Origin of the sequence: Lentzea sp. NPDC006480 (assembly GCF_040611995.1) — a bacterium.
Taxonomy (GTDB): domain Bacteria; phylum Actinomycetota; class Actinomycetes; order Mycobacteriales; family Pseudonocardiaceae; genus Lentzea.
In genome coordinates, this window is record NZ_JBEXPJ010000060.1 from 1 (window position 1) to 44,434 (window position 44,434).

Consider the following 44,434-nt stretch of genomic DNA (forward strand, 5'->3'; position numbering starts at 1 on the left):
CTTCGGCCGGCCCCAGCGGTCCCGCACGACCGGGTCCTTGATGTCCGTGCGCACCACGCACGGCGCCCCGGCCTCGCTGCGCAGCTTGATCCACCTCTCGTCCGCCTCGAACGCGAGCATCCACTCGTAGTCGCCCAGCGCGAACGACGCGACGGTGTTCGCGCGCACGTCCGGGTAGTCGCGGGCTTCCTTGCCGTGGTCCGCGAGCATCTTGCGGCGCTCGTCCTCCGGCAGCAGGTACCACTCGTAGGACCGCACGAACGGGTAGACGCACACGTACTTGCGCGCTTCCTCACCGGCGAGGAACGCCGGGATGTGGCTGCGGTTGAACTCGGCCGGGCGGTGCAGCGCGACCTGCGACCAGACCGGAGTCGAGACCTTGCCGAGCGGGGTGCGGCGGAAGCCCGTGTAGGCGGCCTGCACCTGCTCGATCTCCTCGGCGTGCCACCAGATCATGAAGTCGGCGTCGGCACGCAGACCCGCCAGGTCGTAGACGCCGCGGACGACGACGCCCTTGCCCTCTAACGCGTCCAGGTAGTTCTGGGTCTCCGCGGCGGCGGCGCTGCGGTCCTCAGGGAGCTTGCCCGGTTCGACCCGGAACACCGACCACATCGTGTAGCGGATGGTGTCGTTGAGCTCGTTGTAGTTCAGGCGTGCCATAGCTCCATCTTGGCACGGCCTCGCTAACGGCGAACTCGGCCCAGCAGGTGTGCTGCGACACGGGCCGCGGCCGAGTCCGCCGTGGCGATGCAGGCGGGCACGCCGACGCCGTGCAGCGAGGCGCCCGCGACCGCGATACCGGGGACGTGACCGATGCCGCGCTCGATGGTCTCGACCAGGTCGACGTGACCGACCCCGTACTGCGGCAGGCCTCCGCCCCAGCGCTGCACCACGTAGTCGATCGGCTCGGCCTTGACGCCGGTCAGTTCGTGCAGGTCGTTGCGCACGGCCTTCACCAGGTCGGCGTCGCTGCGCTGCAGGAGCGCCGTCTCGCCGTGCCGGCCGACCGAACCGCGCAGGATGACCGGTTCGCCGTAGTGCGACCACTTGCGGCTGGAGAACGTGAACGCCTTGGCGGTGAACGGGGTGATGCGGTCTGAGTACCGCTCCCCCTCCGCGATCAGGATGCCGGAGCGGTCCGGCAGCTCGGTGCCGGGCGGCAGGGCGAGCGCGACGACGGCCATCGAGGCGACCTCGATCTTGCCGTACGCGGCGGACACCTGCGGCGCGATCTCCGAGAGCAGCTTGCGCGCCGACGGAGCCGGGACGGCGAGCACGACGCCATCGCACTCCAGGTACTCGGGCGTGGCGGCCGAGCCGATCTCCAGGCGCCAGCCGTCGCCCTGCCAGGAGAGCACCCGCACCGGCAGACCGAGGCGGACGACCGGCTTCGCGACCTCGGCGAGCCGGTCGGCGAGCGACGACACCCCGTTGGCCAGGCTGGCGAACACCGGCGGCCGCGCGGCACGGGCCTGCGGCGGCGCGGGCATCATCGTGGCGGCCGCGGCGAGCAGCGAGCCGACGCCCTTGTCCAGCAGCGTGGCGATCTGCGGCATCGTGGCGCGCAGGCCGAGCTCGTCCGCACGGCCCGCGTAGACACCGCCGAGCAACGGGCTGACCAGGCGGTCGGCGACCTCGGGACCGAACCTGTCCTTCATCAGCGCGCCGACCGCGACGTCGCCGCCCCGCAGCTCGATCGGCGGCAGCGTCGGTTCCATCTCGACCCGCAGCGCGCCCTCGGACGACAGCATGTGCCGCACGGCCTCGACACTCGCCGGCACACCCATGAACGTGTGCGAGGGCAGCTGATGCGTGCGGCCCGCGGCATGTACCGAGGCTTTGGCCGCCGTCGGGTGCACGACGTGATCGGCGAGCCCGACCTCGGCGATCAGCTCCTGCGCCTCGGGCTTGCGGTGCAGGAACGCCTCCGCGCCCACGTCGAACCGCACGCCCGCGAGCTCGGTCGTGCGCAGCTTGCCGCCGAGCCGGTCGGACTGCTCGATCACGGTGATCCGCGCGTCCGGGCCGAGCAGCATCCGCAGCCGGTGCGCGGCGGCGAGGCCGGAGATCCCGCCTCCGACGACAGCTACGTGCGGCGCTCTTCCGTGCATTACAAGCTGTGGATCAGTTCGACGGTCCGGGTGATGATCTCCGGATCGGTGTCGGGGAGCACGCCGTGGCCGAGGTTGAAGATGTGGCCCGCGGCGGCCTTGCCCTCGGCGTGGATGCGGCGGACCTCGCGTTCGACGGCGTCGAAGCCCGCGAAGAACAGCGCCGGGTCCAGGTTGCCCTGCACCACGGGCTTCGGCAGTTCGGGAGCGGCCTTCTCGAGCCGGTCCACCGCCACGTCGAGCGGGAGCCGCCAGTCGACGCCCACGACGTCCGCGCCGGCCTCGCGCATCGCGGGCAGCAGCTCACCCGTGCCGACGCCGAAGTGGATGCGCGGCACCGTGGTGATCGTCTCGAGGACGCGCTTGGAGTGCGGCAGCACGAACTCGCGGTAGTCGCGCTCGGACAGCGCGCCCGCCCAGGAGTCGAACAGCTGCACGGCCTGCACGCCCGCGTCGAGCTGCGCGTGCAGGAAGGCCGCGGTGACGTCCGCGATCTTGGCCAGCAGCGCGTGCCACAGCTCGGGGTTGCCGTGCATGAGCGCCTTGGTGCGCTCGTGGTTCTTGCTCGGACCGCCCTCGACGAGGTAGCTCGCCAGCGTGAACGGCGCTCCGGCGAACCCGATCAGCGCGACCTGCTGCGGGAGTTCCTTCAGCAGCAACCCGATGGCGTCCGCGACCGGCTGGACCTGCTCGGCGTGCAGCTCGGGAAGAGCCTGCACGTCATCGAGCGTCCGGACCGGGTTCGCGACGACCGGGCCGGTGCCCGCGACGATGTCCAGGTCGACACCGGCGGCCTTCAGCGGCACCACGATGTCGGAGAAGAGGATCGCGCCGTCGACGCCGTGCCGCCGGACGGGCTGCATGGTGATCTCGCAGACCATCTCGGGATCCATGCAGGCGTCGAGCATCGCGGTGCCCTGGCGCAGTGCCCGGTACTCGGGCAACGACCGTCCCGCCTGCCGCATGAACCAGACAGGGGTGTGCGACGGGGTGCCGCCACGCGCGGCCACAAGAAGGGGTGCCATGGAAGTCATCTCCCTTTCATGGTCCCACGTCTCGGCGTGCCGCCATCACCCGGCCGGATTGCGAGGCATACAGTCAGTTGTGTGACCGAGCCGGAAATCTTCCGCCGGGCGGTGGGGACGCTCAAGTCGGTTCGCCACAGGCCCGAGATCGAACTCACCGAGGTTCGACCGCCCCAGCGGCTCGCGCCCTGGGCGTACGCGCTGACGGCTGAGGTCACCGGCCCGTCGGACGAGCTGTCGACCGGGAGGCTCGTGCTGCTGCACGACCCGGACGGCGACGAGGCGTGGGGCGGTGTCCTGCGCGTCGTGGCGTACGTGCGGGTGGAGCTGGACCACGAGCTCGCGTCGGACCCGCTGCTGCCCGAGGTCGGGTGGTCGTGGCTGACCGAGGCGCTGGAGCAGTCCGGCGCCGGGTTCACCGCGCTGGGCGGGACCGTGACGCAGACGTCCTCGGCCCGGTTCGGCGACATCGCGGGGCCGGCTCGCACCGATGACCTGGAGCTGCGCGCGTCCTGGACCGCTCTGGACGGCGAACTGGCCGAGCACGGCACCGCGTTCTACGAGCTGATGGCGACAGCCGTGGGGCTGCCGCCGGTCGGGGTCACCATGTTCGGGCAGCGCTAGTCAGCGCTGGTCAGCTCTCGTCCGCGTCGCGCAGGACGCGCAGGACGTTCGCGCCCGCGAGCTTCGTGCAGTCGTCCTCGGACCACCCCTTGTCGAGCAGCGCGCCGATGAGGTTGGGGTAGGTCGAGACGTCCTCCAGTCCCTGCGGAAGCTCCCCGACACCGTCGTAGTCGCCGCCGAGACCGATGTGGTCGATGCCGACGACCTCGCGCGCGTGCTCGACGTGCGCGACGACGTCGTCGAGCGTCGCGGTCGGCGCCGGATGGTCGACGATCCACTTCTCGCCGAAGACCTTGCGGGCGCCGAGGTCGGCGTGGTTCTCGCCGGCGGCGGTCATCGCGTCACGAAGGGCTGCATCCCATTCAGCGAATCGGGGTGCGACGAAGCTCGGGACGAATGTGATCATGGCCACACCACCGTTGTCCTTGAGCTTGACCAGGACGTCGTCCGGGATGTTGCGCGGATGGTCCGCGACGTGGCGGCACGACGAGTGGCTGAAGATGACGGGCTTGACGCTCGTCTCGAGCGCGGCGTGCATCGTGCTCGGCGCGACGTGGCTCAGGTCGACGAGCATGCCGATCCGGTTCATCTCGCGGACGACGTCGCGGCCGAACTCGGTCAGCCCGCCGTGTTGTGGCTGGTCAGTGGCACTGTCGGCCCACGGCGTGTTGTCGTTGTGGGTGAGCGTCATGTAGCGGACACCCAGGCGGCGCAGCGCGCGCAGAACCCCGAGTGAAGAGTTGATGGAATGTCCGCCCTCGGCCCCCAGGAGGGACGCGACACGCCCGGACGCGAAAACTTTTTCAGCCTCCGCGGCGGTCGTGGCGATGCCCAGGTGGCCGGAGTAGCGCTCGGCCAGCTCGTAGACCAGTTCGACCTGCTCCAGCACGGCGGTCACGGCTCCGTCGCCCGCCAGCCGGCACGGAATCCAGACGGACCAGAACTGCATCCCGAGACCGCCCTCGCGCATTTTCACGAGGTCGGTGTGCAACCTGGGATGACGTTCCGTGAGATCGATCTTCGCGGCGGTCGTGTAGACGTCCTCACCCGTTCCGTCACCGAACTCCCGCAATGCCCACGGGAGGTCGTTGTGGCCGTCGACGAGGGGTACACGCTGCAGCAACGCCCGCGCTCGTTCCGGACCGGTCAGGCTCGGCACAACCAACTCCTATACGTCGTCATGAGGGGATCTCGTGTTACTCCCCCTATCTAGTTGTCATCCGATCGTGTGACAGATGAGTCCATCTGTCACAACTCAATAGGGATAGATACCCGATTGATCGTCCCGTAGACCCGCATGGGCGGCTACGCTGCCCCAGACGACACCACTTTCGGTCGATCAGTGGCGCGGCTGATTGGACGAAAGTCTCCGGTGCCGGTCGGGGGGCACGACCGACTCCAGGGAGGTAGTGACGTGGCTGCCGTCGGCTTAGGTCAGGCCGTTCGTACCACGCCAGCCGGCTCGTTGCCGGCGAACATGGTCCCGCACCCGCGGGAAGAGCTTTTTTCAGTGCTGGTGGTCGACGACCACCCACTGCTGAGGGAGGCGATATCAGCTCGGCTCACGCAGATGGGAGCCGGGACAGTGCATGAGGCCGCATCGGTGGCAGAGGCTCGGGCGCGGGCACTTGCAACCGGTCCTTGCGACCTCGCGATCCTCGATCTGGGTCTGCCGGATGGCACCGGCATCGACCTGGTCACGGAACTCCGTGCCCAGGGCTGGCCCCGCATCGTGGTCCTCGCATCCTCCGACGACCCCTACGCGGTCAGGTCGGCCTTCCAGGCGGGCGCCCAGGCGTACCTCCTGAAGTCCGCCTCTCCGATGGTGGTCACCGACGGGGTGCGCAGGGTTCTCGATGGTGGCGTTTACGCAGATCCGAGCGTGGCACCAGTACTCGCAGCGGGTACTCGGGTGCCGGGCACGGACAACACGCCGCGGGAACTCTCCGCGCGTGAGGTCGAGGTGCTCCAGCTGGTCGCCGATGGCCAGAGCAACAAGGAAATCGGCGAGGCTCTGAGCTTGTCCGCGTTGACGGTGAAGTCTCACCTGTCGCGGATCGGCCGGAAGCTGGGCACCGGGGATCGCGCTCAGATGGTCGCGCTGGCAATGCGTGCCGGCGTGATCCGTTAGATACCGGTTTGAAGCACTGAACCGGCCGAGAACACCTGTGAGTGGTGCGATCGTCGTAGGGTCATCCGCTGTGGATGTACCCGCCGACGAGCCAACCGCACCAACCGGACCAGATCCGGTACCGCTGACGGAACCTGCTGATGGGGTCCCGCCCGTGGTCGCCGATCCTGCTGCGCTCCGGCGAGCCGCTGACGCGCTCGCCGGGGCGAAGGGTCCGGTCGCGGTGGACACCGAGCGAGCCTCGGGCTACCGCTACTCACAGCGTGCCTATCTGGTGCAACTGCGCCGGGAGGGTGCCGGCACATGGCTGGTCGACCCGATCGCTCTAGGCGGTCGGATGGACCCGCTGGTGCAGGCGCTCGATGGCACTGAGTGGGTGTTGCACGCGGCGTCTCAGGACCTGCCGTGCCTCGCTGAACTCGGGCTGCGCCCCGGCGTGCTGTTCGACACCGAGCTGGCGGGCAGGCTGGCTGGGTTCGAACGTGTCGCACTGGGCACGCTCGTGGAACGGCTACTCGGTTACAGGCTCGAGAAGGGGCACGGCGCGGCCGACTGGTCGCGCCGGCCCCTTCCTGCCGATTGGCTGACGTACGCCGCTCTGGACGTGGAGCTGCTCGTGCAGCTGCGCGACGTTCTCGAAGCCGAGCTGGAGCGCCAGGGCAAGCTCGCCTGGGCGCTCGAGGAGTTCGAGGCGGTGCGGACGGCGCCGTTGCCGCGCCCCCGCACCGACCCCTGGCGGCGCACGTCGGGCATCCACCGAGTGCGCAACCAGCGTCAACTGGCCCTGGTGCGTTCGCTGTGGGAAGCCCGCGACGCCGTGGCCCGCGAACGCGACATCGCCCCCGGCCGAGTCCTCCCGGACTCCGCGCTGATGGAGGCAGCCGCCCGCAACCCGGCTTCCGAAGCCGAACTGCTTTCTTTGCCGGTCTTCCGCGGCCGGGCCCAGCGCCGCATGTCCGGCGTCTGGATGAACGCCGTCCGCAAGGCGGCCGATCTGCCCAAGTCGGAGCTCCCGGAACCAGCGGGCCAGCACGACGGCCCACCCCCGCCCAACCGCTGGGCGGACAAGGACCCGGACGCCGCAGCGCGTCTCGCCGCGGCCCGCGCGGCCCTGACGGCGATCGCCGAGGCCAACACCCTCCCGGTGGAGAACCTCCTGCTGCCCGACCTGGTCCGCCGCACCTGCTGGCAACCGCCGGCCGACCTCTCCCCGGAGTCCGTGGCCACCGTGCTGCGCGACGGAGGGGCTCGGTCGTGGCAGATCGAGCTCACCCTCGAAGCGTTGGCCAAGGCTCTGACCGCGACCGCTCCGCCGTCCTGAACGACCGGCGGTAGGCGGACGGCGTGAGACCCGTCCGGCGGACCAGGTGCTGCCGCAGCGAGTCCGCGCTGCCCAGGCCGCTGTGGCGGGCCACCAGGTCCATCGGCAACGTGCTGGTCTCCAGCAGCTGACGGGCGCGGTCGACACGCCGGTGCAACAGCCAGCGCAGCGGGCTCAGCCCCGTCTCGGCGTGGAACCGCCGGGTCAGGGTGCGGACGCTGATGCCGGCGTGCACGGCCAGGTCCGTGAGGGTGAGCGGCTCGTCGAGCCGGCGCAGCGCCCATTCGCGGGTGGCGGCGAGGGAGGTGTCCTCGGTGGCCGGCAGTGGCGTGTCGACCACCTGAGGCTGGTCACCCGGACGAGGCGCGGCCACCGCCAGTCGTCCTGCGGTGGCGGCCGCCGCAGCGCCGAGGTCAGTGCGGATGAGGTGCAGGCACAGCTCGACGCAGGCGGCGGCACCGGCTGAAGTGAGCACCGGGCCGTCTTCGACGTACAGCGCGTCCGGCACGACCGTCACGCGGGGATGACGACGGGCGAGCTCGTCGGTCAGCCCCCAGTGCGTGGTGGCGCGCCGCCCGTCCAGCACCCCTGCCTGCGCGAGCACGAAGGCGCCGGTGCAGATCGCGGCCATGCGGGCACCGGCCTCCGCCGCCGCGCGGACCGCGTCCAGCACCCGGCGGTCGGTGTCGCGGCCACCACCGCCGATCACGATGCACGTGCCGGCCTGCCTCACGGCGGCGAGATCGAGGTCGACGACAACGTCAGGGCCGCCGACCGCCTCCACGCGTCCCGGGTCGGCCGTGCACACGCTGATCTCGTAGCCGTCGGCGGTGTCCAGGATCATCCGCGCGATGGCCAGGTCGAACGAGAACACCGGCGCTACTACGACGAAGACGATCCGATGCATGGCCAGAACCTCCGGGAACGTGGCAAGCGTGCCGGTGCCGCGAGCCGGGCGCGCGCACCACAGTGGATCAAGCGAATCCACGCATCCCATGTTCCCGGAAAGAGGACCATGCACGTGATCATCGGCCGTGGTGCCACGGCCACCGCCGCCGCACTCCTGCTCGCCGAGTCCGGCGACCCGGTCAGGATGGTCAGCCGCTCCGGCGGCGGCCCCGAGCACCCCCTGGTCACCCGAATCGCCCTCGACGCGGGCGACGCCACCGCGCTGACCGACGTCGCCGCGGGCGCGACCACGATCATCAACGCCGCCATGCCCGCCTATCACACGTGGCCGCAGACCGTGCCGCCGTTGTTCGGCGCCATCCTCGCCACCGCCGAACGCACGGGCGCCGCTTACGTGATGCTGGGCAACCTCTACGGCTACGGCCCAGTCGACGGCCTGGTAACCGAGGACCACCCGTTGGCCGCGACCGGCCCCAAAGGCTCCGTGCGGGCCCGCATGTGGCTGGAGGCCAAGGCCGCGCACGACGCGGGCCGCGTCCGCGTCACCGAAGTGCGCGCCGGCCAGTTCGTCGGTCCCGACGCCGTCTCGACCTTCACCCTGTTCGTGGCGCCCAAGGTGCTGGCCGGGCAGCTCGCTCTCGTGCCGGCCGCATTGGACGTCCCGCACTCCTACACCTCGATCGGCGACGCAGCACGCGCCCTCGTCACCGTCGCCCGTGACGAACGCGCCCTTGGCCATGCGTGGCACGCCCCGGTCGTCATCACCTCGGTCGAGACCATGGCGACGCGGCTCGCCGAGTTGGCCGGAGCAGAGCCCCCGCGACTCGCGGAGATGACCGACCGGGAGCTGACCCTGCTCGGCGCCACCGCACCGCTGTGGAACGAGCTCTGGGAGACCCACTACATGTCGCACCGCCCGTTCGTCGTGGACGCCTCCCGCGTCTCCGAGACGTTCGGCCTGACAGCCACCCCGCTCGACGAGGTCCTCGCCGCGACGCTACGCCGGGCAGGCATCCCGCCGCGAACGCTCACCACCACCTGACCGAACCGATATATCAGTTTCCCGCACCCTTGCTGACCTGCTCCTTAGCAATGAGACTTTGGACTTCGTCCGCAAAAGACCCATTGCAAGGGCAGGTCAGCATGATCAGCACCGACCGGCTGGACCTCCTGCCGCTGCGGGTCGAGCACGCTGCGGAGATGGTCTCGGTGCTGTCGGACCCGGCGCTCCACGCGTTCACCGGCGGCACCCCGCTCTCACCCCAAGCCCTCCACACCCGCTACGAACGACTGGTCGCAGGCTCCCCCGACCCGGCCGAACGATGGCTCAACTGGGTGATCTCGCTGCGCGACGAGGGCTGCCTCGTCGGCACCGTCCAGGCGACCGTCACCAGCGAGATCGCAGAGATCGCCTGGGTCGTCGGCACGCCGTGGCAGGGCCGCGGCATCGCGAGCGAGGCAGCGCGGGGGCTCGTCGACTGGCTCGCCGCCCAACCGGTGCGCACCGTCGTCGCTCACATCCACCCCGGCCACCACGCGTCGGCCGCCGTCGCTGCCTCGGCCGGGCTCGCCGCCACCGAGCAGTGGCACGACGGCGAGGTCCGCTGGCAGCGTCCCTTGCAATGAGTCTTTTGCGGACGAAGTCAAAAGAGTCATTGCTAACCAGCAGGTGGCGGGGTGTGGCTAAGCCGATATATCAGTTGGCCGACCAGACGACGGTGCTCTGACAACGTTGTCACGCCATGGTGGCACGGTGGTGAACCGGTTCGACGACTTCGCCGGGTTCCGCAACACGATCGACGTCGGCGACGACGGGTGGAGCGTGAACAACGCGACCCTGCGCGATGTCATCTCGCACAAGGAGTGCCACATCGTCGAGGGCGCGCGCCAGGCAGTGTGGTAGCCGGCACTTCCCGAAGCGGCAGGAGAACGACAACCGCAACCTGGTCGACACGCGCCGGATGAACGCCGGTGAGTTCGTCCACTTCATGAGCGGCGCCGTCGGCCGGGACCTGAGCGGCATGGCGCAGCAGGCGTTCAACAGCGGGTTCAACCGTGCCCAGTTCGACCAGGCAAAAGTGAATTTCCCGAGCATCACCTGCTGAAAGACCGGCCCCTCCTGACGGACATGTCCCCTGTGTGAAACGAATTCTCCCCTTCGCCGTGGCCGGCTTCGTGCTGGCCACGGCGTTCACGCCGACCGCAAACGCCGACACAGACCAGAAACCCACTGCCCACTGGCTCACCCTGGTCACGGGTGACCAGGTCCGCACCGACGACAAGGGCAGGCCGACCGAGTTCAAGCCCGCCCCAGGACGCGAACACATCCCGGTCTCCACGAGAGAAGACGGCAAGCACTTCTACGCCATCCCCGCCGACACCGAAAGCGCGATCGCGGAAGGAAAACTCGACCGGCGCCTGTTCGACCTCGCCCTGCTGAGCCGCCCCGAGTACACCAAGCACGACGGCCTCCGCGTGCTCGTGTCGACCAGCACCGGCCTGCCAGGGGCCCGTTCGTTCAGCAAGATCGGCGTCGACGCCGTCACGGTGACCTCGCCGAGCCTGTGGAAGTCGCTGGACAACCACCGCTCAGCGCAGCCCACGATCTGGCTCGACGCGGTGCACAAGGCCGAGCTCGACCGCAGCACCGCGCAGATCGGTGCGCCGCAAGCGTGGCAACAAGGGTTCGACGGCAAGGGCGTGAAGATCGCCGTGCTCGACACCGGCGTCGACAACACCCACCCCGACCTCGCCACCCAGGAGATCGCGGAGAAGAACTTCACCGACTCCCCCGACAACGCCGACCGCGTCGGCCACGGCACGCACGTCGCGTCCATCGCCGCCGGCACCGGGGCCAAGTCGGGCGGCAAGTACAAGGGCGTTGCTCCCGGCGCGCGCATCATCGACGGCAAGGTGCTCGGCGACGACGGTTCCGGTTACGAGTCCGGGATTCTCGCGGGCATCGAGTGGGCGGTCGCGCAGGGAGCCGATGTCGTCAACATGAGCCTCGGCGGCGACGACGGCCCGTTGCTGGACCCGATGGAGATCCTGATCAACAAGCTCTCCCAGGAGACCGGCACGCTGTTCGTCATCGCGTCGGGCAACTACGGACCCAACTCGGTCGGCTCACCGGGCAGCGCCGATGCCGCCCTCACCGTCGGCGCCGTCGATCGCGACGACAAGCTGGCGTCGTTCTCCAGCACGGGTCCGCGCAACGGTGACGGCGCGATCAAGCCCGACATCACCGCACCCGGCGTCGGCATCGGTGCGGCGGCAGCGGGCAAGCTCGGCGAGACGCAGCCCAAGCCGGCCGACGGTTACGTGACGCTGAGCGGCACGTCGATGGCCACCCCGCACGTCACGGGCGCGGCGGCGATCCTGGCCCAGGTCCACCCGGACTGGCGCGGCGACCAGCTCAAGGCCGCGCTGATGGCGGCCGCGAAACCGGGCGCGCACAACCCGTTCGAGCAGGGCGCGGGCCGCACGGACGTCGCCAAGGCGATCAAGCAGACCGTCACGAGCGGCTCGGTCTCGTTCGGCACGGCGTTGTGGCCGCACCACGACGACGCCCCGATCACGCGGGATGTCCTGTACCGCAACGAAAGCGACCAGCCGGTCACGCTCGACCTGGCGATGAACACCTCCGCACCACAAGGCTTCTTCGTGCTCAAGGACACGAAGCTGACCGTCCCGGCGCACGGCGCCGCGAGCACGAAGATCACCGCTGACACGAGGCTGGGCGGCGACGCGTCCGGCACGTTCAGCGCGTACATCAACGCAAGTGGCGGCGGCCAAACCGTTGTCACACCAGCAGCTGTGACGCGCGAACCCGAGCGCTACAGCGTCACGATCAAGGCGATCGGCCGCGACGGCAAGCCCGCCGCGGACTGGCGCACCGACCTGCAGGGCGTCACGAGCGACGCGAAAGGCACGTTCCACCAGCTCGGCACCGGCCTGGAGACGTTGCGCGTGCCCAAGGGCCGCTACCTGCTGAGCGCACGCCAGTGGGTCGGTCCCGACCAGCCGAACCCCGGATACAACTGGTTCAACGGCACCAACTTCGAGATCACCGCCGACACCACGATCACGCTGGACGCCCGCCAGGCCAAGCCGGTCGACATCGCGTTGCCGGACAACCCCGCCGAGCGCCACTCGTACATCAGGGTCGGCCACAAGGTGCCGTCGATGGAGTACGGCTGGGGCCTGCTCGGCCTGCCGCTCAACGTCCTCAGCACCGCGCACGTCGGCCCGGCCGGAAAGCCCGGCGAGATGAACGAGCTCGTCGTCGCTTCCTACACCGGCGCCGATCACAACGAGTACCACCTCGCCGACCAGTCCACGACGCTCACGCAGTTCTGGACCGGCTACCGCAAACACCTGCAGGCCAAGGATCTCGTGACCATCGAGGCCTCGGCGGGTGCCACCGCCGAGGGACGCACCGGCTTCCTGCACGCGGAGGCCGCGCTCGGCGACAACCCGGTGTTCGGCGTCGCGTTCGGGTATCCCCTGCCGCACAAGCGAAAGATGCACCTGTACTCCCCCAGCCACACCTGGGGCTTTCGCTTCGAGCAGGACAACGGTGACGCCACCGAGGCGTACTGGACCGCCGCGGAGGAACAGTTCAAGCCGGGCCGGACCTACCGGAAGACGTTCAACACCGGCGTTTTCGGTCCCGCGCTGTCCGGTGAACGACGCGTCGGCCTGTTCCGCGACGGCGACGTCCTCTTCGGCAGCCTGCCGTTCTTCACCGACGGGCAGGGCCGCCCCGGCGGTTCGGCGGTGGAGTCGGGGTCGACGGTGCTGAAGCTGGGCGACAAGGTGATCGACTCGACCGACCGGCCGCTCGACCTGGAGACGTTCTTCTCGCTGCCCGAGACTCCTGGCCGGTACGAGCTGACCACCACGGCGAACCGTTCGGGTGTGGCGGCGATCAGCACCTCGGTCACCACGACGTGGGGTTTCAACTCCGCCCGCACCGAGGGTCCGGCGCAGATCCCGTTGTCGATGGTCCGGTTCACGCCGGAGCTCGCCCTCGACGGAACCCTGCCCGCACACCGGCTCCAGCGCATCCCGCTGACCGTCCAAGGTGGACAGCACAAGTCGCTGACCACTCAAGTCTCCTACGACAAGGGCACCACGTGGCAGAAGGCCCTGGTCATCGGCGACTCGATGTTCGTGACCAACCCGGCCATGGGCGGAAGCGTGTCGCTGCGGGCCACCGCGGTGAGCAAGGGTGGTGACTCGGTCACCCAGACCGTGATCAACGCCTATCTGACCAAGTGACCGCGAGGCGCCCGGCTTCCTGCCGGGCGCCTCGTCGTTTCACCGCTTCGGGAACGCCTCGTCGTAGACCGCCCGCAGATCAGGCTCGTCGAGACCGCTGTAACCGCAGCCCATCACCTGAGCGTCGGCCGCGGCCACGAGGTACTTCCTGCCGACCTCGGGCTCGAACCCGGCGAGCACCGGAGAAGCGGTGGTGTTCTTGACCTCGATGACGTCGGCCTGGCCGATCCACGCGTGCTGCACCTGCAGCGTCACGACGTTGCCCTCGATCTTCAGCACGGTCGCCTCGAACGCCATGCCCGCGTGCTCGGCGAGGAACGCGGCTTCCGGCTTGCGGCACCGGACGTCGGGGTCCTGCGGGCCGTCCGTCAGCACGGCGATCGTCGTCTTGCGGCCTTCCGACGGGCTCGGGCTGACCGGCGGCACGGGCACCGACGTGGTCCCGCTGGTGGAACGCGGTTGACTGCTGGTCCTGGGTTGTCCGTCCCCACTGCCGTCCGGCACACCGGAACCCGTGGCGAGACCGGACTGGCTGGAATCCGACGGAGGCTGCGCGATCCTCCAGTCCGGCGAGTGCCCGCTTCCGCCAGTGGCCAGCACGACCGCGCCAGCGGCCAGCGCGACGACGGCCGCAGCCCCGACGAGCACTGGTACACGCCTGGTATACGACTTGCGCACCACTGGAAAATCCAGCGCGGCGCCGGCCACGAGCCTCCTGGCCTCGTCCTCCGGCAACGGGCGCAACGACGCTGCCGGATCAGCGCGGCGCATGCGGTCGCGCAGGTCCCCGTCGCTCACACCGTCACTCATGGCCGCTTCCCTCCTCGTCCAAGACGGACTTCATCTTCTTGCGGGCGCGATGCAGGCGGATGCTGACCGCGTTGGCGCTCAGGCCCACGACCTGGGCGATCTCGGCCGGTCCGAGCTCTTCCCACGCCCAGAGCCGCACCAGCTCGGCGTCGACGGCCGACAGCCGCGAGAACGCCCTGGCGAGCGCCGGATCCGGGTCGTCACGAGCGGGCGCGTACTCGGGTGGTCTCGCCACCTGCCAGATCCGCACGAGCAGCCGGTCCTGTCTGCGGCGTGCCCGTTCGGCGTTGGCGAGACAGTTGCGCGCCACGGCGTATGCCCAGGCCAGCGGTTCGGTCGGCATCTCGGCCCGGCGTCGCCACGCGACCAGCAGCGTCTCGGACAGCACGTCCTCCGCGGTCGCCGGATCGGTCCGCCGCGCCAGGTACCGGCGCAGCGGCTCGATCAACTCCTGCGCGACAGCCTCGAACCCCGTTCGGCGCGGTTCCACGTCCACCTGCTCCACCTCGGGACATGTCCGGCAGGACACCCGGTCTTTCAACTTGAACGAGGAATTTCCACCGTGACGATCAACCCGCCACCATCACGAGCCTCGGCCTGCACTCGCCCGCCGTGCGCGACAGCCACCGCACGCACGATGGACAGCCCGAGCCCGGCGCCGTCCGGCCCGGTGCGTTGCCTCGCCCCGCGGTGGAACGGCTCGAACAGCAGATCGGCGTCCGTCACGACCTCGCCGGGATTCTCCACGGTCAGCCTGCCCCAATGTCCGGACGGCGTGACCCGCACCGACGCCGTGCCGCCAGGAGCGTTGTAGCGCACCGCGTTGTCGAGCAGGTTGCGCACGAGCTGCTCCAGCAACAGCTCGTCACCGAGCACCTCCACCGCGGCCACGCGCAAGTCGATCGGGCCGGTGATCTCGCTCGCGACGCGTTCGGCGACGGCGTCGAGCCGCACCCGTTCCCGCGTCCGCAGCTCCTGCTCGCCACGAGCGAGGTGCAGCAGACCGTTGATCAACGCGATGGACCTGTCGTTGCTGCGCAGCAGCTCTTCCCGGGCTCGCTGCACGCGTCCGGGGTCCGAAGACGACAGGCCGACCTGCACCAGCGTCCTGGTCACGGTCAGCGGCGTGCGCAGCTCGTGGGAGGCGTTCGCGATGAACCGGCCCTGCGCCGCGAACGCCGCGTCGACCCGGCGCAACGCCCGCCCGGTGAGCCACCAGCCGAGCAGCCCCGCGACCGCGCCCATCAGCAGGAACGTCAGCACCGACTGCCACAGCAGCCCGGCCAGCGCCTCGTCCCAGGCCTGGTCGCGGGGCACCATCTCGCCGAGCTGCTTCGGGCCGTCCTCGGAGATGTACATCCGCGGAGTCACCGCCCGTTCGAGCCGCAGGATGATCGCCCGGTTCGCGAAGTAGACGAACGTGACGACGATCGTGCTGGCGACCAGGAACAGTCCGATGTGGACGATCGTCAGCCGGGACCTGAGCGACATTCTGCCTGCTATCCGTCTCATGTCTGGGCACCGCGCAACCGGTAGCCGACGCCGGCGATGGTCTCGATGGCGCTCGCGTCGTCGAGCTTGGCGCGCAGGCGGGACATCGTGATGCGCACGGCGTTCGTGAACGGGTCCGCGTTCTCGTCCCACACGCTCGTCAGCAGGTCCTCGGCGCTGACCACCGCCCCGTTGGCCGCCATCAACGCGTGCAGCACGCCGAACTCCTTGACGGACAACGACAAGAAACGCCCGTTCTGCGAAACCTGCCGGAGCGCGGTGTTCATCTCGATGCCGCCGTGCCGCATCACGGGCGGCGCCGCGGGAGTGCTCCTCCTTGCGAGGGCGTCGATGCGCGCGACGAGCTCGTCGAAGTCGAACGGCTTGCCGAGGTAGTCGTCCGCGCCGATGCGCAGCCCTTTGACGCGCTCACGGACGTCGTCCATCGCCGTGAGCATGAGGACCCGCGTGCGCACACCGGACGCGATGAGCTCGCGGCACACGTCGTCACCGTGCTTTCCAGGCAGATCCCGGTCCAGCACCACGACGTCGTACTCGTCTCCGGCGAGTTTCTCCGTCGCGGTGAGGCCGTCGTGCGCGATGTCGACGGCCATTGCCAACTGCCGGAGTCCGTCGGCGATGAAGTCCGCCAGAACGGGTTCGTCCTCGGCGATCAGCACGCGCATCGCTACCTCCTCATGGTTTTCACACCCTCGCACAACAGTTGTTTCACCGGCATAACGACATTGCGAGACGTCGCTGAAACGGGTGGCTCCCTAACCTTTTCCACGTCGCCATCAACCCGATGGTTTCGAGAGAAAGGCAGAACCATGGCAGACATCGTTCGCCCCCGAGTCCAGGTCACTCCCCGCACCAACCCGTGCGACGTGATCCCGCGCAGCGTCCCGCGCCAGTGGGCGACGCCGAGGAACCCCGTCGGCGGCACGCCGCGCGACTAGTAGGCCGACCTGGCCCGCGGCGCCTCCGCGCCGCGGGCCTTTTGCCTGATCGGAGCTCTCCAGTGCCGGGAATCGCCTTGTCAGCGCGTGCCGTTTTCCGCCGTTTCTGGCCGTTCACCCGCGGCGACCGGCGCTGGCTCGCTGTCGGCAGCGTGCTGCTCGTGGGCGCGGCCGCGTGCGACGCCTACGCGGTCTCGATGTTCGCGAAAATCGTCGACAACGCGTTGCGCTCCGGCGACATCTCCGGATTCTGGCGCCCGGCCCTGATGTGGGTCGGAGTAGCGATGCTGTCGAGTTTCCTCGTATTCGGTGGCGAGTACCTGACCGCCCGAACCGGCGAACGCTTTCTGCTGCGCCTGCGCACAAAAGTCTTCGCACATCTGCACCGCCAGCCGCCCGGTTTCTTCGAACGCCGCCGTCCCGGCGACCTGATCGCGCGCCTGACCGACGACGTCGACACCGTCGAACGCTTCGTCGGCTCCGGCGTCGTCCAGGTGATCACCGCGTTGTTCAGCGTCGTGTTCTTCGCCGGCTACGCGCTCTACCTGAGCTGGGAACTGGCCCTCGCCGCGTTCGTGGTCGTCCCGCTGTTCGCGCTGGTGACCCGCAAGTTCGCCCAGCACATCAACCACCGCTCCCGCGAGCAGCGCGCGTTGAACGGCGACATCACCGCCATCCTCGAAGAGAGCCTCGCCAACGTCACGGTCGTCCAGTCCTACAACCGCCAGTCCAGCGAGTCCGCGCGCCTTCGGTCCGCGGGCCTCCGCATGCTCGCGACCAACCTCTCGATCGCCCGGCTCAGCGGCCTCTACGCCCCGGTCGTGCACCTGGCCCAGACGCTCAGCGTGCTCGCCGTCATCGGGCTGGGCGCCTGGGAGATCGCTTCCGGCCGCATCAGTCTCGGCGGCGTCCTGGCGTTCGCCGCGATCCTCAGCTCGCTCTACGCCCCGGTCCAGCAACTGGGCCAGCTCCGCGTGATGGCCTCCGCCGCCGCCACGGGTTCCGAACGCATCATCGAACTCCTGGACGCCGAGCCCCCTCTGACCGACGGCCCGCGCGTCCTGCCTCGCGCCCGCGGCTCGATACGCATGCAGTCCGTCGACTTCCGGTATGCAGACACCCCGTCACCGGTGTTGGAAGGTTTCACGATCGAGATCCACCCCGGCGAACTGCTGGCCATCACCGGCCCGTCCGGCGCGGGCAAGTCGACCATCGCGAAACTCCTGCTCCGCTTCCACGACCCCGCGGCGGGCGCCATCACGCTGGACGGCATCGACCTCCGCGACCTGACCCTCGCCTCGCTCCGCTCGAACATCGCCCTGGTCAGCCAGCAGACCCAGATGTTCCACACGACCATCTACGACAACATCGCGTTCGGCTCCGCGACGGCGAGCCGCCAAGACGTCATCCACGCGGCCGTCGAAGCCGATGCACACGACTTCATCAGCGCCCTGCCAGACGGCTACGACACGATCATCGGCCAGCACGGCCACGGCCTGTCCGGCGGCCAGCGCCAACGCCTCGCCATCGCCCGCGCGATCGTCGCCAACACGCCGGTGCTCGTCCTCGACGAACCCACCGCAAGCCTCGACGCAGCCTCCGCCGACCGCCTCCTGGGCCCGTTGCGCCGCCTCGCCACCGGCCGCACCACGATCTTGATAACCCACGACGAGCGCCTCACCGCCCACGCCGACCGCGTCCTTGCAATGAGTCTTTTGACGACGAAGTCCAAAGAGTCATTGCTAAGCAGCAGGTCACAGGCCCGTAGGTAGATCACCGAACTGATATATCGGCCGATATATCAGTTGGAGGGCTGGTCCGGGGTGCCGTCGCCGATCACGTCGCGCGACACCTGGGCGTGGGCGAGCCGTCGCACCGCCTTGAGCACGGCGTCGCCGATCAGGGTCCCGACGACCATGCCCTCGATGACGTCGTCGCGCGAACCCCTCCGCGCGATGTAGTCGACGTCGGCCTGCGCGATGATCTTCAGCCCCTCCAGGTAGGGGTCGAGCAGGTCGCGGAAGTCGTCGTGCCCGACCGAGCGGGCGGCGGACAGCGCGGCGGCCAGCGCGTGGGTGACGTTGCTTTCGGTCACGTCGGCGCACTCCCGCTCGCCCTGCCGCACGAAGAACGCCTGCACGTCCGCGACGGCGAGCGGATCCAGCTCGACCGAGCCCGGCTGGGTGATGGCCTCCTGCACCGCGCCCAGCTTGTTGTGCAGGGAGTCGTCGCGGGTGTCGACGGCGGCGAGGACGTCGCGCACCGCCGCGATGGAGAGGCCGCCGACGTCAACGAGCGCGCGCACCAGCCGTAGACGGCGGAGGTGCTCGTCGTCGTAGTGGGCCTGGTTCGGGCTGGTCAGCACGCCGGCGGGCAGCAGTCCTTCGCGCAGGTAGTACTTGATCGTCGCCACTGGGACGCCGCTTCTCTTCGAAAGCTCGCCAACACGCATATGGATAGTGTACCTTTCCGATAGCGGAAAGCGCCGCTATCCATTCGTCGCAGGGGGCTCAGATGCTGAAGACCGCGTACAGCTGGCACCGGCCGTTAATGCTCTTCACGCTCTCCATGGCCGTACTCACTCCGATCGCCGCGCTCGGCATGCTGCTGGACGACCGGATGCTCCTCGACTCGCCCATCTGGTTCAAGCCGTTCAAGTTCGCCGTGTCGTTCACGCTCTACAGCGCCTCGCTGGCGTGGTTCACCAGCCTGCTCGAAGGCCGCCTGCGCAGGATCGCCTGGTGGCTCGGCACCGTGTTCGCGGCGGCGGGCGTCGCCGAGATGGCGATCATCACCGTGCAGGTCACCAGGGGGAAGCGCAGCCACTTCAACTTCGAGACGCCGCTGGACGGGGCGTTGTTCGGCGCCATGGGGCTGCTGGCGATGGTCCTGTTCAGCACGAGCCTCGTCATCGCGATCCTGTTGTTCCGCAAGAAGTTCGACAACCCCGCGCAGAGCTGGGTGATCCGGCTCAGCCTGCTCGTCGCGCTCGTCGGCATGAGCGTCGGGTTCCTGATGACCCAGCCGCGCGCCGGCCAGTCGCGGGAGGGCGGCGTGATCGGCAGCCACTCGATCGGCGGACCGGACGGTGGCTCGTACATGCCGCTCACCGGCTGGAGCACAGTGCACGGCGACCTGCGCATCGGCCACTTCATCGGCATGCACGCGGTGCAGATCCTGCCCCTGCTGATCTTCTTCGCCGGCCGGTGGGCCAACGCGCGCCTCGCGTGGGTGCTCAGCGGCGGCTACCTCGGCCTGACCGTCCTCGTCACCTGGCAGGCATTGCGCGGCCAGTCACTCATCAACCCTGACGCGCTCACTCTCACCGTTGCCGCCGCCCTGGTCGTCGCGACCGCTCTGGGCGTGACGTGGGCGCTGCAGCCGCAAAACAAGAACAACAACAAGGAGCTCGTGAACGCATGACCGCCACCCTGTTCAGCCTGACGTTCGTGCTGGCCGCGCCGTTCTGGGCGCTGATGATCTTCGCGCCCAACTGGTCGTGGACGAAGAGGATCGCCGAGTCGTACCTGATCATCCTGCCGGTCGTGGCGATCTACGTCCTGCTGATGATCCCGGTGCTGCCGGAGCTGCTGCCGCTGGTCACGCGACCGGAGCTGCCCGCACTGGCCAAGTTCATGAGCACCGAGGTCGGCGCGACGCTGGTGTGGGCGCACATGATCGCGTGGGACCTGTTCGTCGGGCGCTGGATGTACCTGGAGGGGCGCCGCCTGAACGTTCACCCGCTGGTGATGGCACCCGTTCTGGTGATCACGATCCTGCTGGCTCCGGTCGGGTTGCCGCTGTTCCTGATCGTGCGCAAGGTGTGTGACACAACTGACAGGGGTGCCACTGTGGTTACTCACCAGTAACTAGGGTTAGAGTTGGCGTTACCGACCGGTAGGGATGTCGCGCACCCCCTGCCCGGTGGACAGAGTTGTCACCACAAGTGGAGGAGACGCCGTGGCCGCACCAGCAGCGCCGGCACGCGTTCGGAACGTGGTCTTCGTCGACGGCGTCCGCACGCCGTTCGGCAAGGCCGGCCCGAAGGGCATTTTCGCCGAGACCCGTGCCGACGACCTCATCGTGAAGGTCATCCGTGAGCTGCTGCGCAGGCACCCCGAGCTGCCGCCGGAGCGCGTCGACGAGGTCGCCATCGCGGCGACCACGCAGATCGGCGACCAGGGCCTCACGCTCGGTCGCACGGCGGCGCTGCTCGCGGGCCTGCCGAAGTCGGTCCCCGGCTACTCGATCGACCGCATGTGCGCCGGCGCGATGACCGCCGTCACCACCGCGGCGAGCGGCATCGCGTTCGGCGCCTACGACATCGCCATCGCGGGCGGCGTGGAGCACATGGGCCGCCACCCGATGGGCGAGGGCGTCGACCCGAACCCGCGCTTCCTGTCGGACAAGATCGTCGACACCAGCGCTCTGGTCATGGGCCAGACCGCGGAGAACCTGCACGACCGGTTCCCGCACATCACCAAGGAGCGCACGGACGCCTACGCGGCCGCCTCGCAGGCCAAGTACGCGGACGCGATCAAGAACGGCAAGATCGGCCCGGAGCTCGTGCCCGTCGCGACCCGTTCCGCCGAGAACGGCTGGGGCCTCGCCACCGCCGACGAGCCGCCGCGTCCGGGCACCACGGTCGAGGACCTGGCGAAGCTCAAGACGCCGTTCCGCCCGCACGGCCGGATCACCGCGGGCAACGCGGCCGGTCTGAACGACGGCGCGACCGGCTGCATCCTCGCCGAGGAGGAGACCGCGCGCGAGCTCGGCCTGCCCGTCGGCATGCGGATGGTCGGCTACTCGTTCCTGGGTGTCGAGCCCGAGGTCATGGGCATCGGCCCGGTTCCGGCCACCGAGAAGGCCCTGCAGCGCGCCGGTCTGTCCATTGAGGACATCGGCCTGTTCGAGGTGAACGAGGCGTTCGCGATCCAGGTGCTCGCGTTCCTCGACCACTTCGGCATCGCCGACGACGACGCCCGCGTGAACCAGTGGGGCGGCGCGATCGCGACCGGTCACCCGCTGGCGTCTTCGGGTGTGCGTCTGATGACGCAGCTCTCGCGCCAGTTCGCCGAGCGTCCGGACGTCCGTTACGGCCTCACCACCATGTGCATCGGCATCGGCATGGGTGGAACGGTCATCTGGGAGAACCCGAACTGGAGTGGCAAGTGACCATCACCGCTGAGGAAGCAAAGGCGATCTTCCCCGACGAGGTCGTCACCGTTGCCAAGACCCGGCTGATCTCCGTGCCGGGCCTGGACAAGCCGGTCGCGTTCATCACGATCGACAACGGCCTGGACCACACCCGTCCGTCGACGTTCGGCCCGCAGTCGCTCGTGTCTCTGGGCGCGGCGTTCGACGAGGCCTACGCGGCTCAGCCCGCCGCCATCGCGGTGACCGGCAAGCCGTTCATCTTCGCCGTGGGCGCGGACCTGACCGCCGTCGAGCAGGCCACCGACCGTTCGCAGGGCGTGACGATCGGCAAGCTCGGCCACGAGGTCTTCAAGAAGTTCACCGACTCGGACATCCCGACCTTCGCCTTCGTCAACGGCGCGGTCATGGGCGGTGGCCTCGAGCTCGCGCTGTCGTGCCACTACCGCACGCTGGCGTCGAACGCGGCCGCGATCGCACTGCCCGAGGTGTTCCTGGGCCTGTTCCCGGGCTGGGGCGGCACGCAGCTGCTGCCGAACCTGATCGGCGCCAACGACGCCGTGACGGTGATCTTCGAGAACGCGTTGAACCAGAACAAGATGCTCAAGCCGAAGGAAGCTCTGGCGCTGGGCATCGCGGACGTGCTGTTCGACTCCGCGGACTACCTGGAGCAGTCGCTGCTGTGGCTGTCCGGCGTCGTGCGTGGCGAGATCACGGTGCCGCGCAAGGAGATCGACCGCGGCGAGGCGTGGGACGCCGCCGTCGCACGGGCCAAGGCCATCGTGCACGGCAAGACCAAGGGTGCGGCGCCGGGTGCGTTGAAGGCGCTGGACCTGCTGGAGCTGGCGCGCGAGAACGACCTGGACAAGGGCTACGCCGCCGAGACCGAGGGCCTCGCGGACCTCGTCATGAGCGACGAGCTGCGTGCGGGCCTGTACTCGTTCAACCTGGTGCAGAAGCGCGCGAAGCGTCCGGCCGGTGCGCCGGACAAGTCTTTGGCGCGCAAGGTCACCAAGGTCGGTGTCGTCGGTGCCGGCCTGATGGCGTCGCAGATGGCGCTGCTGTTCATCCGCCGCCTGCACGTGCCGGTCGTGCTGACCGACATCGACCAGGCGCGCGTGGACAAGGGCGTCGGCTACGTCCACAGCGAGATCGACAAGCTGGCGTCGAAGAAGCGGATCTCGCCGGACGAGGCGAACCGCCTGAAGGCGCTGGTGTCCGGCTCGCTGGACAAGGCGGCGTTCTCCGACGCCGACTTCGTGATCGAGGCCGTGTTCGAGGACCTGGGCGTCAAGCAGCAGGTGTTCGCAGAGGTCGAGGAGCACGTCTCCCCCGAGGCCATCCTCGCCACCAACACCTCGTCGCTGTCCATCACGGACATGGCGTCGAAGCTCAAGCACCCCGAGCGGGTCGTGGGCTTCCACTTCTTCAACCCGGTCGCGGTCATGCCGCTGCTGGAGATCGTGCGCGCCGAGCAGACCGACGACGCCACCCTGGCGACGGCGTTCTCGATCGGCAAGCAGCTGAAGAAGTCCTCCGTGCTGGTGAAGGACGCGCCCGCGTTCGTCGTGAACCGCCTGCTGACCCGCTTCATGGGCGAGGTCATCAAGTCGGTCGACGAGGGCACCTCGTTCGAGGTGGCGGACAAGGCCACCGAGCCCCTCGGCCTGCCGATGTCGCCGATGATCCTGCTGCAGCTGGTCGGTTCCGCCGTCGCACTGCACGTCTCGGAGACGATGCACAACGCGTTCCCCGACCGCTTCTCGGTGTCGGAGAACATGAAGAAGTTCGTCGCCGCGGGCAAGGGCGCCGTCTGGCAGTGGGACTCCACTGGCAAGCAGACCGTCGACCCCGAGGTCCTGGCGCTGTGGGAGTTCGGTTCGTCGCCGCTGACCGGTGACGAGGTGAAGAACCGCGCGCTGGAGGCGCTGGCCGAGGAGATCCGGATCATGCTCGACGAGGGCGTGGTCGCGGAGGCGCAGGACATCGACCTGTGCATGATCCTGGGTGCCGGGTGGCCGTTCTGGCTGGGCGGCATCACGCCGTACCTGGACCGTTCCGGCATCTCGGAGAAGGTGACGGGCAAGCGGTTCCTGGCGCCGGGTGTGGCGTCCGTGCCTGCCTAGTGCGTTGCCGAAAGCCCCGGCTCCTCCTCGACGGAGCCGGGGCTTTCGCCTGCTCGGACCTGCCCCGTCCATGATCACCGGCCTAGGTTCGGGGGATGGCCAGAAGTTATCCGTTCGCCGAGCCCGATCGGCTGGACATCGACCAGGAGCTCACCGCGGCACCGCCGTTGATCCGCGTGAAAATGCCGTACGGCAAGGAAACCTGGCTCATCACGGGCCACTCCGAAGCACGCGCGATGCTGAGCGATCCCCGGTTCGTGCGCACGACGGCGGACCCGCTCGACGAGCCGCGCATGAGCTCGCAGAACAACGCGCCCGGCATCCTGGCTCTGGACGCGCCGCAGCACACCCGGCTGCGCAAGCTGGTGACGAACGCCTTCACCGTGCGCCGAGTACAGGCGCTGCGCCCCCGTGCCGTCGAGATCGCGGACGCACTGCTCGACGAGCTGACCCCGCCGGCCGACCTGGTGGAGGGCCTGGCCCGTCCGTTCCCGATGCTGATGATCACGACGTTGCTCGGCGTGCCGCAGGAGGACCACGAGAAGTTCGGCGTGTGGGCGGAGAGCTTCCTCAGCACGGGTGCGGTGCCCGCCTCGGTCGCCGAGGAGCACTACACCGCCATCTGCGACTACCTGGCCGCTCTCGCCCGCCAGCGCGCGGCTGATCCGACCGACGACCTGTTCGGCGCGCTGGCGCGGCACCTGAACGCCGGCGAGCTCACGATCGACGAGCTCGTCATGGTCTCGTTCAGCATCCTGGTCGGCGGCCTGGAGACGGTGAAGACGCAGCTGCCCACCATGGTGTACCTGCTGCTGACCTCCGCCCGCTGGGACTCCCTGCAGGTCTCGCAGCTGCCCGCCGCGGTGGAGGAGATGCTGCGCTACATCCCGCTGGCGACGACCGCCGTTTTCGCGCGGTTCGCCACCGAGGACGTCGCGATCGGCGACGTGGTGATCGCGCGCGGCGAACCGGTGCTGGTGGAAGTGCCCGTGACGAACCGTGATCCACGCGTCTTCACCGACGCGGACACCCTCGACCTCGCGCGCGACCCCAACCCGCACCTGGCGTTCGGGCACGGCGCGCACTACTGCCTCGGCGCACAGCTGGCGAGGCTGGAGCTTCAGGTGATGCTGGCACGCCTGCTGACCCGCATGCCCGCGCTGCGCCTCGCCGTGCCGGAGCACGAGCTCGGCTGGAACCGCGGCTACCTGGTCCGCGGCGTGACCGCGTTGCCCGTCGTGTGGTGAGTCAGTCCTCGATCTCCGGCTGGTACTGCTCCGCGCTGCCGTCCTGGCGGATGAAGTAGGCCTCGATGTTGGTCGCGCGCAGCGTCACCTCGGACCCGGCCACCAGATCCCGGTAGCGCAGCAGGTCCGGCAGGCCGATCGCCACGATGTCGAACGGGTGCTTCTGGCGCAGCATCAACGACCTGCGCAACGCCTCGCTGAAGGCCCGGCGCGGCGAGTCGTCGTCCTCGGGGACCTCCACCAGCGCGCCTTCGAGCTGACGTTCGAGCGCGGCCCGCACGTGGTCCGCCGTGCACCAGGCCGCGATCTCCGTGAGAGTCATGTGTCCCGTATCGGGAAAAATCGCGGGATCATTAGCGAACTGGATGTTTCGATCAGGTCATGTTCTCCCGACCGGCGATCCTGGTCGACGTCGACGGCCCGCTGAACCCCTACCTGGCGAAGCCGACCCGACGTCCGGCCGGCTACACCACGCACCGCATCCGTCCCGCGGGTTTCGCCCGGCCGTTGCGCGTCTGGCTCGACCCGTCGCACGGACCGTGGCTGCTCTCGCTCGCCGCCGCGGCCGGTGCGGACCTGGTGTGGGCGACGACGTGGGAGCACGAGGCGAACGAGTTCATCGGCCCGCGCCTCGGTCTGCCCGAACTGGAGTGGATCGACTTCGGCGGCCGCGGCTCCGACCACCGCGGCGGCCACCACGGCAAGGTTCCCGCGATCACCGAGTGGGCCGGCACCCGGCCGATCGCGTGGCTCGACGACGAGTTCCAGCCGCGTGACGCGGAGTGGGCGGCGGCCCGCCCCGGCACCCTGCTCGTGCCGGTCGACCCGCGCAGAGGCATCGGCATCGAGCACCTCGAACAGACCCGCACGTTCCTCGCCGACACGCTCGCCCGACCCTGACGCCACCGATATATCAGCTACTCCTGATGGCCCTTGCAATGAGTCTTTTGCGGACGAAGTCCAAAGTCTCATTGCTAAGCCGCAGGTCAGATCCTGTAACTGAGCCGATATATCAGTTGGTCACTGGTGCAACGCCATCTCGGCGAACTCCTGCACCCGCGCGAGAGTGATGCCTTCGCGCTGCTCCACCGCGAGCGGATGATCGGTGGGCTCGAGTTCGATCAGCGGCCGAATCCCGAGCGGCTGCGTGTGCAGGTTGGTCTTGAGGTTGAGCGTCGTGGGCGCGTAACCGGGCAGCACCGTCGACAGCCACCCGAAGTACGGCGGCTCCTGCACGCGGGCCGGGTCGTCGAACACCTCGGCCATGCGGTCGAAGTTCGCCTTGGAGAGCGACACCCACACTCCCCACTCGAAGTCCTCGCCGGCGTCACGCACGGGCAGCACGATCCGGCCGCGCACGAAGTGGTGCTCGTCGTCGATCACGCAGTACTCGTCACCGAGCACGTTCCCAGGCTTCTCGGCGAGCTCCGGCGACCAGTACACGGGCGCGGCCATCGCGTAGGCGAACGGCAGGCCGTCGTGCTCCTGGCCGCAACACGTGCAGGTGAACGCCGGGGTGATCATGCCGGGCAGCCTAGAGGTGAACTCTTGCTGTCAAAGGCGTTTCGGCGCACTTGGACGACATGCGCTGGCGGCGTCGCACTTCTCGCGATCGGTGCGAAGCGCAAGGCCTACCTCGCGGCCGAGTACACAATCGTCTTCTTCAGACTGACTCTCGTCTACGACCTGCTCGCGCGGGGCACGAGCCCGATCCGGTGCTGCTGGTCCTCGGCGGCGCGAGCATCGCGTACCTGCTGCGCTCCCCCACGTTCGACCGCCGGTCGTTGTGGCGTCCAGAAGCGGTCAAGGGACAGCTGCGGCCGATGCTGACGCTGTGGGCGATCACCGCCGCGGTGGCCGTCGCGGCCGTGGCCGTCCTGTTCCCCGGCCAGCTGCTGATGTTCCCGGAGGAACAGCCGCTGCTGTGGCTCGCGGTGATGGTCTTCTACCCGCTGCTCAGCGTCTACCCGCAGGAGCTGGTGTTCCGCGCGTTTCTGTTCGAGCGCTACGGCCCGGCGTTCGGCACCTGGACGACAGCGGCGAGCGCGGCGGCGTTCGGGTTCGTGCACATCATTTTCGGCAGCTGGGTGTCCGTCGTGCTGTCGGCGGCTGTACGGCATGCTCGTGTTCACCGTGGGCCTCGGCCGGTTCTTCTTCCACGGCGCCGTTCAGACCTGACGGATCGGCACGACCTCCACGAGCCGGTCGAGGTCCTTGAAGTCCTTGACGTTCATCGTCAGCACCGGCATGCGCGCGACCGACGCCGTGGCCGCGATCTGCAGGTCCATCCGCCGCGGCCGCGGACTGCGCCCCGCACGACGCACCAGCGAGGCCATCTGCCCGTAGACCTTGGCCTCCTCCACGCCGAACGGCAGCACCTCGAACGTCTGCATCGCCGCGTAGAACCGCTCCGTGCGCGCGGCCCGCTCCAACGGGTCGTCGACGTCGATGCCGAACGCCAGCTCCGCGATCGTGACCGCGCTGAGGAACGGCTGGGCGTTCAGGTACACGCCCAGGTCCGCCCGCTCGAGCCTGATCAGCACACAGGTGTCGAGCAGGCAGCGGTTCACCTCTGCCACGGGTCTTCCAGCGGGTCGTCCGCGCCGAAGAACTCGTCGGCCGCCTTCCGGTCCGCCTCCCAGCGATCCGCGTCGACCGACGGCAGGGTGCCGAACAGCACCTGGATCTCGCCGAGCGCCGGCCGCGACGGGACTTCCTCCCGGTACGGCGAGAGCTGGGCGACCGGCTTGTTGTTGCGGGTGACGACGAAGCTCTCACCCGCCTCGACACGGCGCATGATCTCCGCGTTGTCATTGCGGAGCTCGCGCTGCCCGATGGCTTTGAGCTGCTGCATAGCACCACTGTAGCCCAAACCAAAGAAAAGTGCTACAGAGTAGCTACACCACGAACGGGATACCCGGCCGACGTGATCAGGATCGGCACGTCGGGCTGGCGCTACCCGGAGTGGCGCGACGGCTTCTACCGCAACGTCCCGCAACGGCGCTGGCTCAGCCACCTCGCCTCGCACGTCGGCACGATCGAGATCAACAGCTCGTTCTACCGGCTCCAACCGCCTTCGTACTACCAGAAGTGGGTCGCCGAGACACCGGCCGACTTCGTGTTCGCGGTCAAGGGCTCCAGGCTGATCACACACCTCAAACGGTTGCGGCACATCGAAGAACCGCTCAAGACCTTCCTCGACTCGCTCGCACTCGGCCCGAAGCAGGGCCCGCTCATCTGGCAGCTCCCGCCGAGCCTGCGCTTCGACCGCGGGCTTCTGCAGGACTTCCTCGCCGCCCTCCCACCGGCCAGGCACGCCATCGAGCCGCGCCACGAGTCGTTCCGCACCAACGCCTACTTCGACCTGCTGCACGCACACAACGTCGCCCACGTCGTGTCGGACGCACCGACGTTCCCGTGCATCGAGGCCGTCACCGCCGACTTCGCCTACGTGAGGCTGCACGGCCACGACGAGCTGTACATCAGCTCCTACGACGACGAGCAGCTCGACCAGTGGGCGCAGAAGATCCGCGACTGGGACCGCGACACCTACGTCTACTTCGACAACACCATGAAAGGTGCCGCTCCGAGAAACGCCCGAACTCTGGCGCAACACCTGGGCGTGCCGTTAACTTCACATACGTGAAATTCACTCGCGTCTCGGCCACCCTGCTCCTGGCCGCGAGTCTCGTTGCTCCCGCGCAGGCGGAACCGGCTTCCTGGACCGGTCCGCTGAGCACGCGCGGACGGTGGATCGTCGACGCCCACGGCGACCGCTTCAAGCTGAAGTCCGGCAACTGGCACGGTGCGAGCGGCACCTGGAACGGTTCCGGCGACATCAACGACCCCGCCAACCACCACGCCGGCGAGAAGTCCGACCAGGTTCCACTGGGCCTCGACCGCGCGACCATGGCCACGATCATCAGCGGCTTCAAGGAGATCGGCGTAAACAGCGTCCGGTTGCCGTTCTCCAACCAGATGATCAAGGACACCAATCCGGTCAACGGGCTGAAGGACGCGCAGCTCAACGGCAAACGGCCGCTCGAGATCTACGACGCGGTGGTCAACGCGCTGACGAGCAACAACCTCGCCGTCATCCTCAACAACCACACCTCGACGTCCAGGTGGTGCTGCGGTGTCGACGGCAACGAGCGGTGGAACACCAGCCAGAGCACGGACCAGTGGGTCAGCGACTGGGCGTTCATGGCCGACCGGTACAAGGCCAACAAACGGGTCGTGGGCGCGGACCTCTACAACGAGGTGCGCCGCAACATCTGGGACGACCCGAACTGGGGCTGGGGCAACGACCACGACTGGCACAAGGCGTCCCAGCAGGCTGCCGACCGCATCCAGCAGACCGCGCCAGACCTGCTGGTCATCGTCGAGGGCATCAACTGGACCGGCATCCCGGTCGACGGCTTCGCGCACGGCAGGCCCACGCTGGAGCCCGTCAAGTACCTCAGCCACACGCTCGCCAACCCCGAGAAGCTCGTCTACAGCGCCCACTTCTACGGCTACACCGGGCCGAACCACAGCGGTGCCACCGGAACCGGCGAGACGACCGACCCCCGCTACCAGGACCTCTCGCCGCAGGAACTGACGGATGTCCTGCAGCGCCAGGCCTTCTACATCACCGAGGCGCAGAAGCACTTCACCGCGCCGTTGTGGATCAGCGAGTTCGGTGTCGGCGGCATCGACGAGTCCAACCAGAAGGCGCGCGACTGGTTCGAGCGCTTCGTCGACCAGCTGATCGCCAAGGACACCGACTTCGCCTACTGGCCACTGGTCGGCTTCCACACCAACAAGACCGGCAACAGCTGGGCGCTGCTCCGGTGGGACGCCAATGGAAACCGCATCAGTGTCAACGACGGCGACGACTGGCGCGCCGGGGCGTGGAACAGGCTGATCAACGCGCCGGGTCGCACCGGCCAGATCCCGCGCGAGACCCGGTGGAACATGCTCCTCAAGGAGCAATGCCCGCAGAGCGAGAAGCTTGTCGGCATCAGCCACACGGGCAACCGCGGCCTGTGCGTCAGCGGTCCACAGTGGAGCAACACCACGAGGGTCACCAACGAGCAGCACGTGACCGACGACTGGGCGTCCGGCTACACGAAACTCCAGTGCCCGCAAGGAAACGCGGCCGTCGGCTACGCGAACTTCACGCTGGTCTGCGCGCCGATCGCCACCGGAACGACCACGCGTGTGCTGTGGTTCGACCGCGGCGACAACCGGCCGGACCAGGGCGGCGACTGGGCCAACGGGCACTACAAGGGTCAGTGCGCGCAGGACGAGCACATCGCCGGAGTCGCCTACAACTGGCGCAGGACGCCGGACGCGTTGCTCTGCCGGAAGTGACTCTGTTCGAATTTTATGGCGAAGTACTCCAGGAAAGCGGCCGCAGGATCCTCGACAGGAGTCGAGGTCTTGTGGCCGTTCTTCGTCTCCACCACCTTCTCGTCCGTCACCGTGATCCGACCGTCCAGCCTGGCCAGCGTCGCCCGCGGCGCCTTGCGGAAACCCGACTCCGGCGCGGTCTGCTGCCACCAGCAGGTCGGCACGAACTCCGCGAGCGAGCGCGGCCGCCGTTCGACTCGATAGGCGGGCGAGCCGTTCATCAGCACCTCGACGTCGTCCCCGTGTTCGACCAGCCGGAACGTCCCGAACGGGTCCTGCTGGTCCGCACGCGACGTCCAAGACAGCGGATGCAGCGAGAACGCCCCGAACCCGACGTCGCAGAGCCACTCACCGTCCACCAGCAGCGTCAGGTGGTCGAACGGCGGCCCGAACGTCTCCCCGTTGAACACCCGCGCGGCCAGCAGGTCGACGTGATGTCCCAAGTCCCGCAACAACTCCGCGAACAACCCGTTGAGCTCGTAGCAGAACCCGCCCCGCCGCCGCGTCACGATCTTGTCGTGCAGCCACGGGATCTCCAGCACGATCCGGGTGTCCATGTGGGTGTCGAGGTTCTCGAACGGGACGGTCAGCAGGTGCCGTTCGTGCAGCTCCGCCAACGTCGAGTCCCGCGAGGCACCGATGCGCTGTAGGTAGGCGTCCACCGTGCCAACATAACCACATGGGCGAGGTCAGGATCGGCACTTCGGGATGGGTGTACCCGCCTTGGCGCGGCAAGTTCTACCCCAAGGGTGTCACGCAGAAGCGCGAGCTGGCCTATCTCAGCGAGCAGCTCAACTCGGTGGAGATCAACGGCTCCTTCTACTCGCTGCAACGCCCGTCCAGCTATCAGAAATGGGCCGCGGAGACCCCGGACGACTTCAAGTTCGCGGTCAAGGGCAGCCGCTTCATCACGCACATGAAGCGCCTCAGGGACGGCAACGAGCTCCTCGCGAACTACCTCGCGTCCGGCGTCCTCGCCCTGGGCCCGAAGCTCGGCCCGATCCTCTGGCAGCTCCCACCCACGCTGCGGTTCGACGCCGACCTGCTCACCGGCTTCTTCGAGGGTCTCCCCCGCACCACCACCGAGGCGGCCGACGTGGCCAAGCGCCACGACCACCGCGTCGACCCCGCGCACACCACCACGGACGCCGAACGCCCGATGCGGTACGCCCTGGAAGTCCGTCATGACAGCTTCAAGACGCCGGAGTTCGTCGACCTCCTCAAACGCCACGACATCGCGCTCGTGGTCGCGGACGCCGCCGGCAAGTACCCGCTGATCGAAGAGGTGACGAGCGACTTCGTCTACGTCCGGCTGCACGGCCACGACGAGCTGTACGTCAGCGGCTACACCGACGAGGGCCTCGACATGTGGGCGCAGAAGGTCAGGAAGTGGCGCGAGCACGGAGACGTGTTCGTCTACTTCGACAACGACGCCAAGGCCTACGCCCCGCGTGACGCTGTGAAATTGAATGAGCTGGTGCAAGATCGTCTGGCCGACTGACCCAAACGGACGCACACTCGTCTACTGACGGAGGTGCGCCCATGTCGACGAAGAGCCTCATCGCCGCCTTGGTGATCACTGCGGGCGCGGTTGCCTCCAGTGGGATCGCTGTTGCACAGAGTGACAAGAACTGCGACAAGGGCGAGTTCTGCGTGTGGTCCGGGCCGGACTACACGGGCACCGTGCAGCGGCTCGACCTGGAGACCGCGAACCCCGCCGAGTGCATCGCGCTCACCCTCACCGGACGGTCCTTCGTCAACCGCCTGAGCAGGGACGCGAGCGTGTATCAGCGCGAGAACTGCTCCACCGAGGCCGAGTTCACCACCTACCCGAAGCACGGCACCTACGTGCCGGACGCCTACTTCGTGATCCGGGCGCTGGAAGTGTGGGGGCCATAACGAGGGACGACTACTTTAGTCACCCTATGTAACACCACCCGATCGTGTGAGTACTCACCAGTAGGTCTCATTTGGAACCTAGGTTGCCGCCCTATCGAGTGGTGGCAGCTGGAGGAAATGTGACCGTGGCGGGTGAAGCCGGGTTACTCGAACTGATGGCCGGACGATTGGCCAAAGACGATCTCACCGCACGTGCGGCGGAACTGGTGCTGGCGGCGTGCCGTGGCGAAGCAGCGCTGGACCGCGCGCTCGCCGGTGTGCCGGCGCGGGCACACGGGACGCCGAGAGAACGGACCGACGGCCCCGGCCAGGGGATTTTCGTGTCGGAGATCCGGGTGCGCGGCTTCCGGGGCATCGGGCCCCAGGCACGCCTGCCGCTGGCACCGGGTCCCGGGCTGACCGTCGTCACCGGACGCAACGGCAGCGGCAAGTCGAGCTTCGCCGAGGCCGCGGAACTGGCGCTGACCGGCTACAACGCCCGCTGGACCCGGGCCAGGCACGACGTGTGGCGGCAGGGCTGGCGCAATCTGCACCAGACCGACACCGCCGTCGAGCTGGAGCTCGTGCAGGCCGGGCAGACCGACCGGACCACGATCCGGAGATGCTGGGACGCGGACGACGACCTGGCGCAGGGCGACTGGACGCAGGACGACGCGCCGTTCGACGACCGCAGGTGGCACGACGCGCTGGAGACCTATCGGCCGTTCCTGCCCTACAGCGAGCTGGGGACCGTCCTCGACGCACAGCCTGAGGATCTCTACGAAGCGCTACACCGTTTGCTGGGGTTGGAAGCTATAACGGAAGCTCAACAGTCTCTCGCCGAGCACCGCAAGCGACTCGCCGAAATTGTCGCGAGACCCTATGACAGGCGTGAACGGGTGCGCGCGGAGCTGGCGGCGTCACCCGACGAACGCGCCCGGCGCGCCGCTGAGCTGCTCGGCAGCGACTCCCCCGATCTCGACGCGATCGCCGACCTGGCGCTCGGCGCGGATGTCGGCAGCGGCACGAACCTGCTGCACCAGATCGTGGATCTGCAGCTGCCGCCCGACGACGAGATCGACAGGTGCCGCGAGACCCTCGATCTGGCGTTGGGGGCGGTAACCGTCGTTGCGACGGACAACGCGCAGGACTCGCTCAGGTGCAGCGAGATCCTGCGGCTCGCGATCCAGCTGCAGGAGTCCGGCGGCAACCAGACGTGCCCCGTGTGCGACCTCGGCCGGCTCGACGGGCTGTGGCTCACGAAGGCCAAGGCACGGGCCGAGCACCTGGCCAACGCCGCCGCGGAACTGCATGAAGCCGCCGACCGGCTGGACGTGGCCGTGGCGGCCACGCGGGCGTTGTGCCAGCCAGCGCCGGACGTGCTGAAGGAAGCCCAGGACATGCTGGACACGACCACCGCGCTGCAGGCCTGGCAGGCGTGGGACGACTGCGTCTCGATCGACGACCCGGTACGACTCCGCCAGGAGTTGTTCGACCGGTACACCGACCTCATACAGGTTGTCGACCAGCTGAAATCCGTCGCGCGCGAGCAGATCGACCGGCGCGATCTGGTGTGGCGGCCGATGGCACTCGCACTGTTCGAATGGCACTCACAGGCGCAGCAAGCGCTTGCGGACGCCGAGGTGCTCGCCGACGTGACCGAGGCGGAGAACTGGATCCGCAAGACGGCCACGACGTTGCGATCCGAGCGCATCGCGCCGTTCGCCAAGGAGTCGCAGCGGATCTGGCAGCGGCTGCGGCAGCAGAGCAACGTCGACCTGGGCGCGGTGCGGCTCGGCGGCACCCGCAACGTCGAGCTGGACGTGTCGGTCGACGGCGTTTCGAACTCGGCGCTGGCGGTCATGAGCCAGGGCGAGCTGCACTCGCTGGGGCTCGCGTTGTTCCTGCCCCGAGCGATGGTGGACGAGAGCCCGTTCCGCTTCGTGGTGATCGACGACCCGGTGCAGGCGATGGACCCGTCCAAGGTGGACGGTCTCGCGCAGGTGCTCGCCGACGTCGGGCTGACCCGCCAGGTCGTGGTGTTCACGCACGACGAACGGCTGGTCGAGGCTCTGCGGCGGCTCAGGCTCCCCGCCACGGTGTGGGAGGTCTGCCGCGGCGAGGAGTCCGTCGTGCAGGTGCGGATGTCCGACGATCCGGTCGGCCGCTGCCTGAACGACGCGCGGGCGATGCGAGGCGACGAGGACCTGCCGGAAGCGCTGCGGACCGAGCTGGTGGCGTCGTGCTGCCGGGCGGCCCTCGAAGCCGCGTCGCACGCCCGGTTCCGGCGCGAACGGCTCGGCCGCGGCATGCCGCACGCCGAGGTCGAACGGGTGCTGGAGTGCGCGCTGACGACCAGGCAGAAGCTCGCGCTGGCCGTGCTCGACGACCTCGGCGAGCCCGGAAAGCTGTTGCCGCATCTGGAGGACGTCGTCGGCTCGTGGGCCGTCGACCTGCTGCAGGCGTGCCGTGTCGGCGGTGACGGTGGCGATCTCGACGTGCTGATCCGCGACACCGAACTGCTCGCGGGGTGGCTGCAGCGATGAGCCTCGTCCCCAACGTGCCTGCTGACGTGAAAGACCGGCTGACCTGCGTCGCGAACCTGCTGGCCCGCCCGGAACAGCTCGACGGCGTGCGGATCCGGTGCTGCGCCGAGCTGTTGCGCACGGCGGTGGAACGGTCGGTGGCTCGTGCTTGTGCCGCCGAGAACACCGACCAGCCCGTGCACGCCTTGCTGATCAGCCTTCCGTCCCACGTGGACGCCGACGTGGCGCACGACGCTTCCCAGCTGTGGCACGCGCTGAGCCGCGCGATCCGGCACCACGGCTACGAGCTGAACCCGACCGTCGCGGAACTGCGCGGGTGGCACGCCGACACCGCGTCCGTCGTCGAGGCTCTGCGGCCGACCCTGACCCTGTCCGGCACCATCGACCTCACCTGAAGGCACCGGTGAAACTGCTGCTCTTCGCGGACCTCCACCTGGACACGCGCTTCCCGAACGCCGGTCCCGCGCGGCGCCAGGCGTTGCGCGACACGCTGGGCCGCATCGTGGACCTCGCCCAGGACTCCCAAGTCGACGCCGTGCTCTGCGCCGGCGACCTCTACGAGCACGATCGCTGCTCCCCCAGCACGGCCTCGTTCCTGCAGTCGTCGTTCGACTGCCCGGTGCCGGTGTTCCTGGCGCCGGGCAACGACGACTGGTACGGGCCGCAGTCCGTCTACCAACAGGTGGACTGGACGCCGAACGTGCACGTGTTCTCCTCGGAGGACATGACGCCCGTGGAACTCGCCGACGGCGTCACGCTGTGGGGCGCGGCGCACGTCGGCCCCGGTCCGGCGCGGGACTTCCTGGACGGCTTCGCGGTGAACCGCTCTGGCGTGAACCTGGCGCTGTGCCACGGATCCGCGCCGGAGGACGTCGCGATCACCGGCCTGGACCACGCGTTCCTGGGCCACGAGCACATTCCTGACCACGCCGTGCGCTACACGTTCCCCGGCAACCCCGATCCGTTGACCGCGGGCGAGACCGGTGAGCGCGGCGCTGTGCTGTGCACCGTGCACGACGACGGAACGGTGTCGCGCGAGGTGTTCGACGTGTCCGCTTCGCGCTCGCTGGGATTGCTGGCCGAGTCGTCGGAGGCTTTTCCGTTGCTGGACTTCGACTCCGTCGCCGCGGAACGAACCGTGCGCGGCCAGTTCGTGCGCGATGTGCTGGCGGATCCCGCGCTGGACACCGGCTTGCGCGGCCGCGTGCTCGCCACCGGCCTGCGCGCGCTGGAGGAACGATGAAGATCGAGTCGGTGACCGCGCACGCGTTCGGGCCACTGCACGACCGGACTTTGCCGCTGGCACCGGGCCTTACCGTGGTGTCGGGCGTGAACGAGTCCGCGAAGTCTTCTTGGCACGCCGCCATTCGCGCGGCTCTGTGCGGCGAACCGTCGTCGCGGCACCGCCCGTGGCACGGCGAGTCCTGGCGCGTGGCCGCAACGGTGTCGCTGGAGTCCGGCGAGGTCGTGGTCGTCGACCGCGATCTCAACGACGACGCTGCTCCCGATGTGGCGCGGCGCATCGGCCTGGACCGCATGTCGTTCGCCGCCACCGCGTGCGTCGACCAGGCTCAGCTCCTGTCGGTGCTGGACGCGGCCGACGGCCTGCAGACCCACTTGCGCCGCGCCGCCGCCACCGCGGGCACGGACGGCACCGTCGAGCAGGCCCTGCAACGTCTGACTGCACCTGTGGACGCGTTGCGCGATGCCCGAAACCGCTTGCGCGAGGCCGAAACCGACCTGAGCGTGGCCCGCCGTGACCACGAGCGATACCTGGAGCTGAGCACGCAGGCCCGTTCCGCCGCCGCTGCTCGCGCCCGCTTGGCCGTTCAGTCGCACGCGGCTCTGGTGGGGTCGCTGGCTTCTCGTGCCGCGCGCCTGGCCGAGCTGCAGGAGCGCTTCGGCGGCAAGCCTCCGTCGGGCATGGCAGCGCAGGAAGAGCTGACCCAGAAGGTCAACCGCGCCTTGGCCTCGTGGCGCGCCGCCCCGACTCCACGTGTGCTGACCGGTCCGTCCGCGTCAACGCTGGAGGGCGAGCTCGAAGCCCTGCCCGAGTTCCCGGTCGGCGAGACCGCGCTGGACGAGGAACTCCGCGTGGTGGCCAGCGCTTATGAGACTGCTTCCGCCGTCGCCGCCGCCCACAACGAGCGGCGTCCGATGCCCGTGACGTCCGCGGAACCGTCCGTGCTGCGCGGCCTGGCCACCCGGCTGGACCCGATGAGCGGCTCCCGGCTGACGACCGCGTCCATCGAGGTGGACACCGCACGCCAGTTCCAGGACGAGGCCGCCGCCAACGCCGCGCGCGTCCAGGTGGAGGCCGACGTCGCGGCCGCGCGGGTGCGAGAAATCGCGATGCCGAACCCGTTCCTGCGCAACACTCTGCTGGCCCTGAGCTGCCTGACCTCGCTGGTCGGCGTGCTGCTCTTCCTGGTGGATCAGCAGATGGCCGCCATCGGTGTCCTGGTCGCCGCCCTGATCGCCGGCGTCGGCGGTGCCCTGGCCCGAGGCAACGCGCCACAACGCGAAGCCGCCGTCTCGTTCGCCGCCGAACGCGCCGCCGCCGCTCACCAGGCTCGCAGTCTGCTGTTCGTGGCGGACCGCAAACTCGCCGAGGCCGAGGGCCAGCGCGCGGTGGCGTTGGAAGCCGTGCGCGTGCACGACGAAGCCGTCGCCGGTTGCTCCGCCCTGGGCGTGCCTCCCGACCGCGAAACGTTGTGGCGCCTGGCAAACCGCCCGGCCTGGGAAGCCTCGCACCTCGACCTCGTGTGCGACGTGGCGCGCACCGAGAAGGCAGTCCGCGTGGAACTCGCCGCGCGCGGCAAGGTCGACAACACGATGTCCGTGCCCGACCTGCTGATCGACTACGAGACCGACTGCAAAGTCCGCGCCCGCCAGGCACTGATGGCCGCCCAACGCCCGTTGCTCGCCCAGGCCCTGGAAGACCGCCGCCTGGCCGAGGCCACCGTCGCCGAGGCCAGGATGGCCCACAACCGCGCGTTGTTCCTGCTGCGCAACGCCGTGACCGCGATCGGCGGCTCCGGCGAACGCCCGGAGGACCTGCTCCGTTCGATCGCCGAGTGGCAGCGCGGCTGGGACCGCATGCTGCGCGAGGCCGAGGAGGAACGCAACGCGTGGGCCGAACTGCAGTCCCTCTTGGCAGACGCCACTTCGGACGACCTGGAAGCTCAGCTCTCCGCCGCGCAGACCCGGCACGCCGCACTGCTGGAAGACGCACTTCGTTACGCCGCATGCGATCCCGTCGACCCGTCGCTCGCTGCGTCGTGCGAATCCTTGGCGGCGACTCTCGCCGAGCTCGCCCGAGCGATGCCCAGCGTTCCGGACGCGGAGGAGGCGGTGCAGGAGGCCGCGGCCGAGGTGGCCACCGTGATGGCGGAGGCCGAGGCGAACGACCTGGCCTCGCGCTACCTGACCGCGGCTCGGGAGAAGGTGCACAGCACGATCGCTCCGGCGCTGGAAGAAACCCTGCGCTCGTGGCTCCCCGCGGTGACCGACGGACGCTACGTGGACGCCGCCGTGGATCCATCGTCGCTGACCGTGCGGGTGTGCGCCGCTTCCGAGGCGTGGCACCAGGCTTCACGGCTGTCACTCGGCACGGCGGAGCAGGTCTACCTGCTGCTGCGGGTGGCGCTCGCTCAGCACCTCGCCACGGAGACGTGTCCGTTGCTGCTGGACGACGTGACCGTGCAGGCCGACGACGCGCGCACGCGGGCGGTGCTGGATCTGTTGCTGCGGTTGTCGGAGGACCGGCAGATCGTCCTGTTCGCTCAGGAGAGCTCGGTCGTTGAATGGGCCAAGGAACGGCTGGGCGAACGGGACGTGCTGCACCAGCTCACACCAGTAGCGGCCTGACCCGGCGGGAGTTCACCAGCGCGACGACCCGGTCGGCAACCTGCTCCGGGTCCTCGTGCTCCCACACCCGCACGACCAGCCAGCCGGCGGCGGTGAGCTGCACATCGGTATCCCGATCACGGACGACCACGCCGTGCAGCTTCACCTCCCACCACTCGCGGTTCGCCTTCGGCACTTGGCCGTGCTCCGGACACGAGTGCCAGAAGCACCCGTCGACGAACAACGCGATTCTGGCTCCTCGCAGCAGGACGTCGACACGTCTGCGGCGATTGGTGCCAGGCGGCGCCACGTCCACGAGGTAGCGCAACCCCCGCCGGTGCAGCGCACGCCGAACCGCCAACTCCGGCGCGGTACCGGTTCGGCGAGTCCTGCGCATCACCCGCGACGTCGCCGCGGAGCTGGCCGGTGGGGCGGGTCCTGCGTCGACGTAGCGGTACACGACCTGCAGTTTCCCGGAATTGTCAGACCCCGTCGCTACCGTCGGACCCATGACCAACGCCGCCTTCCGCAAGCTGACCCCGACCACCGCCGAGAGGCTCGCCGAGCTGGGGTTGCGCCTCGCCGTCCTGGACCGCGCGATCGCCGCCGGCATCGACGCGCGGGGTGCTTCGCCGCCGTTCGGGCCCACCAATGCGCCGGGGCTGCTCGACTGGATCCATCGGGTGGGCACGCTCAGGCAGCTGCTGGCGGCGCAGGGGTGGCAGCGGCTCGACCACTGGAACGCGGGGCTCATCAGGCATCCGTCGCGGCCGATCCTGCTGGGCACCTTGCAGGGCAACAGGGGGACGGGGTCGCCCGAGGCTCCCTTGCGCAGTGACTACGCGAAGGGGCCTGCCATTGCGGCGATGATGCGGGACAACGACCACGATCAGTTCGCGCTGTTCGAGAACGCGCGGACTGAGGGGCTGAAGTTGTGGTTCCTGGTCACGTATCCGCTGCAGCTGGAGGATCGGCTGGTCGTGTTGCGGGAGGTGTCGCAGCCGGAGCCGACGCCCCAGAACCAGGTCATCGAGCGGTGGGCGCATCGGATTCCGTTGCCGCCGATGGAGTTCGCGCAGACCAGGACGCCCAATGTGGACGGGCCGGAGGAGGTGGACTTCCCGATCGCCCTCAGGCGGTGAGCGTCAGCGGCGTGAGCAGGCCCAGCAGGATCTCGCCACGCCGGAGCCGGTGCGTCGCGGCCAGAGCCAGTACCACGCACGAGATGGGCGCCGACCTCACCGGGTGCGGCCACCTGATCACGCCTACCAGCGGCAACGCCGGCAGTGCGAGTCCCAGGAGCCAGGCGCCGGCGTGGGCACCGCGCAGGATCGAGTCCTGGGTGAACTGGTCATCCCGGCGGGTCCCGCGATCATGCTGCCACCAAGGGCGATGGGAGCGCAGTCCCACGTACTGAGGCCCGCGTGGCAGCGCGGCACGGCAGAGGTGACAATGGCCGGATCATGTTCACCCCCTCGCGACTCACGCTCGCCCGAACCCGGCGCGGACTCACCGCGGCCGAGCTCGCGCGCAAGTCCGGTGTGCAGGCCCGGGCGATCAACGAGTACGAGCGCGGGGTGCGGTGTCCGCGGCCGTCCACAACGGAGTCGCTGGCGGCGGCGCTCGGGTTTCCCGAGGCCTTCCTGACGCTGCCGGAGCCGCCCAGGCCGCAGAACTCTCCGCAGGGCGCGCAAGCCACGGCGGCCGCGCAGCTGGCGATCGAGTTCAACGCGTGGCTGGAGCGGTTGTTCGTGTTGCCGCAGCCGGATCTGCCGCCGCCGCGGACGTCGCCTGAGCAGACGCGGCTGGCGTGGCGGCTCGACACGTTGCCGGCGCCGAACATGGTGCAGCTGCTGGAGTCGCGCGGCGTGCGGGTGTTCTCGCTGCCGGTCGACTGCGCCGAGCAGGAAGCGTTCTCGTGCTGGCACAACGGGACGCCGTACGTGTTCCTCAGCCCGGCCGCGACGCCGGAGCAGGCGCGGTTCGACGCCACGACGCAGCTCGCCGTCCTGCTCGGCCATGACGAGCCGGAGAGCTTCGCCGCCGAGTTCCTCATGCCCGAGAACCTGCTGCACGGCACGAGCCACAGCCATTGGCACGTGTCCAGCCAGCAGTTCGCCACGCGCGCCAACGCACCCGCCGAGGGCCCGATGGCCCGCCGCGAGACGTCGAAGCTGCTCACCAAGGTGTTCAAGGTGCTGCGCGAGAACGGCACGACGCCGTTGCACGTCGCCAAGGAGCTGAACCTCGGACTGGAGGAGCTCAACGGCCTGGTGTTCGGGCTCGTGCTCACGGCACTGCCAGGTGGCGGAGAGCCCGGCCCACGAGGCCGCGCCCGCCTCACCCTGGTCCACTGATCAACCTGGAGCCAGCGGCCGGTCACGCGCTGCAGTTCTTTGGCGGTTGTACTAGGCCAAACGAGCGATTTGTGAAACGCATGGCCCGGCATGCCCGACACTGAGAGTGACGGGTAGCCGAGTCGTGAGGACGCCCCATGACGATGCAGCAACGCACAGAGCCCTCGCCCGCAGCTGTTCTCATCTCCGTAGCCGTGCTCGCGCTGGTTCTGACCGTTGCTCTCGGCCCGCTGGGCTTCGTCATCGGGCTCGCGTTGTTCGCGTTGATGTTCATCGGCACCAAGCGCGGGCCGGCCGAGCAGATCGTCCCCGTCCGGACCCGGTCCCGCATCCGCCGCCTGTCCACGGCGGGGCGGGTCGCGATCGTCGGCGAGTCGCACTACCAGGACGCCATCGCCGAGGTCGCCAAGCACGCCACGGCGCAGACGCTCGAAGACGCCATTCCAGCGACCGCGGTGCTCGTCCCGGAATCCGCCAACCGGCACGACCTCCAGGCCGTGCGGGTCGACCTGCTGCGGGGCGACGGCACCGCGATCACCGCCGGCTACCTGCGCGGCGACCAGGCAACCGACTACCAGCCTCTTCTCGTCGAACTGGCCGAACGCGGCGAGGTCGGCTCGTGCCCGGCGCGGATCATGGGCGGCGGCCAGCGCTACTACGGCGTGCACCTGCACCTCGGTGCGCCCCGGCTGCTGCTGCTCGACCACGAGGCCCTCGGCACGGCCCCGACGATGCCCGCCGAACACCAGGTCACCGTCACGGGTGAGGACGCGCATCAGCTCGTGCTGCACCGCGTGGTCAACGGCCGGACGCCGGTCCACGTCATCGCCGAACTCCGCGACTGCCGGATCGCCAGAGGCTCTCACGTCGGCGAACACACTCTCGAGGTGCTCCTCGAAGGCGAGCGCATCGGCCAGCTCACCTATGCGATGGGGCTTCGCTACTGCGACCTGGCCCAGGAGTGGCGCGCCCGCACGGGGCGGGCGCTCTGCGAAGCCGTCATCACCAACGAAGGCACCCGCGGCCTTCAGGCGAACTTGCTGCTGCCCAAGTAGTCGGCGAACGTGCGCGGCTCACGACCGAGCACCCGCTGCACGCCGTCTGACAGATGCGCCTCTTCTCCCGTGCGGATGCGGATGAGCAGCATCGTCACGAGGTCGGCGATCTCGTCCGGGTAGCCGAGCCCGCGCATCGACGCGGCGAACTCCTCGGCCGCGACGTCGGTGTAGAGGACGGGGTTGCCGGTCACCGCGACGATCCGCGCCAGCATCTCGGCGAACGACAGCGCCTCCGGGCCGCTGAGCTCGTAGGTCTGCCCGGAGTGGCCGGGCTGGGTCAGAGCGGCGACGGCCACCTCGGCGATATCCAGTACATCGATGAACGGATGGATGCCCTGACCAGCGGGGACGGCAAGCTCACCGTGCTGGACGGGTGCGGCGAACATGTCCTCGTCGAAGTTCTGCATGAACCACGTCGGGCGCAGGATCGTCCACTCGGCACCCGAGTCCTTGATCGCGGCTTCGAAGGGATCGTCGTCGGGAGCGCCGCGCATGGACAGCAGGACGAGGCGGGTGACACCGGCCTTCACGGCCAGCGGTACGAACTCGAAGAGCAGTGCGGGGTTGTCCGGTGGGACGACGTAGACCGCGGTGGTGCCGGCGAGGGCGGGCTCCCAGGTGTCGGCGTCGGCCCAGTCGAACTTGGTGGCCGACGAACGCGACGCGGGGCGGGCGGCCTCGCCGAGGAGTGCGGTGACGCGGCGGCCGGTCTTGCCGGTGGCGGCGAGCACGAGGACGGTTGACGGCTTGATCTCGCTCGATGTTGACATGACTAGAGCTAATCAACGTTGACGCGGACGATCCATGCTTGATCGACCACCATCCTTGCTCGTTCGTCCAGGTGGTAAGTAGTGGGTCATGAGTGAGCGTGATCTCGTGGACCTGAGGGATGCCTTGCGGGCGTTTGCCGCCGCCCGCGACTGGGACAGCTACCACACGCCCAAGAACCTGGTGATGGCGTTGTCCGCGGAGGTCGGCGAGCTCACCGACCTCTTCCAGTGGCTGACGCCCGAAGAGGCAGAGAATGCAATGAAAGACCCAGACCTCGCTTGGAACGTGCGGGACGAGCTCGCGGACGTGATGCACTACCTCACCAGGCTGGCGGACAAGCTCGGTGTCGACCTCGTCGAGGCCGCGTTCGCCAAGATCGAGCGCAATGAGCGGCGATTCCCCACCGGGAGCCTGCGTCCTGTCCCTCTCGAGAAGGGTGAGCTGTGAGTCTCCAGAGCGTGCAGGCACTGCACGTGCACCAAAAGGTCACGTTCTTGTCCAACCGGTACGAGGTCTTCGCCGACAACGCCGGCGAGCCCGGCGAGCTGGTCGGGTACGCGGAGCAGAAGAAGTTCAAGATCAAGGAACGGATCACGATCTACACCGACTCGTCGAAGAGCCAGGTGCTGTTCGAGTTCAACGCCCGCAAGGCGCTGGACCTGGGCAGCGGCTACGACGTGACGGACGCGAGCGGGCGGTCGATCGGGTTGTTCCGCAAGGACTTCGCGAAGTCCCTGCTGCGCTCGACGTGGCACCTGGAGCAGCCGGGCTGGGGCACCACGACCGGTGCCGAGCGGAACAAGGTGTTCGCGGTGATCCGCCGGCTGTGGGGGTGGATCCCGTACATCGGCGAAGCGCCGTTCCCCTTGAGGTACCACTTCGACTTCACGCAAGAGAACGGCGCTCCCGTGTTCAGCGTCGACAAGAAGACCTGGATCCGCGACCACTACGTGGTGCCGATCCAGGATCCTGGCGTCGACCGGCGGCTGGTGATCGCCCAGGCCGTCGCACTCGACGCGCTGCAGTCCCGCTAGAGGTACGTCAGCAGGAGGAGGATCAGGCACACCAGCAGCACGACGCCGAGCACTGCGGGCAGGAATGACTGCGAGGACGGCGCGGGCTCGCGGGCGTGCCTGCCCCGCCTCCTGCGCGCTCGCCACCGCAAAGGTGCCTCCCCTGCCCACTGACCGTTCATGACGATCACGGTAGGGACCGGGAAGCCGGGCTTGACTCACGTCACCCGCTCGCCGAAGGCACGTCACCCTGACGGCCGCTCCGAGTAATTGAGCACAGACGAAAAAGCCCTGCGGGGAGCGCGTGAAGCGCTCAACCCGCAGGGCTAAATTAAGTTCGGCGGCGACCTACTCTCCCACACCGTAACCAGTGCAGT

General features: G+C 68.9%; 48 protein-coding genes and 1 pseudogene. 30 read left to right on the forward strand and 19 right to left on the reverse strand.

Going from position 1 to position 44,434, the window contains the following annotated elements; genetic code table 11:
* The 3 genes from hemQ to hemE all read right to left on the reverse strand — a co-directional run.
* Nucleotides 1–660 (reverse strand): hydrogen peroxide-dependent heme synthase (hemQ, locus tag ABZX92_RS23250; RefSeq protein WP_355562943.1); only part of this gene is annotated, 660 nt, incomplete at its 3' end.
* 23 nt (nt 661–683) lie between these two features.
* Entirely contained in the window at nt 684–2,111 is a 1,428-nt protein-coding gene (hemG, locus tag ABZX92_RS23255; protein WP_355562945.1) for a protoporphyrinogen oxidase, read from the reverse strand.
* Nucleotides 2,111–3,145 (reverse strand): uroporphyrinogen decarboxylase, encoded by a 1,035-nt coding sequence (gene hemE, locus ABZX92_RS23260; protein ID WP_355562948.1) that lies wholly within the window; start codon nt 3,143–3,145, stop codon nt 2,111–2,113. The genes hemG and hemE overlap by 1 nt, the downstream gene beginning before the upstream one ends.
* Nucleotides 3,146–3,217: 72 nt before the next feature.
* On the opposite strand from hemE, the gene ABZX92_RS23265 reads away from it, so the two are divergent.
* Nucleotides 3,218–3,760, forward strand: a complete 543-nt coding sequence (locus tag ABZX92_RS23265; RefSeq protein WP_045314992.1) for a DUF3000 domain-containing protein — start codon at nt 3,218–3,220, stop codon at nt 3,758–3,760.
* A gap of 10 nt (nt 3,761–3,770) precedes the next feature.
* Here the strand turns inward: ABZX92_RS23265 and ABZX92_RS23270 are convergent, their stop codons facing one another.
* On the reverse strand, nt 3,771–4,910 hold the full coding sequence (locus tag ABZX92_RS23270; RefSeq protein ID WP_355563066.1) for a dipeptidase: 1,140 nt from the start codon (nt 4,908–4,910) through the stop codon (nt 3,771–3,773).
* 327 nt (nt 4,911–5,237) lie between these two features.
* On the opposite strand from ABZX92_RS23270, the gene ABZX92_RS23275 reads away from it, so the two are divergent.
* Nucleotides 5,238–5,891, forward strand: a complete 654-nt coding sequence (locus tag ABZX92_RS23275; protein ID WP_181320591.1) for a response regulator transcription factor — start codon at nt 5,238–5,240, stop codon at nt 5,889–5,891.
* A gap of 70 nt (nt 5,892–5,961) precedes the next feature.
* Nucleotides 5,962–7,212 (forward strand): ribonuclease D, encoded by a 1,251-nt coding sequence (locus ABZX92_RS23280; RefSeq protein ID WP_355562951.1) that lies wholly within the window; start codon nt 5,962–5,964, stop codon nt 7,210–7,212.
* Here ABZX92_RS23280 and ABZX92_RS23285 read toward each other — a convergent pair.
* Nucleotides 7,160–8,119: a DJ-1/PfpI family protein gene (locus ABZX92_RS23285; protein ID WP_355562954.1), complete on the reverse strand. Its 960-nt coding sequence runs from the start codon at nt 8,117–8,119 to the stop codon at nt 7,160–7,162. The genes ABZX92_RS23280 and ABZX92_RS23285 overlap by 53 nt on opposite strands.
* 108 nt (nt 8,120–8,227) lie before the next feature.
* On the opposite strand from ABZX92_RS23285, the gene ABZX92_RS23290 reads away from it, so the two are divergent.
* The 5 genes from ABZX92_RS23290 to ABZX92_RS23310 all read left to right on the forward strand — a co-directional run bounded on the left by ABZX92_RS23290 (nt 8,228) and on the right by ABZX92_RS23310 (nt 13,404).
* The gene (locus ABZX92_RS23290; protein WP_355562957.1) at nt 8,228–9,163 is read left to right on the forward strand and encodes an NAD-dependent epimerase; all 936 of its coding nucleotides are present in this window, start codon (nt 8,228–8,230) and stop codon (nt 9,161–9,163) included.
* 101 nt (nt 9,164–9,264) lie between these two features.
* Nucleotides 9,265–9,747, forward strand: a complete 483-nt coding sequence (locus ABZX92_RS23295) for a GNAT family N-acetyltransferase (protein ID WP_355562959.1) — start codon at nt 9,265–9,267, stop codon at nt 9,745–9,747.
* Nucleotides 9,748–9,877: 130 nt separating this feature from the next.
* Nucleotides 9,878–10,024, forward strand: a complete 147-nt coding sequence (locus ABZX92_RS23300; RefSeq protein WP_355562962.1) for a hypothetical protein — start codon at nt 9,878–9,880, stop codon at nt 10,022–10,024.
* Nucleotides 10,025–10,082: 58 nt separating this feature from the next.
* The gene (locus ABZX92_RS23305; protein ID WP_355562963.1) at nt 10,083–10,226 is read left to right on the forward strand and encodes a hypothetical protein; all 144 of its coding nucleotides are present in this window, start codon (nt 10,083–10,085) and stop codon (nt 10,224–10,226) included.
* A 34-nt stretch (nt 10,227–10,260) separates the two neighbouring features.
* Nucleotides 10,261–13,404 carry a S8 family serine peptidase gene (locus ABZX92_RS23310; protein WP_355562966.1) on the forward strand — a complete coding sequence of 1,048 codons (3,144 nt, stop codon included), beginning with the start codon at nt 10,261–10,263 and terminating at the stop codon, nt 13,402–13,404.
* Nucleotides 13,405–13,443: 39 nt separating this feature from the next.
* On the opposite strand, the gene ABZX92_RS23315 is transcribed toward ABZX92_RS23310, so the two are convergent.
* From ABZX92_RS23315 to ABZX92_RS23330, 4 genes are read right to left on the reverse strand one after another with little or no spacing between them, the layout of a single operon-like run.
* A complete protein-coding gene (locus ABZX92_RS23315; RefSeq protein WP_355562968.1) occupies nt 13,444–14,214 on the reverse strand; it encodes a hypothetical protein in 771 nt (256 codons plus the stop codon).
* The gene (locus tag ABZX92_RS23320) at nt 14,207–14,710 is read right to left on the reverse strand and encodes an RNA polymerase sigma factor (RefSeq protein ID WP_355562971.1); all 504 of its coding nucleotides are present in this window, start codon (nt 14,708–14,710) and stop codon (nt 14,207–14,209) included. The genes ABZX92_RS23315 and ABZX92_RS23320 overlap by 8 nt, the downstream gene beginning before the upstream one ends.
* Nucleotides 14,711–14,751: 41 nt before the next feature.
* On the reverse strand, nt 14,752–15,705 hold the full coding sequence (locus ABZX92_RS23325) for a HAMP domain-containing sensor histidine kinase (protein WP_355562974.1): 954 nt from the start codon (nt 15,703–15,705) through the stop codon (nt 14,752–14,754).
* A 17-nt stretch (nt 15,706–15,722) separates the two neighbouring features.
* Nucleotides 15,723–16,391: a response regulator transcription factor gene (locus ABZX92_RS23330; protein ID WP_355562978.1), complete on the reverse strand. Its 669-nt coding sequence runs from the start codon at nt 16,389–16,391 to the stop codon at nt 15,723–15,725.
* A 144-nt stretch (nt 16,392–16,535) separates the two neighbouring features.
* On the opposite strand from ABZX92_RS23330, the gene ABZX92_RS23335 reads away from it, so the two are divergent.
* A complete protein-coding gene (locus ABZX92_RS23335) occupies nt 16,536–16,664 on the forward strand; it encodes a hypothetical protein (protein ID WP_355562981.1) in 129 nt (42 codons plus the stop codon).
* 77 nt (nt 16,665–16,741) lie between these two features.
* Complete coding sequence (locus ABZX92_RS23340; protein ID WP_355562984.1) at nt 16,742–18,436, forward strand: ABC transporter ATP-binding protein; 1,695 nt, start codon at nt 16,742–16,744, stop codon at nt 18,434–18,436.
* Between the two features lie 29 nt (nt 18,437–18,465).
* On the opposite strand, the gene ABZX92_RS23345 is transcribed toward ABZX92_RS23340, so the two are convergent.
* The gene (locus ABZX92_RS23345; protein ID WP_355562986.1) at nt 18,466–19,116 is read right to left on the reverse strand and encodes a MerR family transcriptional regulator; all 651 of its coding nucleotides are present in this window, start codon (nt 19,114–19,116) and stop codon (nt 18,466–18,468) included.
* 62 nt (nt 19,117–19,178) lie between these two features.
* Between ABZX92_RS23345 and ABZX92_RS23350 the strand changes: the two genes are divergently transcribed.
* The 5 genes from ABZX92_RS23350 to ABZX92_RS23370 all read left to right on the forward strand — a co-directional run bounded on the left by ABZX92_RS23350 (nt 19,179) and on the right by ABZX92_RS23370 (nt 25,191).
* Nucleotides 19,179–20,087 carry a hypothetical protein gene (locus tag ABZX92_RS23350; RefSeq protein WP_355562989.1) on the forward strand — a complete coding sequence of 303 codons (909 nt, stop codon included), beginning with the start codon at nt 19,179–19,181 and terminating at the stop codon, nt 20,085–20,087.
* Nucleotides 20,084–20,533, forward strand: a complete 450-nt coding sequence (locus ABZX92_RS23355) for an ABA4-like family protein (protein WP_355562992.1) — start codon at nt 20,084–20,086, stop codon at nt 20,531–20,533. Before ABZX92_RS23350 ends, ABZX92_RS23355 begins: the two co-directional genes overlap by 4 nt.
* 91 nt (nt 20,534–20,624) lie before the next feature.
* Nucleotides 20,625–21,839: a thiolase family protein gene (locus ABZX92_RS23360; protein ID WP_355562995.1), complete on the forward strand. Its 1,215-nt coding sequence runs from the start codon at nt 20,625–20,627 to the stop codon at nt 21,837–21,839.
* The gene (locus tag ABZX92_RS23365) at nt 21,836–23,944 is read left to right on the forward strand and encodes a 3-hydroxyacyl-CoA dehydrogenase NAD-binding domain-containing protein (protein ID WP_355562998.1); all 2,109 of its coding nucleotides are present in this window, start codon (nt 21,836–21,838) and stop codon (nt 23,942–23,944) included. Before ABZX92_RS23360 ends, ABZX92_RS23365 begins: the two co-directional genes overlap by 4 nt.
* Before the next feature lie 95 nt (nt 23,945–24,039).
* Nucleotides 24,040–25,191, forward strand: coding sequence for a cytochrome P450 (locus tag ABZX92_RS23370; protein WP_355563001.1), 1,152 nt, complete (start codon nt 24,040–24,042; stop codon nt 25,189–25,191).
* A gap of 1 nt (nt 25,192) precedes the next feature.
* On the opposite strand, the gene ABZX92_RS23375 is transcribed toward ABZX92_RS23370, so the two are convergent.
* The gene (locus tag ABZX92_RS23375; RefSeq protein WP_355563003.1) at nt 25,193–25,513 is read right to left on the reverse strand and encodes a hypothetical protein; all 321 of its coding nucleotides are present in this window, start codon (nt 25,511–25,513) and stop codon (nt 25,193–25,195) included.
* Nucleotides 25,514–25,572: 59 nt separating this feature from the next.
* Between ABZX92_RS23375 and ABZX92_RS23380 the strand changes: the two genes are divergently transcribed.
* Nucleotides 25,573–26,091 (forward strand): HAD domain-containing protein, encoded by a 519-nt coding sequence (locus ABZX92_RS23380; RefSeq protein WP_355563006.1) that lies wholly within the window; start codon nt 25,573–25,575, stop codon nt 26,089–26,091.
* Nucleotides 26,092–26,211: 120 nt separating this feature from the next.
* Here ABZX92_RS23380 and ABZX92_RS23385 read toward each other — a convergent pair whose 3' ends face one another.
* Nucleotides 26,212–26,715 carry a DUF2199 domain-containing protein gene (locus ABZX92_RS23385; RefSeq protein ID WP_355563009.1) on the reverse strand — a complete coding sequence of 168 codons (504 nt, stop codon included), beginning with the start codon at nt 26,713–26,715 and terminating at the stop codon, nt 26,212–26,214.
* Nucleotides 26,716–27,089: 374 nt separating this feature from the next.
* Here ABZX92_RS23385 and ABZX92_RS23390 point away from each other — a divergent pair.
* Nucleotides 27,090–27,278, forward strand: a pseudogene (locus tag ABZX92_RS23390) (CPBP family glutamic-type intramembrane protease); the annotation flags it as partial.
* A gap of 81 nt (nt 27,279–27,359) precedes the next feature.
* Here the strand turns inward: ABZX92_RS23390 and ABZX92_RS23395 are convergent.
* Entirely contained in the window at nt 27,360–27,770 is a 411-nt protein-coding gene (locus ABZX92_RS23395; RefSeq protein WP_355563012.1) for a type II toxin-antitoxin system VapC family toxin, read from the reverse strand.
* Entirely contained in the window at nt 27,758–28,045 is a 288-nt protein-coding gene (locus tag ABZX92_RS23400; RefSeq protein ID WP_355563015.1) for a type II toxin-antitoxin system prevent-host-death family antitoxin, read from the reverse strand. Before ABZX92_RS23400 ends, ABZX92_RS23395 begins: the two co-directional genes overlap by 13 nt.
* 72 nt (nt 28,046–28,117) lie before the next feature.
* Between ABZX92_RS23400 and ABZX92_RS23405 the strand changes: the two genes are divergently transcribed.
* Together ABZX92_RS23405 and ABZX92_RS23410 are read left to right on the forward strand one after the other, a co-directional pair.
* Nucleotides 28,118–28,837 carry a DUF72 domain-containing protein gene (locus ABZX92_RS23405; RefSeq protein ID WP_355563018.1) on the forward strand — a complete coding sequence of 240 codons (720 nt, stop codon included), beginning with the start codon at nt 28,118–28,120 and terminating at the stop codon, nt 28,835–28,837.
* On the forward strand, nt 28,834–30,546 hold the full coding sequence (locus ABZX92_RS23410) for a cellulase family glycosylhydrolase (protein ID WP_355563021.1): 1,713 nt from the start codon (nt 28,834–28,836) through the stop codon (nt 30,544–30,546). The genes ABZX92_RS23405 and ABZX92_RS23410 overlap by 4 nt, the downstream gene beginning before the upstream one ends.
* Here ABZX92_RS23410 and ABZX92_RS23415 read toward each other — a convergent pair.
* Complete coding sequence (locus tag ABZX92_RS23415; RefSeq protein ID WP_355563024.1) at nt 30,501–31,247, reverse strand: arylamine N-acetyltransferase; 747 nt, start codon at nt 31,245–31,247, stop codon at nt 30,501–30,503. The two genes, ABZX92_RS23410 and ABZX92_RS23415, sit on opposite strands and share 46 nt — an antisense overlap.
* Before the next feature lie 17 nt (nt 31,248–31,264).
* Here ABZX92_RS23415 and ABZX92_RS23420 point away from each other — a divergent pair, with 17 nt between their 5' ends.
* From ABZX92_RS23420 to ABZX92_RS23445, 6 genes are all read left to right on the forward strand, one after another.
* A complete protein-coding gene (locus ABZX92_RS23420) occupies nt 31,265–32,086 on the forward strand; it encodes a DUF72 domain-containing protein (protein ID WP_355563027.1) in 822 nt (273 codons plus the stop codon).
* Between the two features lie 41 nt (nt 32,087–32,127).
* Nucleotides 32,128–32,484, forward strand: coding sequence for a peptidase inhibitor family I36 protein (locus ABZX92_RS23425; RefSeq protein ID WP_355563030.1), 357 nt, complete (start codon nt 32,128–32,130; stop codon nt 32,482–32,484).
* Between the two features lie 155 nt (nt 32,485–32,639).
* A complete protein-coding gene (locus ABZX92_RS23430) occupies nt 32,640–35,009 on the forward strand; it encodes an AAA family ATPase (protein WP_355563032.1) in 2,370 nt (789 codons plus the stop codon).
* A complete protein-coding gene (locus tag ABZX92_RS23435; protein ID WP_355563035.1) occupies nt 35,006–35,404 on the forward strand; it encodes a hypothetical protein in 399 nt (132 codons plus the stop codon). The genes ABZX92_RS23430 and ABZX92_RS23435 overlap by 4 nt, the downstream gene beginning before the upstream one ends.
* 8 nt (nt 35,405–35,412) lie before the next feature.
* A complete protein-coding gene (locus tag ABZX92_RS23440) occupies nt 35,413–36,252 on the forward strand; it encodes a metallophosphoesterase (RefSeq protein ID WP_355563038.1) in 840 nt (279 codons plus the stop codon).
* The gene (locus tag ABZX92_RS23445; protein ID WP_355563041.1) at nt 36,249–38,879 is read left to right on the forward strand and encodes an AAA family ATPase; all 2,631 of its coding nucleotides are present in this window, start codon (nt 36,249–36,251) and stop codon (nt 38,877–38,879) included. The genes ABZX92_RS23440 and ABZX92_RS23445 overlap by 4 nt, the downstream gene beginning before the upstream one ends.
* On the opposite strand, the gene ABZX92_RS23450 is transcribed toward ABZX92_RS23445, so the two are convergent.
* Nucleotides 38,860–39,318 (reverse strand): very short patch repair endonuclease, encoded by a 459-nt coding sequence (locus ABZX92_RS23450; RefSeq protein ID WP_355563044.1) that lies wholly within the window; start codon nt 39,316–39,318, stop codon nt 38,860–38,862. The two genes, ABZX92_RS23445 and ABZX92_RS23450, sit on opposite strands and share 20 nt — an antisense overlap.
* 49 nt (nt 39,319–39,367) lie before the next feature.
* Between ABZX92_RS23450 and ABZX92_RS23455 the strand changes: the two genes are divergently transcribed.
* On the forward strand, nt 39,368–40,000 hold the full coding sequence (locus ABZX92_RS23455) for a hypothetical protein (RefSeq protein WP_355563047.1): 633 nt from the start codon (nt 39,368–39,370) through the stop codon (nt 39,998–40,000).
* Here the strand turns inward: ABZX92_RS23455 and ABZX92_RS23460 are convergent.
* Complete coding sequence (locus ABZX92_RS23460) at nt 39,990–40,268, reverse strand: hypothetical protein (protein WP_355563050.1); 279 nt, start codon at nt 40,266–40,268, stop codon at nt 39,990–39,992. The two genes, ABZX92_RS23455 and ABZX92_RS23460, sit on opposite strands and share 11 nt — an antisense overlap.
* Before the next feature lie 53 nt (nt 40,269–40,321).
* On the opposite strand from ABZX92_RS23460, the gene ABZX92_RS23465 reads away from it, so the two are divergent.
* Both ABZX92_RS23465 and ABZX92_RS23470 read left to right on the forward strand, forming a co-directional pair.
* Nucleotides 40,322–41,215, forward strand: a complete 894-nt coding sequence (locus ABZX92_RS23465; RefSeq protein ID WP_355563053.1) for an XRE family transcriptional regulator — start codon at nt 40,322–40,324, stop codon at nt 41,213–41,215.
* 137 nt (nt 41,216–41,352) lie between these two features.
* Nucleotides 41,353–42,270 (forward strand): hypothetical protein, encoded by a 918-nt coding sequence (locus tag ABZX92_RS23470; protein WP_355563056.1) that lies wholly within the window; start codon nt 41,353–41,355, stop codon nt 42,268–42,270.
* Here the strand turns inward: ABZX92_RS23470 and ABZX92_RS23475 are convergent.
* A complete protein-coding gene (locus tag ABZX92_RS23475) occupies nt 42,243–43,043 on the reverse strand; it encodes an SDR family NAD(P)-dependent oxidoreductase (protein WP_355563058.1) in 801 nt (266 codons plus the stop codon). The genes ABZX92_RS23470 and ABZX92_RS23475 overlap by 28 nt on opposite strands.
* Nucleotides 43,044–43,131: 88 nt before the next feature.
* On the opposite strand from ABZX92_RS23475, the gene ABZX92_RS23480 reads away from it, so the two are divergent.
* Both ABZX92_RS23480 and ABZX92_RS23485 read left to right on the forward strand, forming a co-directional pair.
* Nucleotides 43,132–43,491, forward strand: coding sequence for a nucleotide pyrophosphohydrolase (locus ABZX92_RS23480; protein WP_355563061.1), 360 nt, complete (start codon nt 43,132–43,134; stop codon nt 43,489–43,491).
* On the forward strand, nt 43,488–44,078 hold the full coding sequence (locus tag ABZX92_RS23485) for a hypothetical protein (RefSeq protein ID WP_355563063.1): 591 nt from the start codon (nt 43,488–43,490) through the stop codon (nt 44,076–44,078). Before ABZX92_RS23480 ends, ABZX92_RS23485 begins: the two co-directional genes overlap by 4 nt.
* On the opposite strand, the gene ABZX92_RS23490 is transcribed toward ABZX92_RS23485, so the two are convergent.
* Complete coding sequence (locus ABZX92_RS23490; RefSeq protein WP_156213378.1) at nt 44,075–44,239, reverse strand: hypothetical protein; 165 nt, start codon at nt 44,237–44,239, stop codon at nt 44,075–44,077. The genes ABZX92_RS23485 and ABZX92_RS23490 overlap by 4 nt on opposite strands.
* Between the last annotated feature and the right edge of the window lie 195 nt (nt 44,240–44,434).

What these genes read in the sequence shown, in the direction of transcription:
- hemG (WP_355562945.1), bottom strand. Translation starts at nt 2,111, where the DNA reads ATGCACGGAAGAGCGCCGCACGTAGCTGTCGTCGGAGGCGGGATCTCC.
- hemE (WP_355562948.1), bottom strand. Translation starts at nt 3,145, where the DNA reads ATGACTTCCATGGCACCCCTTCTTGTGGCCGCGCGTGGCGGCACCCCG.
- ABZX92_RS23275 (WP_181320591.1), top strand. Translation starts at nt 5,238, where the DNA reads ATGGTCCCGCACCCGCGGGAAGAGCTTTTTTCAGTGCTGGTGGTCGAC.
- ABZX92_RS23285 (WP_355562954.1), bottom strand. Translation starts at nt 8,119, where the DNA reads ATGCATCGGATCGTCTTCGTCGTAGTAGCGCCGGTGTTCTCGTTCGAC.
- ABZX92_RS23290 (WP_355562957.1), top strand. Translation starts at nt 8,228, where the DNA reads ATGCACGTGATCATCGGCCGTGGTGCCACGGCCACCGCCGCCGCACTC.
- ABZX92_RS23295 (WP_355562959.1), top strand. Translation starts at nt 9,265, where the DNA reads ATGATCAGCACCGACCGGCTGGACCTCCTGCCGCTGCGGGTCGAGCAC.
- ABZX92_RS23305 (WP_355562963.1), top strand. Translation starts at nt 10,083, where the DNA reads ATGAACGCCGGTGAGTTCGTCCACTTCATGAGCGGCGCCGTCGGCCGG.
- ABZX92_RS23315 (WP_355562968.1), bottom strand. Translation starts at nt 14,214, where the DNA reads ATGAGTGACGGTGTGAGCGACGGGGACCTGCGCGACCGCATGCGCCGC.
- ABZX92_RS23325 (WP_355562974.1), bottom strand. Translation starts at nt 15,705, where the DNA reads ATGTCGCTCAGGTCCCGGCTGACGATCGTCCACATCGGACTGTTCCTG.
- ABZX92_RS23330 (WP_355562978.1), bottom strand. Translation starts at nt 16,391, where the DNA reads ATGCGCGTGCTGATCGCCGAGGACGAACCCGTTCTGGCGGACTTCATC.
- ABZX92_RS23335 (WP_355562981.1), top strand. Translation starts at nt 16,536, where the DNA reads ATGGCAGACATCGTTCGCCCCCGAGTCCAGGTCACTCCCCGCACCAAC.
- ABZX92_RS23345 (WP_355562986.1), bottom strand. Translation starts at nt 19,116, where the DNA reads ATGCGTGTTGGCGAGCTTTCGAAGAGAAGCGGCGTCCCAGTGGCGACG.
- ABZX92_RS23350 (WP_355562989.1), top strand. Translation starts at nt 19,179, where the DNA reads ATGCTGAAGACCGCGTACAGCTGGCACCGGCCGTTAATGCTCTTCACG.
- ABZX92_RS23355 (WP_355562992.1), top strand. Translation starts at nt 20,084, where the DNA reads ATGACCGCCACCCTGTTCAGCCTGACGTTCGTGCTGGCCGCGCCGTTC.
- ABZX92_RS23370 (WP_355563001.1), top strand. Translation starts at nt 24,040, where the DNA reads ATGGCCAGAAGTTATCCGTTCGCCGAGCCCGATCGGCTGGACATCGAC.
- ABZX92_RS23375 (WP_355563003.1), bottom strand. Translation starts at nt 25,513, where the DNA reads ATGACTCTCACGGAGATCGCGGCCTGGTGCACGGCGGACCACGTGCGG.
- ABZX92_RS23380 (WP_355563006.1), top strand. Translation starts at nt 25,573, where the DNA reads ATGTTCTCCCGACCGGCGATCCTGGTCGACGTCGACGGCCCGCTGAAC.
- ABZX92_RS23385 (WP_355563009.1), bottom strand. Translation starts at nt 26,715, where the DNA reads ATGATCACCCCGGCGTTCACCTGCACGTGTTGCGGCCAGGAGCACGAC.
- ABZX92_RS23400 (WP_355563015.1), bottom strand. Translation starts at nt 28,045, where the DNA reads ATGCAGCAGCTCAAAGCCATCGGGCAGCGCGAGCTCCGCAATGACAAC.
- ABZX92_RS23420 (WP_355563027.1), top strand. Translation starts at nt 31,265, where the DNA reads ATGGGCGAGGTCAGGATCGGCACTTCGGGATGGGTGTACCCGCCTTGG.
- ABZX92_RS23425 (WP_355563030.1), top strand. Translation starts at nt 32,128, where the DNA reads ATGTCGACGAAGAGCCTCATCGCCGCCTTGGTGATCACTGCGGGCGCG.
- ABZX92_RS23430 (WP_355563032.1), top strand. Translation starts at nt 32,640, where the DNA reads ATGGCCGGACGATTGGCCAAAGACGATCTCACCGCACGTGCGGCGGAA.
- ABZX92_RS23435 (WP_355563035.1), top strand. Translation starts at nt 35,006, where the DNA reads ATGAGCCTCGTCCCCAACGTGCCTGCTGACGTGAAAGACCGGCTGACC.
- ABZX92_RS23445 (WP_355563041.1), top strand. Translation starts at nt 36,249, where the DNA reads ATGAAGATCGAGTCGGTGACCGCGCACGCGTTCGGGCCACTGCACGAC.
- ABZX92_RS23455 (WP_355563047.1), top strand. Translation starts at nt 39,368, where the DNA reads ATGACCAACGCCGCCTTCCGCAAGCTGACCCCGACCACCGCCGAGAGG.
- ABZX92_RS23465 (WP_355563053.1), top strand. Translation starts at nt 40,322, where the DNA reads ATGTTCACCCCCTCGCGACTCACGCTCGCCCGAACCCGGCGCGGACTC.
- ABZX92_RS23470 (WP_355563056.1), top strand. Translation starts at nt 41,353, where the DNA reads ATGACGATGCAGCAACGCACAGAGCCCTCGCCCGCAGCTGTTCTCATC.
- ABZX92_RS23475 (WP_355563058.1), bottom strand. Translation starts at nt 43,043, where the DNA reads ATGTCAACATCGAGCGAGATCAAGCCGTCAACCGTCCTCGTGCTCGCC.
- ABZX92_RS23480 (WP_355563061.1), top strand. Translation starts at nt 43,132, where the DNA reads ATGAGTGAGCGTGATCTCGTGGACCTGAGGGATGCCTTGCGGGCGTTT.
- ABZX92_RS23490 (WP_156213378.1), bottom strand. Translation starts at nt 44,239, where the DNA reads ATGAACGGTCAGTGGGCAGGGGAGGCACCTTTGCGGTGGCGAGCGCGC.